44 protein-coding genes and 6 pseudogenes (1 of these 50 running past the window's edge) are annotated in these 57671 nt (G+C 58.6%); 31 read left to right on the top strand and 19 right to left on the bottom strand.

What is annotated here, in order from left to right:
• From ACWGS9_RS23455 to ACWGS9_RS23425, 7 genes and pseudogenes are all read right to left on the bottom strand, one after another.
• A protein-coding gene (locus tag ACWGS9_RS23455; protein WP_454507480.1) for a hypothetical protein crosses the window boundary here: on the bottom strand, positions 1–235 show its 5' portion. 2 nt of this gene lie to the left of the window's left edge; the window shows 235 of its 237 coding nt (coding positions 1–235); its start codon is at positions 233–235; its stop codon straddles the left edge of the window (only 1 of its three bases is visible, at position 1).
• 1011 nt (positions 236–1246) lie between these two features.
• Entirely contained in the window at positions 1247–1477 is a 231-nt protein-coding gene (locus ACWGS9_RS23450; protein WP_454507479.1) for a hypothetical protein, read from the bottom strand.
• A gap of 582 nt (positions 1478–2059) precedes the next feature.
• Positions 2060–2494, bottom strand: coding sequence for a pseudoazurin (locus ACWGS9_RS23445; protein ID WP_454507478.1), 435 nt, complete (start codon positions 2492–2494; stop codon positions 2060–2062).
• Between the two features lie 992 nt (positions 2495–3486).
• On the bottom strand, positions 3487–4569 hold the full coding sequence (locus ACWGS9_RS23440; protein ID WP_454507477.1) for an LLM class flavin-dependent oxidoreductase: 1083 nt from the start codon (positions 4567–4569) through the stop codon (positions 3487–3489).
• 1089 nt (positions 4570–5658) lie between these two features.
• Complete coding sequence (locus ACWGS9_RS23435; RefSeq protein ID WP_454507512.1) at positions 5659–6201, bottom strand: nuclear transport factor 2 family protein; 543 nt, start codon at positions 6199–6201, stop codon at positions 5659–5661.
• Between the two features lie 170 nt (positions 6202–6371).
• Positions 6372–6551 (bottom strand): annotated as a pseudogene (locus ACWGS9_RS23430) (hypothetical protein).
• A 287-nt stretch (positions 6552–6838) separates the two neighbouring features.
• Positions 6839–7570: a nitrogen fixation protein NifQ gene (locus ACWGS9_RS23425; protein WP_454507476.1), complete on the bottom strand. Its 732-nt coding sequence runs from the start codon at positions 7568–7570 to the stop codon at positions 6839–6841.
• A 951-nt stretch (positions 7571–8521) separates the two neighbouring features.
• On the opposite strand from ACWGS9_RS23425, the gene ACWGS9_RS23420 reads away from it, so the two are divergent.
• A complete protein-coding gene (locus tag ACWGS9_RS23420; protein ID WP_454507511.1) occupies positions 8522–9061 on the top strand; it encodes a peroxiredoxin in 540 nt (179 codons plus the stop codon).
• Positions 9058–10482 carry an RNA polymerase factor sigma-54 gene (gene rpoN, locus ACWGS9_RS23415; RefSeq protein ID WP_454507475.1) on the top strand — a complete coding sequence of 475 codons (1425 nt, stop codon included), beginning with the start codon at positions 9058–9060 and terminating at the stop codon, positions 10480–10482. Before ACWGS9_RS23420 ends, rpoN begins: the two co-directional genes overlap by 4 nt.
• Before the next feature lie 192 nt (positions 10483–10674).
• On the opposite strand, the gene ACWGS9_RS23410 is transcribed toward rpoN, so the two are convergent.
• On the bottom strand, positions 10675–12579 hold the full coding sequence (locus ACWGS9_RS23410; protein WP_454507474.1) for an ABC transporter ATP-binding protein: 1905 nt from the start codon (positions 12577–12579) through the stop codon (positions 10675–10677).
• Positions 12579–14312, bottom strand: coding sequence for an ABC transporter ATP-binding protein (locus ACWGS9_RS23405; RefSeq protein WP_454507473.1), 1734 nt, complete (start codon positions 14310–14312; stop codon positions 12579–12581). The genes ACWGS9_RS23410 and ACWGS9_RS23405 overlap by 1 nt, the downstream gene beginning before the upstream one ends.
• 1055 nt (positions 14313–15367) lie before the next feature.
• On the opposite strand from ACWGS9_RS23405, the gene ACWGS9_RS23400 reads away from it, so the two are divergent.
• The 13 genes and pseudogenes from ACWGS9_RS23400 to ACWGS9_RS23340 all read left to right on the top strand — a co-directional run bounded on the left by ACWGS9_RS23400 (position 15368) and on the right by ACWGS9_RS23340 (position 27054).
• On the top strand, positions 15368–15688 hold the full coding sequence (locus ACWGS9_RS23400) for an iron-sulfur cluster assembly accessory protein (RefSeq protein WP_454507472.1): 321 nt from the start codon (positions 15368–15370) through the stop codon (positions 15686–15688).
• 207 nt (positions 15689–15895) lie between these two features.
• Positions 15896–17113 (top strand): cysteine desulfurase NifS, encoded by a 1218-nt coding sequence (gene nifS / locus ACWGS9_RS23395; protein WP_454507471.1) that lies wholly within the window; start codon positions 15896–15898, stop codon positions 17111–17113.
• A 14-nt stretch (positions 17114–17127) separates the two neighbouring features.
• Positions 17128–17511, top strand: coding sequence for a nitrogenase stabilizing/protective protein NifW (gene nifW, locus ACWGS9_RS23390; RefSeq protein WP_454507470.1), 384 nt, complete (start codon positions 17128–17130; stop codon positions 17509–17511).
• 162 nt (positions 17512–17673) lie between these two features.
• Entirely contained in the window at positions 17674–18522 is an 849-nt protein-coding gene (locus ACWGS9_RS23385; protein WP_454507469.1) for an electron transfer flavoprotein subunit beta/FixA family protein, read from the top strand.
• Positions 18523–18538: 16 nt separating this feature from the next.
• Positions 18539–19645: an electron transfer flavoprotein subunit alpha/FixB family protein gene (locus ACWGS9_RS23380; RefSeq protein WP_454507468.1), complete on the top strand. Its 1107-nt coding sequence runs from the start codon at positions 18539–18541 to the stop codon at positions 19643–19645.
• Between the two features lie 11 nt (positions 19646–19656).
• Positions 19657–20964 (top strand): FAD-dependent oxidoreductase, encoded by a 1308-nt coding sequence (locus ACWGS9_RS23375; protein ID WP_454507467.1) that lies wholly within the window; start codon positions 19657–19659, stop codon positions 20962–20964.
• A gap of 11 nt (positions 20965–20975) precedes the next feature.
• Positions 20976–21275, top strand: coding sequence for a ferredoxin family protein (locus ACWGS9_RS23370; RefSeq protein WP_454507466.1), 300 nt, complete (start codon positions 20976–20978; stop codon positions 21273–21275).
• Positions 21276–21897: 622 nt separating this feature from the next.
• The gene (nifA, locus tag ACWGS9_RS23365) at positions 21898–23598 is read left to right on the top strand and encodes a nif-specific transcriptional activator NifA (protein WP_454507465.1); all 1701 of its coding nucleotides are present in this window, start codon (positions 21898–21900) and stop codon (positions 23596–23598) included.
• Between the two features lie 236 nt (positions 23599–23834).
• Positions 23835–25287, top strand: a pseudogene (gene nifB / locus ACWGS9_RS23360) (nitrogenase cofactor biosynthesis protein NifB).
• Between the two features lie 35 nt (positions 25288–25322).
• Positions 25323–25517 (top strand): 4Fe-4S binding protein, encoded by a 195-nt coding sequence (locus ACWGS9_RS23355; protein WP_027155283.1) that lies wholly within the window; start codon positions 25323–25325, stop codon positions 25515–25517.
• A gap of 63 nt (positions 25518–25580) precedes the next feature.
• Positions 25581–25907, top strand: coding sequence for a nitrogen fixation protein NifZ (locus ACWGS9_RS23350; RefSeq protein WP_454507464.1), 327 nt, complete (start codon positions 25581–25583; stop codon positions 25905–25907).
• Positions 25904–26116, top strand: a complete 213-nt coding sequence (gene nifT / locus ACWGS9_RS23345; protein ID WP_454507463.1) for a putative nitrogen fixation protein NifT — start codon at positions 25904–25906, stop codon at positions 26114–26116. The genes ACWGS9_RS23350 and nifT overlap by 4 nt, the downstream gene beginning before the upstream one ends.
• 38 nt (positions 26117–26154) lie before the next feature.
• Positions 26155–27054 carry an SIR2 family NAD-dependent protein deacylase gene (locus ACWGS9_RS23340; protein ID WP_454507462.1) on the top strand — a complete coding sequence of 300 codons (900 nt, stop codon included), beginning with the start codon at positions 26155–26157 and terminating at the stop codon, positions 27052–27054.
• A gap of 320 nt (positions 27055–27374) precedes the next feature.
• Here the strand turns inward: ACWGS9_RS23340 and ACWGS9_RS23335 are convergent, their stop codons facing one another.
• Positions 27375–28307 (bottom strand): LysR family transcriptional regulator, encoded by a 933-nt coding sequence (locus ACWGS9_RS23335; RefSeq protein ID WP_454507461.1) that lies wholly within the window; start codon positions 28305–28307, stop codon positions 27375–27377.
• Between the two features lie 467 nt (positions 28308–28774).
• On the opposite strand from ACWGS9_RS23335, the gene ACWGS9_RS23330 reads away from it, so the two are divergent.
• Positions 28775–29509 (top strand): sulfotransferase, encoded by a 735-nt coding sequence (locus ACWGS9_RS23330; RefSeq protein ID WP_454507460.1) that lies wholly within the window; start codon positions 28775–28777, stop codon positions 29507–29509.
• A 980-nt stretch (positions 29510–30489) separates the two neighbouring features.
• Here the strand turns inward: ACWGS9_RS23330 and ACWGS9_RS23325 are convergent.
• Complete coding sequence (locus ACWGS9_RS23325; protein ID WP_454507459.1) at positions 30490–30924, bottom strand: hypothetical protein; 435 nt, start codon at positions 30922–30924, stop codon at positions 30490–30492.
• A gap of 9 nt (positions 30925–30933) precedes the next feature.
• A pseudogene (locus ACWGS9_RS23320) lies at positions 30934–31913 on the bottom strand (IS1595 family transposase).
• Between the two features lie 112 nt (positions 31914–32025).
• Here ACWGS9_RS23320 and ACWGS9_RS23315 point away from each other — a divergent pair.
• Genes ACWGS9_RS23315 through ACWGS9_RS23305 form a run of 3 tightly spaced genes read left to right on the top strand, consistent with a single transcriptional unit; the run spans position 32026 to position 34024 of the window.
• Complete coding sequence (locus ACWGS9_RS23315) at positions 32026–32262, top strand: DUF6471 domain-containing protein (protein ID WP_454507458.1); 237 nt, start codon at positions 32026–32028, stop codon at positions 32260–32262.
• Positions 32259–33251 (top strand): DNA-methyltransferase, encoded by a 993-nt coding sequence (locus ACWGS9_RS23310; protein ID WP_454507457.1) that lies wholly within the window; start codon positions 32259–32261, stop codon positions 33249–33251. Before ACWGS9_RS23315 ends, ACWGS9_RS23310 begins: the two co-directional genes overlap by 4 nt.
• Positions 33251–34024: a hypothetical protein gene (locus ACWGS9_RS23305; protein ID WP_454507456.1), complete on the top strand. Its 774-nt coding sequence runs from the start codon at positions 33251–33253 to the stop codon at positions 34022–34024. Before ACWGS9_RS23310 ends, ACWGS9_RS23305 begins: the two co-directional genes overlap by 1 nt.
• Before the next feature lie 9 nt (positions 34025–34033).
• Here ACWGS9_RS23305 and ACWGS9_RS23300 read toward each other — a convergent pair whose 3' ends face one another.
• Positions 34034–34258, bottom strand: coding sequence for a hypothetical protein (locus tag ACWGS9_RS23300; RefSeq protein WP_454507455.1), 225 nt, complete (start codon positions 34256–34258; stop codon positions 34034–34036).
• A gap of 927 nt (positions 34259–35185) precedes the next feature.
• Here ACWGS9_RS23300 and ACWGS9_RS23295 point away from each other — a divergent pair.
• From ACWGS9_RS23295 to ACWGS9_RS23240, 12 genes and pseudogenes are all read left to right on the top strand, one after another.
• Positions 35186–35569 (top strand): annotated as a pseudogene (locus ACWGS9_RS23295) (FtsX-like permease family protein); the annotation flags it as partial.
• Positions 35570–36635: 1066 nt separating this feature from the next.
• The gene (locus ACWGS9_RS23290) at positions 36636–37226 is read left to right on the top strand and encodes a NodA family N-acyltransferase (RefSeq protein WP_454507510.1); all 591 of its coding nucleotides are present in this window, start codon (positions 36636–36638) and stop codon (positions 37224–37226) included.
• Complete coding sequence (gene nodB, locus ACWGS9_RS23285; protein WP_454507454.1) at positions 37181–37900, top strand: chitooligosaccharide deacetylase NodB; 720 nt, start codon at positions 37181–37183, stop codon at positions 37898–37900. Before ACWGS9_RS23290 ends, nodB begins: the two co-directional genes overlap by 46 nt.
• Positions 37897–39252: a chitooligosaccharide synthase NodC gene (nodC, locus tag ACWGS9_RS23280; RefSeq protein ID WP_454507453.1), complete on the top strand. Its 1356-nt coding sequence runs from the start codon at positions 37897–37899 to the stop codon at positions 39250–39252. The genes nodB and nodC overlap by 4 nt, the downstream gene beginning before the upstream one ends.
• A 1246-nt stretch (positions 39253–40498) precedes the next feature.
• On the top strand, positions 40499–41413 hold the full coding sequence (nodI, locus tag ACWGS9_RS23275; RefSeq protein WP_454507452.1) for a nodulation factor ABC transporter ATP-binding protein NodI: 915 nt from the start codon (positions 40499–40501) through the stop codon (positions 41411–41413).
• Between the two features lie 2 nt (positions 41414–41415).
• The gene (locus ACWGS9_RS23270; protein ID WP_454507509.1) at positions 41416–42198 is read left to right on the top strand and encodes an ABC transporter permease; all 783 of its coding nucleotides are present in this window, start codon (positions 41416–41418) and stop codon (positions 42196–42198) included.
• A 492-nt stretch (positions 42199–42690) separates the two neighbouring features.
• On the top strand, positions 42691–44100 hold the full coding sequence (locus tag ACWGS9_RS23265; RefSeq protein WP_454507451.1) for a glycerate kinase type-2 family protein: 1410 nt from the start codon (positions 42691–42693) through the stop codon (positions 44098–44100).
• Positions 44101–44102: 2 nt separating this feature from the next.
• On the top strand, positions 44103–45377 hold the full coding sequence (gene eno / locus ACWGS9_RS23260) for a phosphopyruvate hydratase (RefSeq protein ID WP_454507450.1): 1275 nt from the start codon (positions 44103–44105) through the stop codon (positions 45375–45377).
• 62 nt (positions 45378–45439) lie between these two features.
• Positions 45440–46561: a tyramine oxidase subunit B gene (locus tag ACWGS9_RS23255; RefSeq protein ID WP_454507449.1), complete on the top strand. Its 1122-nt coding sequence runs from the start codon at positions 45440–45442 to the stop codon at positions 46559–46561.
• A gap of 228 nt (positions 46562–46789) precedes the next feature.
• Positions 46790–47419: pseudogene (locus tag ACWGS9_RS23250) on the top strand (3-oxoacyl-[acyl-carrier-protein] synthase III C-terminal domain-containing protein); the annotation flags it as partial.
• An 823-nt stretch (positions 47420–48242) separates the two neighbouring features.
• Positions 48243–48980, top strand: coding sequence for an SDR family NAD(P)-dependent oxidoreductase (locus ACWGS9_RS23245; protein WP_454507448.1), 738 nt, complete (start codon positions 48243–48245; stop codon positions 48978–48980).
• A 46-nt stretch (positions 48981–49026) separates the two neighbouring features.
• Positions 49027–49470: pseudogene (locus tag ACWGS9_RS23240) on the top strand (N,N-dimethylformamidase beta subunit family domain-containing protein); the annotation flags it as partial.
• 183 nt (positions 49471–49653) lie between these two features.
• Here the strand turns inward: ACWGS9_RS23240 and ACWGS9_RS23235 are convergent.
• From ACWGS9_RS23235 to ACWGS9_RS23210, 6 genes are all read right to left on the bottom strand, one after another.
• Positions 49654–51861, bottom strand: a complete 2208-nt coding sequence (locus ACWGS9_RS23235; RefSeq protein WP_454507447.1) for a N,N-dimethylformamidase beta subunit family domain-containing protein — start codon at positions 51859–51861, stop codon at positions 49654–49656.
• On the bottom strand, positions 51851–52255 hold the full coding sequence (locus ACWGS9_RS23230; RefSeq protein ID WP_454507446.1) for a hypothetical protein: 405 nt from the start codon (positions 52253–52255) through the stop codon (positions 51851–51853). The genes ACWGS9_RS23235 and ACWGS9_RS23230 overlap by 11 nt, the downstream gene beginning before the upstream one ends.
• A 213-nt stretch (positions 52256–52468) precedes the next feature.
• A complete protein-coding gene (gene dddP, locus ACWGS9_RS23225; RefSeq protein ID WP_454507445.1) occupies positions 52469–53800 on the bottom strand; it encodes a dimethylsulfonioproprionate lyase DddP in 1332 nt (443 codons plus the stop codon).
• A 137-nt stretch (positions 53801–53937) separates the two neighbouring features.
• Positions 53938–54972: a GlxA family transcriptional regulator gene (locus tag ACWGS9_RS23220; protein ID WP_454507444.1), complete on the bottom strand. Its 1035-nt coding sequence runs from the start codon at positions 54970–54972 to the stop codon at positions 53938–53940.
• Between the two features lie 89 nt (positions 54973–55061).
• Positions 55062–55754: a corrinoid protein gene (locus tag ACWGS9_RS23215; protein ID WP_454507443.1), complete on the bottom strand. Its 693-nt coding sequence runs from the start codon at positions 55752–55754 to the stop codon at positions 55062–55064.
• Between the two features lie 151 nt (positions 55755–55905).
• A complete protein-coding gene (locus ACWGS9_RS23210) occupies positions 55906–57444 on the bottom strand; it encodes a trimethylamine methyltransferase family protein (RefSeq protein WP_454507508.1) in 1539 nt (512 codons plus the stop codon).
• Between the last annotated feature and the right edge of the window lie 227 nt (positions 57445–57671).

The following is a 57671-nucleotide window of genomic DNA, read 5'->3' as shown; positions in this document are numbered from 1 at the left end:
AACATCGCTCAAAAAAAGCGAGGATCGGTGCACCCTCTTGCAGGAGGAAGCACTTGAGTACTTCGCCGGCCCAAATATCATCGGTCGCATCGGGGGAGACATCTTGGTGGACGCAGTTTGGTGGCGTGGGTGCAGGAACCGAGTGGTCGTTGATTTCGGACGCAAACGATTTTGCTTTCACGAGCAAACCCAGCAAGCCAATCGCGGTGACAGCGCACAGAAAGGACTTCTTCATTTCTGGCTCCCCGTTGATCAGTTTGGTGACGGCAGATTGTGTCAACGCCACTCCGCAGCTTTGAGCAACGGGTGGCGGGGGACCAATTGGTGAGCAGAGGGACCCGCTGCTGACGGCATTCTGAGGAAGCGGCGGGCCAAGCTGAGCGGAGCAGATGCTCAGTTATGCAGCCGCTCCGCCCATCTCGCCGCAATTGCCAACTTCCGCCTAAATCAGGACGGCCGATGGCAAGGTCTTATTCCGCTGGAGGGAGGGTTAATCCTCCGTCGGATTGAGACAAGGACAAAATACGCCGAGCCCGCGTTCCCCGAACCTTATCCAGCATTCGAAAGGACCAGCTAGGTCCTCCCGTGGTGACGGAAATATTGTTACTGGCCCGGAGACGCCATTGACTTCTGACGCAAACGAATTCGCTGTCACAAACGAACTTAGCAAGCTAATCGCGGTCACAGCGAGCAGAGAGTATTTCTTCATTTCCTTCTCCTTTTCAGTTTTTGATTAACGCCGCCCGACCTGTTTTTAACTTACCGGCGGTAGCCATAGAGCAATAGAGACCGTTGCTGACGACATCCTGACGAAGCGACGACATCGCGCCGAAGATTGAGACTGGTTTGCGATTGCGTTTGATTGGACGCATCGCCTCGGATCGACGTGATGCTGCTGGCTGCGAGAAGCGAGCAAGGGCGGCAACAGGCCGACAAGCTGACCGCAGCCATGCAATGAAGCAGGCCATGGCCAAGATAGTGCACGCCCGTATCCGCCATCACCCGTGACGATCTCGAGCGTGTGCGGTGCCCCTTAAGATCGCCTGTGGCCAGTTGCCATGCAGTCGTCGTGAGGGACCGCCTCTACCAAAGCCGTCAGTGGGCGGCGCGAGAGGCCGGCGTCCGACTTGGCGCTGCCGCCGGCCTCCAGGGCAGGATCATGCGCTGCAACGGCGCTAGCGCAGTCATCGCTTGTTTACGGCGTTACTGGAGACGAGTGGTGCTTCGGGCGCAGACGATTTGGCCTTCAGGCAGAATTCCCGCAAACCCATCGCGGTAGGAACCAGCAGATGAATTCGTAGTCAGGTATTAAATCATCATCATCCTTTGGCTCGGTGGTGGCATTATGACTGGCAACGCTTGCTGCCGCAGCCGTTACCGGATCCGGGTAATTAACTACGGACACAAACGATTTCGCTGCCACATACAAACCCAGCAAGCCAATCGCGGTGACAGCGCACAGAAAGGACTTCTTCATTTCTGGCTCCCCATTGATCAGTTTGGTAACGGCAAATTGTGTCAAAGCCACTCCGCAGCTTTGAGCAACAGGTGGCGGGGAACCAGTTGGTGAGCAGAGGGACCCGCTGCTGACGGCATTCTGAGGAAGCGGCGGGCCAGGCTGAGCGGAGCAGATGCTCAGTTATGCAGCCGCTCCGCCCATCTCGCCGCAATTGCCAACTTCCGCCTAAATTAGGACGGCCGATGGCAAGGTCTTATTCCGCTGGAGGGAGCGTTAATCCTCCGTCGGATTGAGACAAGGACAAAATACGCCGAGCCCGTGTTCCGTGAACCTTATCCAGCATTCGAAAGGACCAGCTAAGTCCTCCCGTGGTGCCGGAAATATTGTCACAGGCCCGGAGACACCATTGACTTCCGACGCAAACGAATTCGCTGTCACAAACGAACTTAGCAAGCTAATCGCGGTCACAGCGAGCAGAGAGTATTTCTTCATTTCCTTCTCCTTTTCAGTTTTTGATTAACGCCGCCCGACCTGTTTTTAAATTACCGGCGGTAGCCATAGAGCAATAGAGACCGTTGCTGACGATTCGCGGCCTCCATATCAGCCAGGGATCCCGGCGCGCGCGAGGATTTCCGCGAAGCGCTTCTTCGCTAGCGGCGGCGCAGCGATGTTGCGAAAGGCGTCGCTCGTCGTGGGTTCGCCCACCTTGACGACCATCACCATGCCCATGCCGTAATGCACGGAGCACTTGATGCCATAGAAGCCGGGCTGGTCGAAGCGTGCCGTAATCTCCTCGTCGATCTTGCCCTTGAACCCCGCATAGCCCTCCGGAACCATGCCTTCGATCGAGGCGGCGTTGTGGCTCTTATTGGCGGCTACGAAGTGGAGTTCGTCCCCCGGTTTGAGCTGGACATAGTCGGGTTCGAAGACCATCGAGCCGTGCTCGCCACGATTGAGCATCTTGATCTCGATCGTTTCCGCACAGGCAGCCGACGACAACAAAAGCGAGAATGCGAGTATGGCGTTTCGGATCATGGATTGGGCTCCGTGTTGGGTGGCCGTGTAATGTCACAGCTGTAAAAGCAAGGGCCATGCCAAAGGCGCAGCAGTCGGTACTTGTTGAATTCCTTCACGCCTCGGTGAGCGGGTAACGTTAGTTTTGTCGAATTCCCTACAAAATGGACGGATCGAATACCTCGGGGGGCAGACGGTCCGTGTGATATCATCTCCATGGCCATTGGTTCGAAATGGCGCCCTCGCCATTCGACGAAAAAGAGCTTTCCAGCCTATGCGCGGCTTCCCGGCCAGGCGGAGCGGAGCAGAAGCGCAGTTATCGCAGCCGCTCCGCCCATCGCGGCGCCACTTCGCCAATTCCTGCTTGGTCAGTATGGCCGACGGCAAGCTCTCTCTTTCCTGTGGAGCGATTGCTAACATCGCTCAAAAAAGCGAGGATCGGTGCACCCCCTTGCAGGAGGAAGCACTGGAGTACCTCGCCGGCCCAAATATCATCGGTCGCATCGGGGGAGACATCTCGGCGGACGCAGTTTGGTGGCGTGGGTGCAGATGCCGAGTGGTCGTTGATTTCGGACGCAAACGATTTCGCTTTCACAAGCAAACCATCCACCTAAAGCAATAGAAGGGCCTGTCTTCAGGTGGTGACCTAACTTCTGTTTTCACGAGCCCTGAGACGTCATTGCCTTCTGATGCAAACGATTTCGCTCTCGGTTCAATTTTGACCAAAACCACCCGACCTGTTTTGACTTACAGGCGGGCAGGATTGACGAGAAAAAAACGACCATTGCTGCCGACATCCTGACGAAGCGACGCCATCACATGTGGCCAAGCGGCGAGCCTCTCGACGACAAAGACTGTCGCCGATTCATGCGTCCAGATGGCCAGGCGCTGGGACCATTTGTCGGTATGCTGTTTGAAAGGGCATCGCCGGACCGAACCGGACCAACCGCTGACACCATCGACAAGCTTCCGGTGACGATCGCCGACGCCGAACAGCGCCCCGCCAATGCAATCTAATTCAATTTAGGCCGTTGCGAACTTGGCACCACGGCATGACCAAGCGACTTGTTGACCGCCGGGATGATTTTGTCTCCCCAGAGATCGATCTGGCGCAGCATCGTCTTATGGTCGAAATCTCCCAATTGGGTCTGAATCGCAATCTGGTCCGGTTTCAGGATGTCTATCTCTTGCAGTAGCCGATCGATGACGCGATTCACGCTGCCGATCGGCAAATTCTGGCGCATCATCTCGAAGGACAGATCCTGCTGCGTTGGTGTTTCTTGCAGCAGGTAGCCGTCCTGGCTCTGCTGGCGGCGCTGATGCAGTGCTTCAGAGAGCCGGCGCTGGAATCGGGCGTTGTCGAGATAGCTGTCGATCTCCGCGGTGTTGTCGCTGGCATAGCAGCAGCGCAGCAGCGATATCTTGGCGTGCGCGCCACTCTTAGCCTCGGAAGCCGCCGCCTTCTCGATGCTTTCGCGCAGCATGCTTATAGTCTCCAAGCCGTTGTGGAATGCGGTGACAAAAAGATTGTGTCCCTCACGATACGCAAGGCCAACGCTGCGCGCGGACCCGGCGGCGATCCAAATCGGCGGGGTCGGCTTTTGAAGCGTGCGTACCGAGATCGCGGTCGGCGGTATCTTCTCAAACTGGCCATTGTGCTCGAAGATCTTCTGGTTGAGGCCCTTGAGCAGAATCCCCAAATATTCAGAAAATACAGCCGGCGCCTCATCGACATCAACGCCAAAACGCTCGAACTCGAACTGCTGATACCCGGAGCCGACGCCAAGCTCGAGGCGGCCGTTGGAAACGACGTCAGCGAAGCCTATCTCCGAGAGCAGGCGCTGTGGCTGATAGAGCGGTAGAACGCAGACGCCAGTGCCGAGCCGAATGGTCTTCGTCACGCCGGCGCAGTGCGCCACCATCATCAAGGGCGACGGAACCAGGCTATAGTTGTTGAAGTGGTGCTCGGCGAACCAGGCGGTGTTGAATTGAGCCTGCTCCGAAATCACCACTTGTTCGATGGAGTTGCGGATCACACTGCTGGACGATTGATGATAGCCGCGTTGAGCGGCCAGGATAAATGTCGCGAATTCCATGGTGGTTCCTTGTTTCGCGCAGATTGGCTGATCGGTGAATGCTGAGATGTGTGTCGACGGCGTAAGCCGCGATGTCGATCCTCTCTTGATGGTGGCTCAGTCCCCACATTGCGGTAATCCGCTTGCGGTTCGGTGATTGCAACCGCGCCCGGAAGAGTTGGAGCTGATGCGGTCATGCCACGTCCTCGGTTGACTCCTGATCGGGTTCGCTGACGAATTCTGCATCGCCGCACGACGCCCAGCCGCCGTCCACTTACAGAACTGAGCCCTTTGACGATGACGGGGAAGGCCAGGAAGACGGCTGCGTCCGCGACTTCCTCCCGCTGTCCCATCCTGCCTATCGGGATGCGCCCGCTAATCGCTTTCGGGTCGATCCTGCCGAGCTTCGTCAACTGAGTGGTGCCAGGCGTGCGAATGCCACGAGTTCCGCCGCCAGGCACCCCGAGTCAGGATTTCCAACCCCGCCTCGGATGCGCCATAGGTATGGCGCGGTGCAAAGGGCAGAAAGGTGTTGATGGATCCGAAATTGAGTATCATGCCGGGCGATCGGTTCACGCGCGCAAGTGAAGCGCCGGTAAGAGTGATATCAAGAACGTGTGCGGTCTGTGCCGGAACTTGTTCGATCCCCGACATGTCGGCGACAGCAGCACTGTTGACGAGGACCTCGAAGCGGCCAATAACCAAGCGGGGTTGACGAGCACATTGATCTGCGCGAACTGTGCTTCGACATCGTACTCGAGGCCGAGATGCGAACCGCCGAGACCGGGCCAGCTCAAGCACCCCCGCTACCCGGAAGGTCCACTGCAACGACGACGTCTCCATCCGCGACAAGGGATTGGCCAGGACAGGGCCGATCCCGGCTGCAGCGCCTGCGTTGATCACGAAGCGTCCTGCCGCTGCTTCATCAGAACTTCTCTGCCACCCGGCCGCGCCAGGCGGCGGAAGGATCCACGTCGAAACAGCAGCACGTCCTAGTGAGGGTCCATTTCCGTCCCAAGTGGGCCAGGTCCCCTTGGTCACCATCATCTCCGCTGCATGCCAGGCGGACAGGCCTTCGCGGGGACAGGGGGTTGGCACATTGCAGCATAGTCATAGTCTTTCGCCTCCGCTGTGCCGCGTGCCTAGTGAATAGACCGGGTCGTGTGGATGCGGTGCTCCGACCGGCTGCCGCGGCCCGAACCGCTGTGGCTCGAAGCCCGTCGGTGGGATCTGCTCCTCCAGCCAATCGTAGACCACCGTCCGTTCGGCAATCCGCCAGGTTCCTTCCCGCTTCTGAAATAGATCGCAATAGCGGCCGTAGAGGAGCTCCTGGCGTATCTCGCCGTCCTTGTCGGGTCCGCGTTGCAGTGCGGTGAAATAGCTCTCCACTGCGGCCTGAGCCGGGCTGATGAAATCGATCAGGATGTTCGTGACTTGATGGATGTAGGACCGTTGGGTCTTGAAGACATCCAGCGCAAAATGGATGAAGCCCTCGGCCGAGCCTGAATAGACACCATGATTGTCACGCGCATCGGGCCAGTACGCGCTGCGCAGTGCCGCCTCGTCGGCGCGGTCTATTCCGCGGCAGTACCGATAAAGGCAGTCGCGGATGGCCTCCCGGTCGAGCAGTTCGATAACTTTTGCATAACCCATCGCTTTGTCCCAAGTTCTGAGATTGGAAGTGGCGTTTTCGCGCATTCAGTTGCGCATCAACGGTTCCTTGTTCGGCGGTAGACCCACTCTCGCTCGGCTGTTGAGCGTCTTGGGGGGAACTGCTCGCTGCGGACAAGCCGCGCGACACTCGACGAAAAGCAGTCACCGTTTCAAGCCGCGGCCGCGCCATCGATTTCCAGCGCACGCTCGGGGCAGGATCGTGCGCCTCGTGCCGCCAGCAGTTGCCCTCCCCCGCCACCACGATGTCACCGGGCAGGACGCGCGTGACCCTGACATTTGGCATCGTGGACCAAGATGCGCGCGGCACCAGCTCCACATTTGTTCCCCAACTCGAACGGCGTTGGTCAGCACCAGTCCAGCATTAGATTTTCGCTCCCAAACACATGACCGATGGGCGCGGCACCTTCCTTGATCCGGAATGCCGGGATGAGCGCCAGCCACTTCTCCAGGCCAATGACAATCTTGGGCCGGGGCAAGATGTGAGCACGGGCGGGACATGATCTCGAACGGATTGCTGGCAACTTGGATTTTGGTCATCTGATGCCTCCTTGCGGTCAGGGCGCTGTCACAACAGACCGCGGAGCGATGCACGTGCCTCCGCAGCAACGCCGCTGGATCAAGCGCTGGCCACCTCGTGCCGCTGACGAAAGCGGCTCAATAGATCGATGTCGTTCCTGATCCGCGCAAGGCAGCTTTCGTCTTCCTCCGAGCCAAAGCAGCTTTCGAAATCACTGCATTGGCGGCAACTGGGCGCGGTACATATTGAAAAACCTTCACCCTCGCAGAGCATGCGGTAAAGATACTTCTTCCATTTCATTTTCTTGGTATTGCCGGCTGCCAGTGTGGGGAAATGCGCAGCCAGCAACCGGCTGAGTTCGGCCCTGTTAAAAAGGCCAAGATCCTGCCAGAGATGGTCATCGCGCATGGCGCGCCGAGCGATGATTTTGGCAAACCGGGCGCTGGCCGGGTCTTCCGGCCGGGCCTGGGCCAGCAGCAGGTCGCGCAGCAGTTGTTCCTCCATCTCCGGCTCGCGGTCGGCCGCCTCTTCCAAGACGAAGGCGCTGATAGGGATATGCGGGAACCGTTCCGTCAGGACATCACGCAGATCGGCACGCGAAAGGCCGGTTGCCTCTGTCGCAGTCGCCTTCCCGCCGCCGATCTCCTCGAGCGCTCTTGAGAGGACACAGGCAAGCACATGTTGGTCGAACCTTACCGCCAGATCAATCGAGGGCCTTGGACCGGTGCCGGGCGACTGTTCGGGTGGAAGCCGATCAGGCCGATAAGGCTTTCGGGCTGGGCGGGTAATGCCCGTTTTCCCGATACTGCCTTCCTCAGACTGCCGTGACATTTTGCTTGCTTCCTAGCCTGGATCGCGATCTCAGCTGCGAATTTGAAAGCCTACCAGCAGTGTCGTGGCTCTCGTGGTGCGGTGATCCAAATGCCGTGCCAACTGCGCCGCCGACTACACAACGAGTAGCATTTCGTGTTGCTATTCAGCGGTTTAGTGGGAGCCGCAGCAAGAACGCGGGCTACACTACTTCTCCCGGCCCGACAAACCCGACAACGTGGGTTGACGTTTCAGCGACCCTCAGGAACGGTAGGCAGGGCTCTCCTCAGCGCCGCGAAATTGGCCCAAAGCCATGCGACCGCTCTTGGCAATGTTCGATGTCCGACACGCGACATCGCAGACTAGAACCGGCCACCTTGTTTAGCAACGATTTCTCCTTTGGCACGATCCATGCGTGGAGATCCGCGAGCGCTCCGCCGACCAAGGAGATGAGCCTTGTTGCAATGGGAATGGCAATGTCGATGCGGCTTCGATGCTGCGCCTTTGGGTATGCCGCTACCGTTGGGGCGCACTTTGCGCGCCAATACCGTTATCGACCGTGAGGCAACAAATTTCCGGCGGACTCAGAGATTGGCGCACGTTTGCGGCCGCACGATAGTTGGCCGCACGATCCATCTCGGGCGTGGCAACCATGCTGGTCGGGAGATCGTTGATTTCGATGGATATTCCTATCTCAGTCGCGACACACATGCGGACGTGATCGCACTGGCACCTTTTGCCCGAGGACAAGCATTTCGTCATCGATATCCTTTTCAGCGGCATGGCCGCAGAAGGCGTGCCAGAGAGCCCACGTCACTCAAATCAATGGCCTCGAATGCCGAAGACCGGAACCGTCACGTTCCCGGCAGACGGCTGGCAGGGGATCGCCTCAATCATACCGGCCAGCGCGCGATATTGCGTCGGCATCACAAAGAAGCACTGCGCCAGTTTTCCTTCGAGAGGAGCGACTTTATGACCGTGAAAAACAAGATCCCATTGGTTACCTTTCGCACGCGTATTCGCGACGACTCTATTGGTGGGCCAAATCCATTCCGTTGGGATGACCGCCCATCCGACGATTATTTCAGAGGCAAGCGCGTCATCCTTTTCTCGCTGCCTGGGGCCTTCACGCCGACTTGCTCGACCTACCAACTGCCGGATTTTGAAGAGCTCTATGATGAGTTCAAGAAAGAAGGAATTGAGGCGATCTACTGCGTCTCCGTCAACGACGCTTACGTTATGAATGCGTGGGGCAAGACCTTGGGGCTGCAGAAGGTCAAGCTCATCCCAGACGGCTCGGGTGAGTTCACGCGCAAGATGGGTATGCTGGTTGCCAAGGACAATGTCGGCTTCGGCATGCGCTCCTGGCGTTACGCCGCCGTGCTCAACGATGGTGTGGTGGAGCAATGGTTTGAGGAGGACGGTTTCTCCGACAACTGCGAGACCGACCCCTATGGCATCTCGTCGCCGCAGAACATTCTTAAAACCCTGAGGGGCGGGCGGCAATCATGAAGCCCTCAGCAAGCCTGCTTCTGAGCCAGAAGCAATCTCTGACACCTCAACTCATTGAGTCGATTCGCTTGCTGCAACTGTCGCATATGGACCTGCGACAATTCGTGGAGCGGGAAGTCGAGAAGAACCCCTTTTTGGAGCTGAGTTCAAACGACAATGAGCCTGGTGGTGATGTCTCGCCGAATCCACAAGAGGATCGGCCCGGCGGCGAACGCGAAAACCAGGTTGATGGGCCTATTAGGGCCGAGCCGTCGGAGCGGCTCAGGCAACAGAAATCAAAGCGCGACACAACCGCTGGCGCGCCTCCGGAAGACCTTACTCCAGAGAAGGTTGGGGCCAATCCTGAAACACTGCACGAACATGTCGCTTGTCAGATCGCCCTCACGGCATTCAACCCACGGGAGCGCGTGATTGCCGGCGCACTTGCCAGTCATCTGGACGACGCCGGCTATCTTCGAGTGGACCTTTTAGAGCTAGCGGAGATTTTTAATGTCCCAGTGGCTGTTGCGGAAACGGTTCTCGCAACCTTGCAGCTTTTTGACCCACCTGGGATATTTGCACGAGACCTCCGCGAGTGCCTTGAAATACAGTTTCGTCAGAAAGACCGGTTCGACCCGGCGATGGCAGCTATGGTGGCCAATCTCGAGTTGGTTGCTGTTCACAACGTGAAGGCATTGAAGCGGTGTTGCGGGGTCGATGATGAGGACTTGCACGACATGTTGCGCGAACTGCGTGCGCTCGATCCCAAGCCTGGTAACCGGTTCCAATCAGGGGGGCCGGAATCCATCGTTCCCGACGTCTGGGTCCTGCCATCGCGCGAAGGGGGATGGAATGTCGAGCTTGATCCGGACACGCTGCCCAAGGTGTTGGTCAACGAAAGCTATTTCGTCGAGGTCTCGCGGCTCATGCAAAATCCAAAGGATCAGGCGTTCCTAAACGAATGCCTGGACAACGCGAATTGGCTCGTCCGCAGCCTCGATCAGCGCGCCAAGACAGTCCTCAAAGTGGCAGCTGAAATCGTCCACCAGCAGGATGCCTTTTTGAGACATGGGGTGGCCCATCTGCGGCCTCTCAATCTCAGAACCGTCGCCGACGCGATCAATATGCATGAGTCGACCGTAAGCCGGGTGACGTCGAACAAATACATGCTTACTTCGCGTGGCGTGTTCGAACTGAAGTATTTTTTCACCGTCGCCATCAGCTCCTCCCAAGGCGGCGACGCCCACTCCGCCGAAGCCGTTCGCCATCAGATCAAGGAGATGATCGACGCAGAGGCTGCCGTACTTTCCGATGAGGACATTGCCATCCGGCTCAGGAAAAACGGCATCGACCTTGCTCGCCGCACTGTCACAAAATATCGTGAAGCAATGAACATCCCTTCCTCCGTGCAACGGCGCCGGAAGAAGGTCGGGTGGCTTTGATGGCGATCAAACCTTCGCTCATCGTTCCACTGACAAAAGCTTCTTGATCCAAATCGATAGTGTTCTTGATCGTGACAGTGTGGCTTTGGCGTTTGCCCGACTCGCGTCGCTCCGTCCCTGGCGCGCGGCACTCGCTCGCCAGGTGCTGAAACCAATTCCTGGCAGTCCCGTGAACAGTTGCCCCGCCGCGGATCAGGTCTGGTGCGCGCCCTGCGCCGTGATATCGAGTTGCTCCTCGGGAAGGTCGTCGAACGAGGCATAATTCAGGTTGTAGAGTTTGAAGTACAATCCGCCCATGGCCATCAGCTGATCGTGGTTACCGGTTTCGATCACTTGTCCGTTCTGCAGCACGACGATGTGGTCGGCACCGCGGATCGTGGCAAGACGGTGGGCAATCACCATGCCAGTGCGACCTTCAAGAAGTTTTGTCAGAGCCTTCTGGATCAGCATCTCCGTGTAGCTATCGATATTGGCGGTGGCCTCGTCGAGGACAAGGATCCTGGCATCAGACACGAGAGCGCGAGCGAAACTGATGAGTTGGCGTTGGCCGAGGGAGAGATTGCCGCCACGCTCGCCCAAAGGGGCGTCGTAGCCGCCGTCCAGGCTCATGATGAAGTCGTGGGCGCCAACGGCCTTGGCGGCTTCGATCGCCTCTTCGCGCGTCGCATCCGTCCTATGGTAGCGGATGTTTTCGAAGACCGTCCCCGTGAAGAGGAACGGCTCCTGGAGGACCATGGCGATCTGCCGGCCGAGCGATTCCTGGGTCAGATCGCGCACATCATGTCCGCCGACCAGCACCTGGCCGCGCTGGACATCGTAGAAGCGGTGAACGAGCGCCATTGTGCTCGATTTGCCCGAGCCGGTTGGGCCAACCAGGGCGACCGTATCGCCGGGATTGACCTTCAAGGAAACATCTTTCAGCACCGGATATTCGGGATCGTAGCCGAAAGTGACATTCCTGAATTCGATCGAACCGTCCATCTGCGGCGAAAGTGCCTTGGCGTCGGGTTTGTCACGAATCTCAATTTCTACGTCGAGCACCTCTGTCAGCCGTTTGCCCGACGCCATTGCGCGTTGCATGATAGAATACTGTAACGTGAGCGAGCGGATTGGGTCAAAGAAGCGCTGGATATAGAACAAGAATGCTATCGTCACGCCCACGTCAATGTGGCCATTCAGGACCTTTGAACCGCCGACGACAATGACGGCCATAGCAAAGCCCGTGAGGCTATCGACAATCGGCACCATGACCTGGGCATATTTGGCAGCACTCAGTTGCATCTTGAGATTAGCGTAGGCTTTGTCGTCATAGAGAAGAAAATTGACCTGCTGGCGATCCATGGATTGGATGGCCCGCACGCCATGAATGGCTTCGGCCAGAGCGCCATTGGCGGCCGAATTGGTTTCATTCGCGGCCATGAAGGCCTTGCGAGCGCTCGGCAGCCAGAAAATGCGGACGATGAAGAGGACTGGCAAGACCGAGAGCGTAAGAAGCGCCAAGGAAAAGTCCAGCCATAACATGGCGCACACGATGCCGAAAAGAAGGGCGATATCGCCCACCGAGACCACAGAGGTTTGGAGGAATTCTTGGATTGCACTGACGTCGCCGTGCAGTCGCGACATCAAACGGCCGACCTCGGTCTTGTCCATAAAGGAAAGCGAAACCTTCTGTAGATGGCCGAACATGGCGCGACGAATATCGAAGAGCACAACCTCGACCATTTTGCCGATCACGCTCTCTTGCGTGTAGCTGGCAGCGTAATTGACCAAAATCGCGAGAAAAAAGGCGCCGGCAGCCGCAAGCAGGTCATTGCGATCGAGGCCTTCGGAGCCCTTCGCGTGCTCAATCGGGTAACGGATGATCAGCGGGATGAGAAGCTGCACGCCGGCGCAGATCAGTACTGCGGCAACCGCGATAACCACCTTGCTGCGGTAAGGCTCGACGAACGTCCAGATCCGTCGGACAACGTTCTTGTCAAAGGCCTGTCCGAACAACTCGTCTTCAATACGGGGCGAGCCGACGACAGCTAGCGGCGGACGCGCATCGTCGTCGCGGAGATCGTTGCGTTCGCTTTCACCTTCGACGATCTGGACCATCAGTTCGCGCCTTCATCAACGCTCAACACGTCATTGCCTGGGCGCGTTTGAAGATTGTGAAGGGCCTTGTAGCGCCCTCGCTTGGCCAAAAGCTCTTCATGAGTGCCACGTTCCACGATCTCGCCATTTTCAACGAAAAGGATTTGATCGGCGTGCATGACTGAACTCAGCCGGTGGGCAATGATGATCGTCACGCGATCTTTGGCGGAGCGCCGCATGGCTGAGCGAATGCGCTGTTCGGTAGCGGCGTCGATCGCCGCGGTCGAGTCGTCAAAAACAATGACCGATGGGCGCAACATCATCGCCCGGGCAATCGCGAGACGCTGGCGTTGGCCGCCCGATAGGGAGACGCCACGTTCGCCAACGACCGACTTGTAGCCTTCGGGTAGGCCGAGGATGAAGTTGTGAAGCTGGGCGGATTCGCTTGCACGCGCGATCCGCGGTTCGTTGGCCCAGGGATCTCCATAAGCGATATTGTTTTCCACAGTTGTGGTGAACAGAAATGCATCTTGCTGCACGACCACGACCGCCCTGCGAAGCGTGGAAAGGGTGACGTTGCGGATGTCTTGCCCATCAAGCGTGATGGTGCCGCCGGTGACGTCGTAGAAGCGTGGGATCAGGTGAGCCATGGTCGACTTGCCCGAACCCGGTGGACCGACGATAGCGATCGTTTCGCCCCTGCGGGCCTGGAAGCTGATATTGCTCAGGATCTGGCGGTTTTCTGCGCCAGGATAAGCGAACGAAACATCGTCAAAACGTACAGTACCTTCGCTGATCTCGAGGGGGCTAGCGTGGGGTGCATCCTTGATGGTGACATCCAAGTCCAGGAACCCAAACAGGCGCGAACCGCAGGTCGAAGCGCGAGCGAAGGCATTGACCATCAACCCGATTTGGCGGACCGGCATCTGCAGGACGGTCATGAATGTCAGGAATGTCGTCAGGTCTCCGACGCTGATCTGACCGGCGATGACCTCTTTGCCGCCAACCCAGAGGACCAGCCCCATGGCAAACAAGAAAGAGAAGGTCATTGCCGAAGTGTTGCGCGCGTGGATTCCAACGCGCTTCTGGGCAAGTGCGAGCGCGCTCTTTGAGGCACGCTCGAACTTCAGCATCTCATAGGCCTGCGCCGCAAAAGCGCGGACAACGCGAATGCCGGAGAGATTTTCCTCCATGACGCGGCTCAGAAGAGAGAGACGGCCTTGCAGTTCGAACCAGGCGACGCGCAGCTTGAGCTGCGTGCGCGATGAGCGCCATCCGACGAACGGAACAAAGCTGAGCGCCAGGACACCGAGCACGACATCTTTGGAGAGCAAAAGGTAGGCGCCAATTCCGATTAGCGTGGCCAGCAGGACGGCCCGGACCAGAGCTGTAGAGAAAAACCAGTACACGCCTTCGAGATCGAGCATGCAGACGGTGATCAGATCGGCTGAATGCTCGTGGTCATGAAAGGAGAAGCTGAGGCGCTGGATCTTCTCGTAGCAGGCGAGCCGCAGCGCATAGGCGACGTGATGCCCGACCGATTCGGCAAAGTAGTTTTGCGCCAAGGTGAAAAGGCCGCGCAGCCCACTGACGGCGAGCAGCAGGAGAGCCGATGTCCAAAGCTGTTGTTCGTTGGCTGCCCGGACCTGGTCAATGGCCCCACCGATCAGTAAAGGAATAAGCAACTGGAGGCTTGCAGCGATGAAAGCCGATCCAATGGCCAAAGTAACCTGCCACGGGTGCCGCAAATTCATGTATGTGATGCGCGCGAGTGTGCTCAGGCCTTGGCCCCGGCCCGCCGCCTCCACATGCGCAAGCGGATTCCTCGCATCGGTTGCGCTGCGATCTGTTTTTCTTAGCCTTGGCGAGCTCGTTGGGCGGTTCACCGGGACAAGCACTTGCTGGAGGACTATTACCCAAGGTTGCCTTTCCATTGTCGCGATGTTCCCGGTCGTTAGATTTTGGCTTGTGAGCAAGCAAACGGAGCTCGGCGTGAAAGACGCCAAGTCCTTCGAGGGATGGTTCTCCGCGACGCACTCCGTGGGATTGCCACCAAGCACATGCGTCGCCGGGCGGGCATGCGCTGGCATCCAAATCGGGCTCGGAGTCGGTCACCTTTTCCAGGGCGAAGACTGACGGGAACAACGCAGGGAGACTGCGGAGCAGCTCGGCACGAAGGCCAGCTGGCTCCGTCGTAGACGCCTCGTCGGCATCGATAAACGTCGAAGCACAGAAGCGGTGGTGTGCCGATGAGTCGGCGACGGGGTCGCCGCCGACGATCAAGATCATTTGTCGAAGATTGACAGTGGCGGCGAACGTGTTTTGGGAGGTGGCCGATATAGCTGCCACGTTGCCCGTTGAATGGCGATCTGAGGCAGACCTGACATGTTGCTGTCCTTCCGTCGTTAGGATGTCGCCGCTGATATGGATGACGGCCACTTTTCTGCCGTCTGGCGACGAGGGAGCTTCAAATGCCGTGCCAATGGCGCCGAAAGCGCTTCAAAGAACAGTTCTGGAAGCTATTCAATGACTTGGAGGAGCCAAGTGAATGCCAGGCCGAACGCCTCCGTGTTGTGGGCTCGACAAAGGCGACAATGGGTTGTTTGTTGCCTAGCATTTCGGGGCGGAAGCGGGGGAAGAGCCCTGCCACGCCATCCACCCGGGCTGCGCGTTGTCCGACGGCCGGCGATTGCCGACATGCGACGTACCGGCCCTAAAAATATCCCGTTGTTAGAAACGAGTTTCTCTTCTGGCACGATACATGCTTCGACCTTGGCGAACGCATCGCGCACTGAGGATAGGGCGTCCCATGATCACACTCACCGAAAATGCTGTCGCCGCGGTAAGGAGCGCGCTTTCCCAAGCTGGCGGACCGGCTGAAGGCTTGCGCATCAAGGTTGAGGGGGGTGGCTGCGCGGGCCTGAAGTATCTCATGGGCCTGGAAAGCGGCGCTCGCGAGGGCGATGCGGTCATCGATGCAGACGGCATCAGGGTGTTCGTGGATGTAAGCTCCCAACCGCATGTCGCCGGTATGACGGTCGATTTCGTCTCGAGCTTCGAATCTTCGGGCTTTGTCTTCGATAATCCGAACGCACGGGAGAAATGCGCTTGTGGGAAGTCCTTTGGCTGATTGCCTGGGTGAAGAAAGACATGAGACCAGGCGGTGCGCAATAGTTCCAATCCGAGGTACGCCGGCGTTCTGGAGATCGCGAATGCCGCCGGGGAGATCGGCATCTGGACGACTGCCAATCCACTTGCCTCACCATCGCATGGGCAGAAACTCGTTGACCGACGGGGCTTGCCCTAGGCGCATTTTCGGTCAGCTAAGGAGAGCGTCATGAGGGCGATCTATCTCGACAACAACGCAACGACACAAGTGGATCCTGAAGTCTTTGAAGCGATGCGGCCACTCTTTATGGATCAGTTTGGCAATCCTTCGTCAAAGCACGGATTTGGCGCTGACGTGGGCGTGGCCGTGAAAAAGGCGCGCCAGCGGGTGCAAGCGCTGATCGGCGCGCAATTCGAGGATGAGATCACCTTCACATCGGGCGGAACCGAAAGCGACAATGCGGCGATCCTTTCGGCGCTGGAGGTGATGCCTCACCGCACGGAGATCGTGACCTCTGCGGTCGAACATCCGGCCGTGCTGACGCTGTGTGCCGATCTTGAGAAGACGCGCGACGTCAAGGTGCACAAGATCCCGGTGGATCGCCATGGCCGGCTCGACGTTTACGCCTACAAGGACGCCCTCACCCCGAACGTGGCAATCGTCTCGATCATGTGGGCAAACCACGAAACCGGCACGATTTTTCCTGCGCCCGCACTTGCCGAGTTGGCCAAGGAAGTGGGTGCCCTTTTCCATACCGACGCCGTGCAGGCGGTCGGTAAGCTTCCGATGGACCTGAAATCGACAGCAATCGACATGCTGTCGCTCTCCGGTCATAAGCTGCACGGCCCCAAAGGGATCGGAGCGCTTTATGTCAAGCGCAGCGTACAGTTCCGTTCGCTGATCAAGGGGGGGCACCAGGAGCGCAACAGGCGCGCCGGCACCGAGAATACGCCTGGCATAGTCGGGCTTGGCAAGGCAGCCGAACTTGCCATGAAATTCATGAATGAGGAGAACAAGCGGATAAAGTCTCTCCGCGACCGCCTCGAGGGCGGACTTCTCCAGCAGATTCCAGACGCTTTCACGACCGGCGATCCGCTGGAGCGGCTCTCCAATACGGCCAACATCGCCTTCGAAAATATCGAGGCCGATGGCCTGCTGCATCTGCTCGATCGCGAAGGGATTGCCTGTTCCTCTGGCTCCGCCTGCACCTGCGGCTCGCTGGAACTCAGCCATGTCCTAAGTGCAATGAACATTGCCGACAGCGTGGCACAAGGGGCAATCCGTTTCTCCCTATCGCGCGACAACAGCGGGAAAGATATCGACCGGGTGCTCGAGGTCGTGCCCGCACTGGTGGCGAAGCTGCGTGACCCTTCGCGAGCTGTAACGGACACGGCGATGGAATATAAAATTTGGAAGCAAAAAGCCCCGATACACCATCATCACTGACCAGGGAGATTGCAATGAGCCACTGTTCAGCCGAAAGGCCAATCATCAACGTCACCGACATTCTCCAGCGGCTGAAATGCTTGTCTGCGGCGGAGGAGTTCTTCATGGTCCTTGGCGTTTCCTATGATCCGAAAGTGCTCAACGTCTCGCGGCTCCACATCATGAAGCGCATGGGCCAATATCTCGCCGAAGAGGATTTTTCCGACCTTACCGACGAGGTGATCGCTGCCCGCGCGCGCGCCACGCTGGAACGCGCCTATGACGACTTCGCCACTTCCTTGCCGCTCAGCCACCGGGTCTTTAAGGTGCTCAAAGACCACGACCCCAATCGTCCCGCCAAGCCGGACCGCGCCTTCGTCCCGTTCGATTCCATTCTGAAGCCGTTCGGAAAGGAGTGAACGCGTCACACGACAATGTCGTGAAGCCGACAAATCCGGCGACGCCTCAGAAGCAAAGGCCGCGTCTCAAAGGAATCGGGCCAATGCTAACGGTTGGCACGAAGGGTGCTTGCAAGCAGATCAAGCGCCAAGCCCGCATCCCGACAGAGCCAGAGAGACCGCATGCATATCGTCGTCTGTATCAAGCAGGTCCCGGACTCCGCGCAGATACGCGTCCACCCGGTGACGAACACGATCATGCGCCAGGGTGTGCCGACCATCATCAACCCATACGATCTGTTCGCCCTTGAAGCAGCCCTGAGACTACGCGACGTCGACGGAGGCGAGGTCACCGTGCTCACCATGGGTCCTCCTATGGCAGAGGACGTGCTGCGCAAGGCGCTCACCTACGGCGCCGACCGCGCGGTGCTCCTGACCGACCGTTTTTTTGCCGGCTCCGACACCCTGGCGACCTCCTTCGCTCTCTCTCAGGCAATCGGCAAGATCGGTGAGGAGTTCGGCCCGCCAGACATCGTCTTCACCGGTAAGCAGACAATCGACGGCGACACCGCGCAGGTCGGGCCTGGCATCGCCAAGCGCCTTAACCTTTTGCAACTCACCTATGTCTCGAAGATTACCTCCCTTGATCTCGTTGCGCGCGAGATCAAGGTCGAGCGCCGCGCGGAAGGCGGCATGCAGATGCTGAAGAGCAAGCTTCCTTGCCTTATTACAGTGCTGGAAGGTATCAACGAAATCCGTCGCGGCTCGCTGCCAGATGCCCTGCGCGCCGCCCGCAGCGAGGTCGTGAAGTGGAGTGCGGCCGACGCTGGCATTGAGGACCTCAGCAAATGCGGCCTTCGCGGATCGCCGACTGTCGTGAAGCGTGTGTTTGCCCCTAACAGCCGGTCGGAAAAGGCGCTGCAAATCGACACCGCAGATAAGGCGCTGCGTGATCTCGCTGACGAGTTGATTGCCGCAATCTTCACCTGCCAGCCAGCGCTGGAACACGAACTGGCCTTCGAGGGTGGCTGAGGCCAAGGAGCTTAGGATGAGCGTGAGCCGAGAAACCCCTCCTGCCGCCGGTGGTCGTGCCGGCATGAAGAAGGATCTGCCCGAGCATTTCAAGGATTATCGCCACGTCTGGGTCTTCATGGAGCTGGAGCGCGGCGAAGTCCATCCGGTCTCTTTCGAACTGCTTGGCGAGGGTCGCAAGCTGGCTGACAAGCTTGGCGTGCAGCTTGCGGGAGTCGTGCTCGGACCGCCTGGAGAGGCCTCTTGGTATGCGGTCGCCGAGGCCTTCGCCTATGGTGCCGATCTTGTCTATATCGTGGAGGCGCCGCTGCTCGCTGAGTATCGCAACGAGCCCTTCACCAAGGCAGTGACCGACCTTGTGAATACATACAAACCCGAGATCCTGCTTCTGGGTGCCACGATGCGTGGCAGGGATCTTGCTGGCTCCGTGGCGACCACCTTGCTGACCGGGCTCACCGCCGACTGCACCCAACTTGACGTGGATCCTGACGGTTCGCTTGCGGCGACCCGTCCGACTTTCGGCGGTTCCTTACTATGCACGATCTATACGCTCAACTGCCGGCCGCAGATGGCAACGGTGCGACCGAGAGTCATGGCTTTGCCGCAGCGTATGGAAAGGCCGGTCGGGCGTGTCGTCCAGGACAAGCTGTCGATGATCGAGGACGAGATCGTCACCAAAGTCCTGGGCTTCCTTCCCGATGCGCAGTCGACGAAGGCAAATCTTGCCTTTGCCGACATCGTGGTTGCGGGAGGCCTTGGCCTTGGCGGGGCGGAGAACCTTCAGGTTGTGACCAAACTCGCGCGGGCGCTTGGCGCCGAATATGGCTGTTCGCGACCGTTGGTCCAGAAGGGCTGGATGCCCGCTGAACGGCAGATCGGCCAGACTGGCAAGACCATACGGCCGAAGCTCTACATCGCTGCCGGAATTTCCGGCGCCATCCAGCACCGGGTTGGCGTTGAAAGCGCCGATCTGATCGTGGCCATCAATATTGACCCCAACGCGCCGATTTTTGATTTCGCCCATATCGGTATCGCCACCGATGCGGTCCGCTTCCTACCGGCGTTGACGGAAGCCTTCACCCGGCGCCTGTCGCCGCACAGTCGCGACAAGCTTGCCTGCTAAGGGAGAGGGTCATGCCCGAGGAAAAGTTCGACGCCATCGTCATAGGGGCCGGCATGGCCGGGAACGCAGCTGCTTTTACGATGGCAAGCTGCGGCCTGAAGGTGTTGCAGTTGGAGCGCGGCGAGTATTCGGGCTCCAAGAATGTCCAGGGCGCCATCATGTATGCCCACATGCTCGAGAAGATCATCCCGGACTTTCGCGATGACGCGCCTCTTGAGCGGCATCTGGTCGAACAGCGCTTCTGGATGATGGACGACACATCCCATGCTGGGATCCACTATCGGTCCGACGACTTCAACGAGGCGAAGCCAAACCGTTACACCATCATCCGGGCCCAGTTCGACAGGTGGTTTTCGCGCAAGGTGCGCGAGGCCGGGGCGACGGTCCTGTGCGAGACGACGGCGACGGAGCTCGAATACGATATCAAGGGCAAGGTCATAGGCGTTCGCACCGACAGGGCCGGCGAAAGGATCTTGGCGGACGTGGTCGTGCTCGCAGAAGGCGTCAACGGACTGCTTGGGACGCGGTCGGGCCTGCGCGAAACGCCGAGGCCAGAAACCGTGGCACTGGCCGTCAAGGAGATTCATTTCCTGCCCGAAGAGGTGATCGAGCAGCGTTTCGGCCTCAAGGGCAATGAAGGCTGCGTGATAGAGGCGGCGGGCACGATCTCCCGTGGGATGACCGGGTTAGCGTTTCTCTACACCAACAAGGAATCGATCTCACTTGGCATCGGATGCCTCGTTTCTGATTTCGCCGCCACGATGGAGAGCCCCTACGCCCTCCTCGAAGGATTCAAGAACCACCCCTCGGTCCGGGCGCTGATAGCGGGCTCTGAGATGAAGGAATACGCAGCCCATCTTATTCCCGAAGGTGGTTATAAGGCAATCCCGCGGCTCTTCGGCGACGGTTGGGTTGCGGTCGGAGATGCAGCGCAATTGAACAACGCGGTTCACCGTGAGGGTTCGAATCTCGCCATGACGTCCGGCCGCATCGCAGGCGAGGCAATCGCTCAGATCAAGAGCCGGAACGTCCCGATGACCAAGCGGAATCTCGGCCTTTACAAGACCATGCTGGACAAGTCGTTTGTCCTTAAAGACTTGCGAAAACATAAGGACATGCCGGCACTGCTGCACACCAACTCGCATAATTTCTTCATGACTTACCCGCAGCTGATTTCTGTGGCCGCACAGAATCTCTTGCGGGTCGATGGCGCTCCGAAAATCGACAAGGAAAAGGCGACCACTGCTGCGTTCATAAGGGCGCGTTCGCGCTGGGGGCTGGTCAGCGACGCATTGCGCCTTACATTTGCCTGGCGTTGAGGGAGAGCAAAATGAGGATCGCAGTGCCGGCCGTACGCGTCGAGGACAAGCTCTATCAGAACCGCTATCTCATCGATGCAGGGCGCCCGCATATCAAGGTGCGACCTCACCAAAGCCCGAGCCCGAACCTGCTCGCGTTGACGCGCATCTGCCCTGCCAAGTGCTATGAGCTGAACGCTACGGGCCAAGTTGAGATCGCAGCCGACGGGTGCTTGGAGTGTGGCACATGCCGAGTGCTGTGCGAGGCCAACGGCGAGATCACGTGGAATTATCCGCGCGGCGGTTTCGGTGTCCTCTTTAAGTTCGGATAGCTGGCGCATTCAGCAGCAGAATGAGCCATTGTACAACTTACAATTGCGGAAACCTTCGCATTCTATTGCGTTGCAGCGCACCTCTCGCATTGTTGAAGTGCATCGGGGTTCCGAATCGGGGAAGTTATTTTGCGAAAGCAGCTTAGCTTTAATCGAGGAGCGCCCGGATGCCGCCACAATGATATCGGATCAGTTCAAGTTTGCACCTGCTGTAAAGCACGCCGTTGCCGGTTTTGACGGTGGAACGAACGTTCGGATGCTGACGCACTTCTGCTGGGTCTGGCGGACCGAGCGACCGGACTGTCTGGTTGCTTCGCCCGATGCTTCGCGGACGTCCACAATGCCGCATTGAGGAGCACGCGGTGAAGATGCTGGTGGGCCAGCGCATCTTCGCCGTCGCCAGGCTATGAAATTTCAGCGACCACGAGGGGTTGCGCCATGATCGGCGGTGCTGGCCGGCAAGCTTCAAGGACTAGATACGCCGCCCCGCCGATTGTTTGCGCCAACCCGCAAGCCCCAAGTCGACCCGACATCTCGTAATGATTGCTCGGGATATCTCTAGAAACTTCAGTTCTAAGGTGTGCTTAGCGAGTGCATCCTAGACAAATTCAGAGGCACTTCCATGGACCACACGCGGCGGGATGAAGTCGATCATGCAGAGCCTGGGGACACCATCGAAAGCGGGCGCGGAGCGTATTTCCCGCTCGAGGGGATCTACGAGATATCGAAGGTCCTGACCGCGCCCGTTAGGCTGGAGACCGCGCTTGCCAACGTCATAACCCTGCTCTCCTCGTTTGTGCAAATGCGTCATGGAGAAATCATTGTCCCCGGGACTGACGGAGAGCCGGGGTTTGTCGTCACTGATGGCAGCGTCTATCTACCTCAATCAGCCACTTGCGGCAGCATCCCGCAGGCCGTATTAGACCAAATCGTCGCGACGGGGACGCCGTTGGTCGTACAGGATATCAGCAAGTCGGAACTATTTCAGGCTGATCCCCAGATGCCCTTGCGCATCGACACTCTGCCGGTGAGCTTTATCGGTGTTCCCCTCAAAGCTCAGGATGAAACCCTTGGAACATTGTGGATCGACCGCGTCGGGGACGGCTCGATCAATTTCCGCAATGACGAGGACGTACGCTTCCTAAGCATGGTCGCCATCCTCGTCGGCCAAATCATATATCTCCATCGCCTCCCGAGCATGGGGGTTCAACGGCTTGTCGAAGACAAACCGGAACCATCGCCCGGCGATGGAAGGACCGATCGTGACCGGCAGCCGCACGTCAATATCGACGGAATCGTGGGGAAGAGTCCCGCGCTCAAACAGGTGCTCGAAATGATCCCGGTCGTGGCAAGCACGAACGCCGCTGTGTTGCTGCGGGGGGAAAGCGGCACCGGCAAGGAAGCCATTGCAAAGGCAATCCATAAATTCTCACCTCGGAAGAACAAGTCCTTCGTCACGGTGAACTGCGCCGCGCTCTCTGAAACCGTCCTGGAATCGGAACTGTTTGGGCACGAAAAGGGCGCCTTCACTGGGGCTATCTCTCAGCGCGCCGGCCGTTTCGAATTGGCGCATGGCGGAACCCTGTTGCTTGATGAAATCGGCGAGATTTCGCCTTCCTTTCAAGCCAAGCTGCTGCGCGTCTTGCAGGAAGGCGAACTGGAGCGGGTCGGCGGCACCAGAACGCTAAAGTTCGATGTCCGGCTTATATGCGCCACCAACAAGGACCTTGAAACGGCTGTGCGGAATGGGGAGTTTAGGGAAGACCTTTATTACCGCATCAATGTGATACCAATTACGTTGCCTCCGCTCCGGGAGCGCGCCGGAGACATTCGACTCCTTGCCGAATTCTTTCTCGATCGGTTTAACAAGGAGAACAATCGCGATCTCACCTTCGCATCCTCGGGGCTTGATGTGATCTCGCAATGCCACTTCCCTGGCAACATCCGAGAGCTGGAAAACTGCGTGCGAAGGACGGCGACACTTGCCCGGTCGAAGACGATAGTTCAGTCGGATTTCGCCTGCAGGAGTGGCCAGTGTCTTTCTTCGCTCATCTGGAAAGGAGCCGGCTGGTCTCAGGGCACAAACGCCGTCGCCGATCCCGCTCGTGGCACGATGAACCGAGGATCGCAGCCGCCGGCCGATCGGAACGATCCCAACTGTCACGCAACGGGCAGCCCGCGCCTGACGGAACGCGAGCGGCTGATCGACGCGATGGAAAAGGCAGGCTCCGTCCAGGCTAAAGCGGCTCGTCTCCTCGGCCTCACCCCGCGGCAAGTCGGCTATGCTCTACGCCGGCACGGTATCGAGGTGAAGAAATTTTAGCCCAGCCTAACGTCTGAACCATGTGGCGTTTCGGAGTCCGGCCTGTGCGGGACCAGAGACCATCGCTCTGGCGAGCCCATACCCTTCTCCAATGTCGGAAGCCCGACAAATCCAGGTCGTAGGCAATTTGACATATCAGACACGAAAAGCCGAGATTTCGGGTGAATGCCCCTTTTGGTGGGCTGGCATAGCTCTTGCGATTGGACGTGTAAGTCAGCCAGGAGCAGAGCCATTCGATGTCGGCACCGAAGATTTCGCTTCAAAGCGAAACCACCGCGAAATCGGCTGGATGCGCGTCTTCAACCTGCGGCTCGTCCGCAAGGCCTAGCGACATGGAGCCGGCCATTTGGGAGAAGGTCAAGGACCACCCGTGCTATTCAGAAGAAGCGCACCATTATTTCGCGCGCATGCATGTTGCGGTGGCCCCGGCCTGCAACATTCAATGCAATTATTGCAATCGCAAGTTTGACTGTGCCAACGAAAGCCGGCCTGGGGTCGCTTCGGAAAAGCTGACCCCAGATCAGGCGGTGCGCAAGGTGATCGCAGTCGCCAATGAAGTGCCGCAGCTTTCCGTGCTGGGCATCGCCGGACCGGGCGACGCCTGCTTCGACTGGAACAAGACAAAGACCACGTTCGAACGCGTCGTCAAGGAAATCCCCGACCTCAAGCTTTGCATCTCGACCAACGGGCTCGCGTTGCCGGACCATGTCGCCGAGCTTTGCGACATGAATGTCGACCACGTAACAATCACCATCAACATGGTCGACCCGGAAGTCGGCGCAAGGATCTATCCTTGGATCTTTTACGAGCACCGGCGCTACACTGGCATCGAAGCCGCCAGGATTCTGCATGAGCGGCAAATGTTGGGCCTGGAGATGCTGACGGAGCGCGGCATCCTTGCCAAGATCAATTCGGTGATGATCCCCGGCGTCAACGACGAGCACCTGATCGAGGTCAATAAATCCGTCAAGGCGCGCGGCGCCTTTTTGCACAACATCATGCCGCTGATTTCGAACCCGAAGTACGGTACCCATTACGGGCTGACCGGGCACCGCGGCCCAAAGGCGATGGAGCTGAAGGCTCTTCAAGATCGTCTGGACGGCGGTGCCAAATTGATGCGCCATTGCAGGCAATGCCGGGCTGATGCGGTTGGCCTGCTCGACGATGATCGTGCCCAGGAGTTCACGCTCGACCAAATCCCCAACGAGGTGACCTACGACGCGAGTAAGCGCGACGCCTATCGCGAGGTGGTCGCGCGAGAGCGCGGCGATCGGGCGGTGGCCAAAAGCGAGGCGACGGAACTTGTCAAGGCAGCGGGATCGGGCAAGTCGCTTCTTGTCGCCGTTGCCAGCAAGGGCGGCGGCCGCGTCAACGTACACTTCGGCCACGCGAGAGAGTTCCAGATCTATGAGGCCTCGCCGGGGGGAATCAGTTTGGTCGGGCATCGGAAGGTCGAGCGCTATTGCCTGGGTGGCTGGGGCGAGGATGCCACCCTAAAGGGCGTCCTCGCGGCACTCGAAGGAATAGAGATCGTCTTGTGCGCCAAGATCGGAGATTGCCCGAAGGCTCAGCTCAGGGGAGCCGGAATCCGGGCAATGGATGACTATGGCTATGAGCATATCGAGACCGCGATCAGCGCGGTTTACGCCGCCGAGTTTTGGGGCCAAACCATTGGCCGCGATGGCCTGAGATCTCTAATCCAACTGACCAGGAGTTGACGAAAAATGGCGTTCAAGATCATCGCATCCCAATGCACTCAATGCGGTGCCTGCGAGTTCGAATGTCCTTCCGGTGCGATCAAATTCAAAGGCGAAGCCTACGTCATCGACGCGGAAAAATGCACTGAATGCAAGGATACCTTCGATGCACAGCAATGTGCCTCCGTCTGTCCGGTCGAGATGACCTGCGTTCCCGCCTGAGGTCCGATCGGCTGACGGCGCTCTTTGAATTTCTAAACCCCCACCGAGAAAGGAAGAACAGCCATGACCCTGTGGCGCGAACAGGAGGTCGAAATCCATAAGCCTCCACGGTTTATGCCGGGCGAACGGGTCCGCGCCATACGCCACATCAGGAATGACGGCACCTATCCCGGTGGGGAGGTAGGGGAAAATCTCGTGTTGAGGGGTGACGAAGGATACGTGCGCGACATCGGCACCTTTCTCCAGCAATTCTACATTTATGCGGTCGAATGGATCGGTCGTGGCACAGTAGTGGGCATGCGGGCGCGTGAAATGGTGAGCCTTGACAATGCCGGAGCTTCTCGTAGCGCCGAAACTACCCCTCCTCCTGGCAAGGGAGCAGCCCGGTGAAGGTGATGATCCGCAGGACCGGCGCCGGCCTGTCGGCCTACGTTCCCAAGAAGGATCTCGAAGAGCCGATCATCGAGGTTGAGAATGAAGGCCTGTGGGGCGGGGCGGTAGTGCTCAGAAACGGCTGGCGTTTCGTCCTGCCCGACCTTCCGCGAGATACGCGCCTGCCAATCACCGTTGAGGCCAGGAAAATATCCGACGGGGATTAGGACTGCGGGTTGACAGCGTGAAGGCAGGAGAAATGAGCATGAACCCCATCCCGCGCCATCTTTTAATCACTCGGGATAGCCATGCGGAAGCGCGGCTTGACCTGATCAAGGGAGCGCTCACCGCCGACGTGATCGTTCCTTATCTAGGCCCCGGTCTCCTCCGGCTCGGCTGCCCGACACCGGCTGTACCGGATACTCCGGAAGCTGTCGCCGCGGCCCTTAACGAGCGCGCCTCGGCTCCATCCAAGATCCGCACCAATATGTGGTCAGTCGCACAGTTTATCGAACAGCGCCGCCATCGCCGGACGCTCCAGGGTTGGATGGCCGAGATCTTCGCCGTGCCAGCACCGCCGACGATCCTCCATGCCTGGCTCGCCACGCTGCCGCTCTCGCTCATTGTCGACAGCTGGTATGATGGCGCCATGCGCGCGGCCCTGGTCGCGACCGGCCGAACGGATGTCGTTGAGATACAAGGGGTGCCGCGGGCGAACGAAATCAGGGACATTTGGACCAAAGCCTACGATTTGTCCGGAATTGAAATCGATCCGGTACCCCCGGTGGAAACGGTACTCTATGTGCCTCATGGTAGTATCAGGCCAGCGGCAAACTTCCTGGTCTCAGATTCCGACTATGTGGAAGTGCTAACGGATATCGACATTCAGACGCCGATTCCTGAGCAGGTGAAACAGCGGCGCAACAACCGGGGCTTTTTCTTCGTCGGCTGCCGCTTCGACGATCAGATGCTGCGCACCTACGCCCGACAGATCATGAAGCGGTCCGACGGGCCGCATTTCGCGCTAATCGACGGGACGGAAATGACCAAAAACGAACGGCGTTTCCTTACAGAATGCGCCGTCACAGTCATTGACATGCCGATTCGCGAAGCTGCGGCTCGGCTTGCCGGCTCGATCCTGTCACCAGGTGGCCAGCATGATTGAGACGGAGCCGATTTTGGATCAGTGACCACAGCATAGCTGGTCTCCTGCAATTTGCGGCGCTTTTGCGCCTTGGCGACGACGTGGTCCGCAAACCCAGATATCGCCCAAGCGCGGTCGGACAAAACTTGGCGAAAGCGAGCGTACATTGCCTGCGAGAATGGTCGTGGGGTGACGATACCAGTCGAATCGGGCCGCCGCAGGCTAGAAAGTCTGGCAATCCCCACGCCCTTCTGACAGGCCGCTTCAGGGCAGGTAGATTCGGCGCAGAGGCGCTCGTGGGCTCCTGACAACTCCCGCAAAACACGGATCCAGGAAAACGTTTAGACCTTGGCGATCCTGTGCGGCGGAGCCATGCGGGACGCCTCCTGGAGTAATATCTCCCGCATCCAGATGCTCGCCGAATCGCTGTTGTGAATGGCAGGCCATTGCACGGTCTCGGTGAGTGGGGGAAGGGGCAGTGGAAGGTCAACGATCTTCAGCGGTATCAGTCGTGCGAAATATTCGACCAGCCGTAAGGGTATGGTCGCTATCCGCTCCGTGCCTGATAGCATAGGGGGAACCATGCTAAAGTTCTGCACCACCACCTCGATACGCCTCTTGCGGCCGTGCTCGAGCAAAAACCATTCTTCGATGGAGGGCTGCCGCGTACGCCCGAATTTGATCGTAACGTGCCCCATGGACATGTACCGCTCAAACGTAAGCGGGCGTGATAAATGTTTGTTCGTGGCGCAGCCGACGCACACCAGCGTGTCTTCAAACAGTACTGCTCTGGGATGCTCGCTCGACATGAACACGTCGGGAAGGATTAGAAAATCGATCTCACCGCGGCGGAGAAACTCTTCAGGGTGATCGGTGAGGGGTAGGAACTCGAAGCTGACGGAGGGAGCTTCCCGCGCGACACGCTCTACGACCTTTTGAAAATATATAAGGGTCATGAAATCGGAAAGGCTGATTTTGAACCGGCGCTCCGACTGAACTGGGTTGAACCTGTCGCAGGAAATTATCGAGAGCTGGATGTGAAGCAGTGCCTCGCGGACCGCGGGGGCGAGATCTTCCGCGCGCGGAGTGGGGACAAGTTCGCGCCCCCTCATCGTAAATAACTCATCGCGGAAAAAGTCGCGCAGCCGGGCGACGGCCGCACTCATGGCGGGCTGGCTGAGATTGATGCTGCGTGCGGCAGCGGTGAGGTTGCGCTCGTTCATCAAAGCGTCAAGCGCAACAAGGAGGTTTAGATCAAGGCCCTTGAAGCGCACGTGTCAGTTATCCATAGCGCGGATGGGATCCATCAAAACAATCGATTTTACGCGTGTATGAGGACCTGCATAGAAAAATGTCAAATCACGAAAGGTCCCACTTGTAACATGCCTGTTCACTGGCCCTGGTCCCCGAGGCGTCCGAGCTCAACCGATGCGCATGGCGTGCCCACAACAAAAGCGCCCCGTGAGCGGTTTGGGGCAGCGGCAAAGCTGCCCATGCATTCCAACCTTTTCTAGTTGGATCGCGTGATACGTGCCTCGGGAAGCAGCAGGGGAAGTGTTTCGATGTGCGACCACGTCGAACGCGCCACTTTTCTTTCGGAGCCCTGCGGACTCTCGACGCAAAGTCACCGAAGGTGTGACGGCTTACACTGGCCTGCAGCACCGTTTCATCGAGACTGGGTGCTGTCTATACACTAGGTCCAGGCGACTACCGTCAGCAATATTGATCGGAGACACATGCAATGACACATCCCGTGCCGTCACCTGGCCCATTTGTGATCCTTGCGATGCCGAGGACGGGCACGCACTATCTGGAAGAATTGCTGAACGAGCATCCGAACGTACTGAGCAATGGTGAGTTGCTCAACACCTACGATACGAATTGGTCCGATAAGGATCGCTTGGTAGGCAGCGATCGGGAGCTGCTTGAGCTGGCCTACGTGCGCTTCCCAAACGAATCCGACAAGAAGGTTACGCGCGTTGGTTGCAAGATCAACGAACCTCAGTTCCATGAGCGTCCGGGTTTTTTTGCTGAGCTTGTCCGTTGGCCAGGGCTCAAGGTCATTCTCCTGGTCCGCAAAAACACCTTGGAATCGCTGCGATCGCTGACACAGGCAAGGCAAACCCGCCAGTGGCTGAAGTTCAGTTCGGACAACGACGCGGCTCCGCCCGTCAAACTGGCAATCCCCTGCTGCGAGGCATATTTCAAGACCGCCGACGAATTCCACGATCGCGTCGCGTGCTCCTTCGCGTCCACCGACTTGCATGTGGTCGAGTACGAGAGCCTTCTTGACGAACCCTCGGCGTGCTTGGCAACGATTTGGGATTTCCTTCGGGTTCCAGCGGTTCGGCTCTCTGGTACCGGCATCCTTAAGCGCCAGGAAGCGCGCGCCCTGGACCAAACGATAGAGAACTTCAAAGAGTTGCGGCGCCACTTCGCTGGCGGACCTTACGCTAGATTCTTTGAGGGCCGCTGATTGCTCGTTGCAGAGGCAAGCCACGACCTACCCTTCCTCTAAGGCTCCGGGATACCGCCGGAGGCGAACTCGCACACCCTTGTGACAGTGTCGCAGCGGCGAGACTGAATCCGCCGCCTTTGAGCACGCCTTCAGGTGACTGCGGCCATTGGTGTCCGACTGCCGAAGGGTTTTCTGAGCAGGCTTTATAGACGCCCAACCCCTCGCTCACCCATGCAGCTCTGCGAAATTAGCTGAATTATGTAGCAGTCTCACCTGTTTAACGCTCTGAGATTTGGCTAGTCGCGCTCGCTTGAATCAGCGATGATCCGGGCTGCGTGATTCGAAGCCGATTCTCGCACCGCCTTTCTGTTGAAGCCCTTTACGCCGGGGGCAACGGCTGACCAGAAAGGAAGGTGAGTGAAAGATGCTTATCCGGATCGCGTGGGACGAAGCGAAAACCGTATTCGTGCAGGAATACCTTCGGTTCCGATTCGGTAGGTGGGAAACTGTCGTGTCCCACTTTCGGAGGCCGCCGAGCTCGTAACAAGGCGAACCTCCAGTAAAGCGTAAATCGAGTACCTAAAGCAAGCCTCTGGCGGCTTCCAAGTATCGGGGCCGACAGTTCAGTTTCGATCTTGCACGTCGCGCCCTTGAGAGTCACGTACGAATCGTTGTCACAGTGGGATTCTAACGTCGGGGGACTCGCCAGCGCAATAATAAAAGGGAATAATAAATTGATTTTTAAATCGCGAAAAATGTTCGGCGTATGGCGATTCAGGGGGAAGACAAGAAACGGTCGAGGGCAGACCCCGAGGCAAAACCGACGCGGAAATCATCACCTTTAAACTACCGCCTGACCACTTCGCCTATCTGACGCACCTGGTCGCCGTGAAAAAGCGGCTTGGTAATTCCGCAAACGACGCGGCGCGCCACATCCTCATTCGAGAGCTGGATGCGATGCTAAAGGACGACTACCACAAGCGCGGATTTCACGAAGACTAGCGCGCGACTTCCCAAACAATATGCTGCCCCAAGCCCTCCGTTGACCGGAGCAATCCCTTGTTGCGGTGATGCCGCAGGCACGCGCCGACACGCTTGCAAATGGTCTTCACAAGGCGCTTGTCGGCCGTGTTCATGCCGCGCTCTGCCATGACGTGCATCGTCAATTCTTGCGTGCTGCATGGCCTGCCGGCCTGCCGTAGCGTCGAAAGCACGATCCTGGCTACTTCGCCCTTATAGGCGGCGTGGCGCGGCGGCAGCGGCTTGGGCTTGATCTCTGACAGTTCGATACCCGGATCAAAGAGCCGAAGCGTCTGGTCGAGCGCGTCCAATTCCATGAGAAGTTGCCGGACCATCGCTTGATGATGCTCCAGCGTGCCGGCCAGTTCGGCGCGCTTGGCGATAAGGCCGCTCATGACGTGGGTCTCTGCCATCCATTCCTCCTACTCGGCTGCCGCGCGCGGCAAGTGCCGCTGCCAATAGCCGGCCCATTCACGGCTGATCGGGTGCTGGATCGTAAGGCCGATCAATTCGTCAAACTGGTTTCCATTGCTGGTTCGCCGGCGGTCCTCTCGCCATGCCATTTCGGAGGCGTAGCGGTTCAAGAGGTGCGCGCCGATCCGGTGATGAACGCCGATTTCAGCGCGGCGTAGCCGGGAGAAATACGATTCTGCCCGATTGGTGCAGGCACCGTCGGCGGCCTTGTACTCGACCGAATGGTTGACGCGGCGCATCTCGAAATGGGCATAGAGATTGTCCCACCCGGACGCTTCATCGGCGTGAATGGTGCTGCCGAGGGCAACGCGCTGGCGGATCAGCGGCACGCCTTCGCTTTCCTTCCGGGTGACGAAAGGAAGCGTGCGGCCGCCACGCTCACGCATGACAACCACGACGCGACGCTTGCCGGTCTGTTCTTCGGCAAGGCGGCGATCAACGCGCTCTGCGGCTTTGTTCTTCGGCTTCACGTGGCCTGCAAAATAGGACCATCCACCTCGACCGTCCCTGACAGCGCTATGTCACCTTGCTCTGCCGCAATTGCCTCGCGAAGCTTGTGCACAAGAACGAAAGCCGTCTTGTATTGGCAGTCCAGATCGCGGGAGAGTTGGAGGGCGCTGTGACCCTTGGCGCCGTTCACAAAGATCGCGATGGCGAGGAGGTAATCGCGGACGGGGCGCTTGCGGTTATCGAAGATCGTGCCGGCGGTGACGCTGAATTGGTATTTGCACGCTGTGCATTTCCAGACAGGGCGCGTTGCCAAGGCGGTGACGGTCACACAGCCACAGCGCGGACAATAGGGCTCGCCATTGTTGTCCGCCCAACGAATGCGACGGAAGGTGTCTCGGGCCTCTTCGTCGGACATGCGGGCAACGGCGCTCAAAGAGAGCGTCCTTGCTGCTGCCGAGAGGAGGAAATGTTGGGCCACGAAAAACACCGAATATGATGCCGATGACATCAAATATGGTGCTGCTTTCGTTGCTTGTCAATGCAAAAAACATCGTTTACGGTGACTCTGACATCGAATCAGGTGACTCTAGGTGGCGCGTACCAATCAAGATTGGCAATCAGAGGTTAAGGGCATCCTGAAAGCCGAGCTAAAGCGGAAGAACCTTAGCTACGCCGATTTAGCCGACAAACTCAGCGCTCTTGGCATCGAAGAAGACCGGCGCAACATCTCGAACAAGATTGCGCGCGGGAGCTTCACCGCCGTGTTTTTCATCCAATGCATGTACGCCATTGGCGTCCGCAGTATCCAGTTAGGGGACGGCCAATGAGTCTCGCTTTCGACGTCAATGACATCGATTCCCCGGTAGCGAAGCCGCGCCGCGCGCCTCGCCTTCCACAGTCGGACAACACCTCTGAAGCCCTTGCGGCGCTCCAGACCGCAAACCGGTTTTATCGAAAGGTTGCGTGGCCGGCCCCGTTCGATACGACCACACACAGCTTGCGTGTCGGCGATGCGCGCGACCTGTCTTGGATTCCCGACAACTCCGTTCATCTGGTCGTGACGTCCCCGCCATACTGGACGCTGAAGAAGTATCGCGACGGCGACGGGCAGCTTGGAGACATCGCCGACTATGAGGCTTTCCTAGACGAGCTCGACAAGGTTTGGGAGCAATGTGAGCGTGTCTTGGTCGAGGGTGGCCGGGTGTGCTGTGTCGTGGGCGATGTCTGCATTCCGCGCAAATTTGGCCGGCATCGCGTCATGCCGCTGCACGCAGATATTCAGGTGAGCGCCAGAACGGTGGGCCTTGACTGCTTGACGCCGATCCTGTGGCACAAGATCGCCAACGGCGTGACAGAGGCACAGGGTAACGGAGCCGGCTTCTATGGGAAGCCCTATCAGCCCGGCGCGATCATCAAGAACGATATCGAGTACATCCTGTTCATGCGCAAGCCGGGGGAATATCGCAAAACCAGCACCATTCAAAAGGCCCTGTCGATGCTCTCGAAAGAGGAAATGCAAGGCTGGTGCCGGTCCTTCTGGAGCGACATAAGAGGGGCCTCGACACGCGACGGGCATCCAGCGCCCTATCCGGCCGAATTGGCAGAGCGGCTAATCAAGATGTTCTCTTTTGCCGGGGATGTCGTCTTAGACCCCTTCATTGGCACAGGATCAACAGGGGTTGCCGCGCTCCGGACCGGGCGAAATTCTATCGGTGTTGATATCGATCCCCATTATTTGGAAATCGCTCGTAAACGCTTGCAAGCGGAGGTAGAAAAGCCGCGCTCGATTGGAGCGGTCAACGCGGTTGTGAAGTAATGCCAATTGAAAACGAGATCGTCACGCAACTTGCGGCAGGCGGTTACCATCCTCGATCATCCAAACCAAGTGACCATCAATCAGCCGTCATCATCCGCGATCTAGTCGCCCAATGTCCGCTTATTGGGCAGCGAGCGCGGAATGGCGAACTGGTCGCAAAGCTTCGCCATCATCAACAGGTCGGACATGCTGATTGGGTGATCGATATCGCGATTGGCACGCCGGCCGGCAGACCTTCAACTTTTGAACTGGACTTGGGCCTTCCAATCATCATGGCCCCGCCAGTTATCATCCAAATCGCTATCGAGCTGAAATCGATCTACACAGAGCACGGCAAGGCTCGGAAGAACCGCCTACGCGACTTCAATTCGTTTCATGGCTACGCTCATCAATACGATCCAAGGACGGTCGCTGCTGCCTTTCTGGTCGTGAACGCAGCGGACCGTTTCTACTCGCCGCTTCGAGACGATACCGACATCACAACCCACAGCAATTCAAAGGCGACATCTCGGCAGATAGCCGCCAATGCTGTGAACATCTTCCGCAGCATCCACCTTCGAACGTCCGCCAATGATGTGCCAGGTATGGAGGCAGTCGGCGTCGCCGTCATCGAACATGACAACTTGGCGTTCCATCCCGACCCAGCCTATCAAGCGCAAAGCAGGGCGACCAGCGTCGCGCCCACGCCGCCAAATCCGCCGGTCGGCGACCCTCTCCACTATGAATCGATGATCCAGCGGATTTGTAACGCCTACACCACGCGCTTCCCGTAGGTGAGACTGCTACATAATTCCGAAATTGGCCCAATCGACCGCGGTCCAGGAAGTGTTGGTCCATTTCCAGCCTTTGCTCAGTTCCGCATTCTGCTTCCGCAGACGTTTTGCCACCAGGTGTTTGAGACGCTTGTTTTCTTTTTCAAGCAGGTTCCTTTCAGACTGGCCGCCGGCCGCTTCCTCGCTGCGATCACGAACACAGACTGGGCGAATGGACACCGCATCGAGCGGCATCTCGCGGAAGGCGCGCCTGTCGCCGGGAGGGACCCTCGACACGTTCGAGGTCGAGGCAGTGCCGACGATCTGCAGGGAGCAGGTTATGGCGATCCGCCAACAACAGCCGGGCTAGAGAAGGTCACCAACCTGCCTTGTTTGGGCCGCCGGCGAAAGAAAGAGCCATCTCGCAATCGCAGGGCTTGCCCCTCGAGCACGCATGGCGGGTCATATTCGCCGCACCAGCGACCTCGTCAGAAGCTGCAGGTCGCATGCCGCGAACTCGGCCTTGAAGCCGGCATCGAACGGCTCGACCCCTTTGCCCCTTGATCCTTGACGACCTCACCGACGTTGCCAAGGATCGGCCAGCGCATTGTTCGAGCTCATCAGCGCCCGCTACGTGCGATGCTCCGTGCTCATCAACGTCAACAGCCCGAATGGGGGCGCGCTCAGGCTCGGCACCGAAAAGGCTCCGGGGGGGTCGACTTGGTCCCAATCACTGTCCGGATGCTTAGCCTTGTGCCCGCCTGGCGGCAAGGACCACCACCCCTGCGGGTATCCCGAGCGTGAGGCGGACGCTGAGGCGTTCGAGCCGATCGGATGTGGGCAATTGAAAGTCGGAAAACCAATCAATCTTTGACGGAGATGGCGGCTTCGTCAGGATGTCGTCAGCAATGGTCCTCATTTTTGACAATTCGATTCACCGCATCCGCGAACCAAAGCCGGTAGGACGGCTCCTTGATACAGGTAACCCCTTCCAAACTGATTATCGGAGACAGTCCTCTCTGCTGGCTCCGATCGCGATTGGCTAGCTGGGTCTATTCGGAACAGCGAAATCATTCGCGCCCGACGTCTACGAGCACTCGGCTCCGGTACCCACGGCACCAAACGACGACTGCCAAGATGCCGTCCCCCGATGCGACCGATGGTCTGGGGGCGGACGATTGCTCCCTGCTTATTGGCTGCATCGCCGGTATATCCCTGTTCGTCGGCGGCATGGGAGTGATGAATATTATGCTCGTCGCCGTCTCGGAGAGAATCAACGAGATCGGCGTGCGTATAACCATTGGCGCACGTCATAGCGACATCCTGCAACGATTCATCATAGAACCTGTGCTGGCCTGCCTCATCGGTGGCTTGCTGGGCGTTTTGGTGGCCGCTGGATTCGGCATGCTGTTTGGTCAATTCAGCACCAAGTTTCAGCTTATCTACTCGCAAGCTTCCATTGTCGCGGCACTGGTGTGTTCGAGCGTGATTGGCATAGGCTTCGGCTTCATCCCCGCCCGCAATGCATCAAAGCTCGATCCTGTCGTGGCGCTGGCACGCGACTAAACCGCCCGCCTTTCTCCAAGAGCAGACTTGAAAGGAAATGCCAAAATTTACTGAACTCAGCAAAGAGCATGCAAACGGTGAATATTCGAAGCAGCGTCCACCCACCTGTCACGGCTGATCGACAAAGCCGCCAAAGGAAAGCCGTTTATTGCCCCCAGCCCTATGTCATGACCCCGGACGTTGGCGCCATCTTGGGGGGTATGCTCTAGGTGATTACGACGGTCGCCAGGTTTCGCCCAAAACTGCAGGGCCTATGCGGCGGCGCTGACATTCCTGTTCAAACTAGCCACGTTCCTTTTCGTGACCGTGATCCTCAAGAGCCACGACAGGGGCGATACTGGCGCTCGGCCTCATCCTGGTTGCGATCCATCTTTCTGCCTCAGGGTTTCAGGTCTGTCCGTGAACCCTGTCGCCTCGGTCGGCCAGACGGTCTCCGTGGGGCTCCTTGCCCCCTCCCGGCTAATGGCTCCGTTATACCTTGCCCCCATCTCGCCGTGGCTAGGGCGGGCGTCTTGCAGTTGGGTCGGCGGGGCCCTCCCCTGACCTCACTGGCATTGCAACCTTTGCAATTAGCGAATCCCGTTTCGCTGCCCTTCGCCCGAGCCACTCGAGTTTACATCCTCCAGCGGCGCGGTGCGCCTTGCCAACGGTTTGGCTCGGCCATGATCGCCATCGCCAATCCTTCGAACAGATGCGTCTGTTGGGATGGCGAGGGGCGTTTGATGCTGCTTAGCGACGCGGACGGCACTCTTTATCCACGCCATGGATGACTTCCATCGAAACAAATGATTTTACGCAATTTAGCAAATGCTGCATTAGAAGTCGAAAGGATGGAATTCAAACCTAGGGCGGTTGACAGGATCAAGACAAAGATTTTCGGGTGTACGCCAAGCATAAATCGAGCGTATCTCCGATACGATCATGTTGGCGAGATAGATCGCGCCATCTGATCTGGCACAAATCCCCAAAAGCAGCGCATATGCTTATCGTAATGCTTTAGAGTTGTGTTTAATAGGATCGCTACATGCGTGCCTCAACAAAACAGCTAAAAAGAATAAGTTGTTCTATACGCTCTAAGCTGCGTTGGAGGCTACGCTGGGAAAATGAGCTTGAACTCAACGACCACGTAGAACTTGCCGATTTCTTTCGCAAGACCTATGGCCCGACCGGAGTATTCAACGCAAAACCATTCGAAGGCAGTCAAAGTTGGGCCGGCGCGAGGCCTGAGCTCCGTGCGATCGGCTATGACGCGAATGGGGTAGCCGCTCACATTGGCCTGCTACGCCGCTTTATCAGGATTGGCGGTGTCGACCAACTGGTGGCAGAACTTGGCCTATATGGGGTACGTCCGGACCTTGAGGGGCTCTGGATCGCCCATTCAGTCCGGGTCATGTATCCGGTACTGCAGGAGCTCGACGTCCCATTCGCCTTCGGAGCGGTTCGGCCCGCGCTGCGGCACCATATTGAAAGGTTCAGCCGAAACGGTCTGGCGACGATCATGCCCGGGATCCGCGTGCGATCCACCCTTCCACGTGCGCTTCTCGACAAACCGCCCACCCGCACGGAGGACGTAGTCCTCATTGTTCTCCCGATTGCACAGCCGATTTCCGAGTGGCCGATCGGCACGATAATCGATCGGAACGGGCCAGAGCTGTGAGATCCCTCCGCTGCATATCCGAAGTCCGCGGTGAATGGGCTGACGACCGCAGCCATAGCCCAATTTATTTAACGTTTGACGACGGTCCCAATCCTGATTGCACACCGGATATCCTCGATCTGCTGGCGGAAAACCAGGCGTGGGCGACCTTCTTCGTCATCGGGGCGCATGCGGCAGACCAGCCTAAACTCATCCGACGCATGATTGCAGCAGGCCACCGGGTCGGCAATCACACAATGACGCACCCGGAGCTGTCCGACTGCCGACATGGCCAGATTCAGTATGAGATACTTGAAACAGATAGGACCCTTCGGGCGGCCTGTCCCGACGTCGTGGTGGCACATATGCGCGCTCCGTTTGGCAGTTGGACAGAACAAGTCCTTACGACCTGTGCGCGCGCTGGTCTGACGCCGGTCCACTGGTCGATAGACCCTCAAGACTGGTCTCGTCCCGGCGTCGAGGCGATCGTCGAAAGAGTAATGGCCTCTGTCCGGCCGGGCGCAATCGTGCTCTTGCACGACGGTTGTCCTCCAAACGAGTTCAGATCGGGCGCTCAGGCCGGTCTGCGGGACCAGACCCTCATGGCTCTGTCTCGTCTGATTCCAAAGTTGCACGAGCGGGGATTTCAAATCCGCTCCCTCCCCCAACCTGCTGAACAAAGCGACATCCTATGATCCTGCTCGACGAAATCAGCACTGGCGCTGTCTTGATCTATGCGCTGCTATCGACTGCCCATAAAGGCATGCAGACGATTTATGCTTGCCCGGCGGACCTTTCCACGATCTCAGATGGCCCGTTCGGCTCCCAGTTTCTGCCGAGCGTGGATGTCATCATCCCCTGCTACAATGAGGACCCGGACACGCTCTCGGCCTGCCTAGCCTCTATTGTGGACCAAAACTACCTGGGAGAACTACGGGTCTACGTTGTTGATGACGGGTCCGCAAATCGGGTGGCTGTGGGACGTGTCCACGACCTCTACGCGCATGACCCGAGGTTCAACTTCATTCTGCTTCCGCACAATGTTGGAAAGCGCAAGGCGCAGATCGCCGCGATACGCCGCTCATCGGGAGAGTTGGTGCTCAACGTCGACTCCGACACGATGCTGGCTTGCGATGTGGTGACGAAGCTCGCGCTGAAGATGCGAGACCCACGGATCGGCGCGGTTATGGGTCAGTTGACAGCTAGCAACAGGAACGAGAATTGGCTGACCCGGTTGATCGACATGGAGTACTGGCTTGCTTGCAACGAGGAGCGCGCGGCCCAGGCTCGTTTCGGTGCGGTTATGTGCTGCTGTGGCCCATGTGCCATGTACCGCAGATCTGCGCTGCTTATGGTTCTTGATCAGTACGAAACGCAGCTGTTTCGTGGGAAACTAAGCGACTTCGGCGAGGACCGCCATCTCACGATCCTCATGCTGAAAGCAGGCCTTCGAACCGAGTACGTTTCGGACGCGATCGCGGCAACAGTCGTGCCGGATCGGCTGCGGCCATACCTGCGCCAACAACTACGGTGGGCGCGAAGCACCTTCAGAGACACGTTGCTTTCGCTGCGCCTCCTGACGGCCCTCGACCGCTATCTCACATTGGATGTGGTCGGACAAAATGTCGGCCCGCTGCTCCTTGCCGTCTCGGTCTCAACGGGGATCGTGCACCTCGCGCTGGCGGACACACTGCCTTGGTGGACAGGCGTCATGATTGCGGCCATGACCATGATCCGCTGCAGCGTGGCGGCGTTTCGTGCTCGCGAACTGCGATTTCTGGGGTTTTGTCTACACACGCCGATCAATCTCTTTCTTCTGCTCCCCTTGAAGGCGTACGCGCTGTGCACCTTGAGCAACAGCGATTGGTTGTCGCGCGGCTCTGCTGCCAGGGTTTCAAGCGGCGCTGGCAAACACGTCCTGGTCGGAGATCCCGGTGTTGATTCAGGAACTCCAGGCGGGTCGGACGATGTGGCGCCATCGTGCTTGCTCACTCTCTTGAGTGATTTTTCGGCGGTGACTTCATGTGGCATTGGCGCCCATGAGTGATTGCGTATCGGATCTGGGAGACAAGTTGTGACAGAGCATGATAGTCGCCACCGGTCGCATTTGGAATTGGCCAGGGAGGATTCCTGGCGGCTCGACTACAATCCGCTCGGGCGGGAGCATCACGAGCAAGCGCACGAGCCGTCGCTTTCCCTCACGAACGCACTCCAAATCGGATGCGCGGCCGGGGCACTCGACAAAACTTTCGCGCAACCACCACAAGCTCCCGGGCATCACCGTCGCGGCGCGGGCACAAGCTCGAAGGCGCGAACGGATGAACGAGCCGCAAGACGTCTGCTTGAGTGCCGCTGACGTGGAACAGTTCTCGAGCCAGGAGCCGCTCGGTCTGATCGTCATGGCCGGAGTGTACGGCCTCCTCGGTCATGGCCATATGCCCGCGGCTTTCGAAAGATAGTGCGCGTGCTTGCGTCGGGCGGACATCTGTTTTCGGATCAGCGGGCGATGGCGGTTGTCGGTGCTGCAAGGCGCCGAGGCAGAACGCCAGTCGCAAGACAAGGTCGATCGCCAGGCGGGGAGATGAACCATGAACAGACTGCTTGCTCGCTCGCTTTCGACGTCCCACTCGGCTTCGGGTGCACCGAATTGCGGCAGACGGAAGCGGGAGACTAGGAAAGCCGAATGGACGCATCGCGTTTCTTGATACACCTGATCGGCGCCTCGGTGGCTTTCGCCGCGGCGACCTATTGCTTGACCGGTTCGTTTGTTCAGACGGTTCTCTGCGCCGTGTTCACTCAGTTCGGGTACTTCTTGGTGATGCTTTGTCTCATGTGGAGGACGGAGCAGAGTTCCGTACCCTGTCCAGACCAAACACACAGGAAGCCGAGCGCCATCTGATCGCAAGCAGTGACGACCTCTCTGCGAAGGCTGAATAGCCTGCCCGCGTCAATCGGAGGCACTATGCGCAGTTATAGCATCAAGCTGACGCTCGACGAGGCGACTGTCGATGTCGAGGACGGATGCCTCTTCTGTCATTTTGAACTGGAGAAGCAACGCCTGGCTCTGTCCCATAGATCGCCGGGTATGTTGACGCGAATGACACCGCCGTCGAGGTGCACGGTCTGGACGCGTGGGATGGAGATAATCGCGTGACCGACTGCTGGGACGATGCGGCCAATTCGCCAATCCTGGTCATTAGCGGGGTGCCTCCCCGCTATCCCCTCAAGTCTTCGCGGTATCTTGCAACTGGGCTAGCGCTCGTCGCCGGCGTTCAGCAGCAGGAGGCCTGCGCATGACCAGGCTGGCCATCAACCTAGACGGCGTGAGTAAATCATACGGCAATAAGTTGGTTGTGGACGGGTTGTCGTTCACTGTGGCGGCGGGAGAATGCTTCGGCCTGCTGGGCCCGAACGGCGCGGGCAAAAGCACGATCACGCGTATGCTTCTGGGCATGACACCGCCTGACGCCGGTAAGATCACGGTGCTGGGCATGCCAGTGCCAGCACGCGCTCGCCTGGCACGCGGCCGCATCGGGGTGGTCCCGCAGTTCGATAACCTTGACCTCGATTTCACTGTACGCGAGAACCTGTTGGTGTTCGGGCGCTACTTCGGCATGAGCACGCGCGCGGTCAAAGCGGTCATACCGTCGCTGCTTGAGTTCGCCCGCCTCGAGAGCAAAGCCAATGCACGCGTCGGCGCACTGTCCGGTGGCATGAAGCGGCGCCTGACGCTCGCGCGAGCGCTGATCAATGACCCGCTGCTACTTGTGATGGACGAGCCGACCACGGGCCTCGATCCGCACGCGCGCCACCTGATCTGGGAGCGGCTGCGCAAGCTCTTGGCGCAGGGCAAGACGATCATTTTGACCACGCACTTCATGGAAGAGGCCGAGCGGCTGTGCAACCGACTGTGCGTTCTTGAGGGAGGGCGCATTATTGCCCAGGGGCGCCCACACGCGCTGATCGAAGAGCAGATCGGCTGCCAGGTACTGGAGATATACGGCGGCAATCCGCATGAGCTGAGTGAAATGATCAAGCCGCACGTACAGCGCAGCGAGGTAAGCGGCGAGACGCTCTTTTGCTATGCGCCCGATCCGGAGCAGGTGCGTGTGCAGCTGAACGGGCGCGCGGGTCTGCGTCTCTTGCAGCGTCCACCGAATCTGGAGGACGTGTTTTTGCGGCTGACCGGGCGCGAGATGGAGAAATGATGATGGGTGACCGTTATGCGACGGCTCTGCCAGCCAATGCGTGGAATTGGATCGCTGTATGGCGCCGCAACTACCTGGCGTGGAAAAAAGTGGCACTTGCCTCGCTTATCGGCAACCTGGCCGACCCTATGATTACTCTGTTCGGGCTCGGCTTTGGCCTCGGAATAATGGTGGGGCCCATTGAGGGCACGTCCTACATAGCGTTTTTAACAGCAGGCATGGTCGCCGCCAGCGCGATGACCTCCTCCACTTTCGAAACGATCTATGCAACTTTCGGTCGCATGCAGCGGACCTGGGAAGGGATCCTGTACACACAGCTCACGCTCGGCGACATCGTGCTGGGTGAATTAGCGTGGGCAGCCACGAAGGCCTTTCTGGCCGGCACCGGAATCATGATTGTCGCCACTGCGCTCGGCTATGTGGCATGGCCATCCGCTGTCCATGCGTTGCCTGTCGTTGCTCTTACCGGCCTTGCTTTCGCGAGCTTGGCGATGGTCGTAACGGCGCTTGCGCCCAGTTACGACTACGTCGTTTTTTACCAGACGCTGGTCATCACACCCATGCTTTTCCTATCCGGGGCTGTCTTCCCGGTGAGCCGAATGCCTGGGGTTTTTCAGCAGGTGGGCGGCTTCTTGCCGCTTGCACATTCGATCGAGCTCATCCGTCCAGCGATGCTTGGCCGCCCGGCCACCAGCGTCGGCCTGCATATCGGTGCCCTGTGCATTTACACGGTGTTGCCGTTCTTCCTCTCGGCGATACTGTTGCGTCGACGCCTCATGCCTTGATGCCTTTTGCGGCCAACACGCAGTATCGTGAACTTGGGTTGAGCGACCTGTAGGTTAGCGCTCTCGGCGTGTGCACTTTGAGCAGAGGAGAGCAGAACAGGAAGCCGAGGCGCACACGCGATTGGAGGCGGCTTGGAGGCTGGCATAACCTGGTCGATGCCGCCGGGGTGTACCCTGTGCCACCCGCGCGGCGCTCATCAGAGCCCCGACCGCAGCCAACGAAAGCAGATACTTTCTCAAATTAACGCTCTCCGCCTGTCCGTGACACATTGCTGATGGTCCGCCGCAGTGACGCCCCTTGGTAATCCGGTCGCCTGACACATCAACGCCGACAAAATGGCGCTCTGATAAATTGGCTTTATAGCTGACAGGATTCTATCGGCGTACCGGGCGCAGCCTGAAAGTGGTACCTGATGGCCTTCCAGTCCGCGACGGGATTTGCGCCCCCACGCGGGGATCGCCGCCGTCCCTAAAGCCGTCCCGAGTCATTACATGAAGAAAATAAGAAACTCCGAGCAAATCGTTGCACTGGGTGACGTCGCTTCGAGGAAGCTAGTGCTCGAGATCGCTGACCGAACGCTCGACAAACTGGACAGCTACAGGCGGATCCGCAGCATCATGAGTATGGAGGGCGACGTGCTGCGCATCGGCGTCCGATCCTGGGACCTTTCGAAAAAACGCAATGTCTATCTGTTTGGGGCCGGCAAGGCTTGCAACCACATGGCGATGGCGGTGGATCACGTGCTCGGCGAGCGCCTGACGCGCGGCATCGCAATCGTTAAAATTCATGAAGAGACGGACCACTTCAGCAAGACGGAAGTCTACATCGGCGGGCACCCGCTGCCGAACGAGGAAGGGTTCCGCGCCTCGAAGCAGATCATCGAGGTGGTCGACCAGGCTGGCCCCGAGGATCTCTTCATCGTTGTGATCAGCGGTGGTAGCTCGGCCCTCATGTCGTGCCCGATCGACGGCATTTCACTTCAAGATGAGATCGAGACGACCGACGTGCTCCTGAAATCAGGTGCGGGCATCTACGAAATCAACGCCGTGCGCCGCCATATTTCATCGTTGAACGGGGGGATGCTCGCCAAGCGTATTCAGGACGTCGGGGCCGAACTGATCGGCTTCTCCATATCTGATGCCGTTGGCTCGCCCGCCACCGGTGACATTACTGTTCCCTATGCCGCGTACAAGAGCACGCCCATCGGTCCGGATGCAACGACACTGGATGACGCGCGCGGCACGATCGTCAACTTCGACGTGGCCGACCGCCTGCCGAAGAGCGTTGTGCGCTACCTGATGAGCGCCGGTCCCGACAAGGAAACGCCGAAAGCTTTCCCCGACAACACCTATTTCCTGCTCAACACGCTGCCGGACTCCTGCATCTACGCGAAGCAAGCTTGCGAGGAGATAGGCATTCCCGCCATCATCGTCACCTCGTTCCTGGAAGGCGAAAGTCGCGACGCCGGCACCTTCTTCGCGTCGATGGCGCGGGAAATCCAGACCTACGGCAATCCGGTTAAGCCTCCTTGCGTGCTGCTCAGTTCGGGCGAGGTCACCACGCAGATCCTCGACAACAGTTCCATCAAGGGACATGGCGGCCCCGGCCAGGAAATGACCGTGAGCTTTGCCATCACCGCCGCCAAGGCGAAGGGCGCGTGTCTGCTGTCGATCGACAGCGAGGGCACGGACGGGACGGCGAAGGTCGCAGGCGGCATCACAGATTCCAGTAGCCTGAAGGCGGCCGCCGCCAAGGGGATCAGCCTCTATCAGGCGCTACGCGAACACAGCTGCTTCGAGGCGCTATCGGCCATCGACTCCACGGTGTTCACCGGCAATACCGGCACCAACCTCTGTGACCTCAACATCCTCTACGTCCCGGCGATCGAGGAGGGTTTATAGGCATGGAAGACAGGATCACATCCATCCGGGCTCAACAGATCATCGACTGCAAATGCCGACCTGCCGTGGAGGTCGAGATCCGCACCGAAAGCGGTGCAGTCGGCCGGGGCGCAGCCCCCACCGGAACCTCCGTCGGCATGCACGAGGCCGTCGTCCTGCGCGACGGAAACCCGGCGAGCTACAAGGGCCTCGGCGTCCAAAGGGCCGTCGACAACGCAGTGAATGTCATTGGGCCGGCGTTGATCGGCATGAACGTGTTCGACCAGCGCGCAATCGACGCGAAGATGATTGAGCTCGACGGTACGCCGGATAAGCGCAGACTTGGTGGCAACACGATTTATTCAGCCTCGATAGCGGCTTTCCGTGCTGCGGCCGATGCGCGCCGGATCCCGCTTTACAAGTACATCGCGGGCGGGGACATCAGCACCGTACCAGTGCCCTGTTTCAACGTCATCAATGGCGGCCGCTACGAGACGTTGACCCAGGCCTTCAACGAATTCTTGATCGTGCCCTATGGCACCGACAGCATAGACGTGGCCGTCGAGATGGCGGTCGCGGTGTTCCAGCAGCTTGCCGACGTCCTGACGAAACATCTCGGTCACAAACCGCAAGTCGCAAGCTCCTACGGCTACGCGGCCCCTTCGGACGACCCGGAGGTAATCCTCTCGCTGATGCAAGAAGCGATTGACGCCTGCGACTATACCGGCCGCATCGCCTTTGCACTCGATTGCGCCTCCAGCGAAATGTACGACCGCGATACGGGCACCTATCTTCTGAAAGGCAAGCGTGTCTCAGCCGACGAACTGATCACATACGCCAAACGGCTCACCGAAAAGTTCGATTTCGTCTTCATCGAGGACCTGCTCGATGAGAACGATTGGGACGGCTACAGCAAGGCGGCCAGGGAACTCACCCGCACGATTGTTCTCGGCGACGATCTCATCGTGACCAACGCCGCCTTGCTTAAACGCGCCTACGAAACCCGTGCCGTTGACGGCTTCATCCTGAAGCCCAACCAGGTCGGCACGATCTCTGAGGCGATGGATGCCCATCGCTTTGCCAGCGAACACAGCATGATCTCGGTCCCCTCAGGTCGTTCCGGCGGCGTCCTCGACGACGTCGTGATGGATTTTTCCGTCGGTCTCCAAGTGCCCTTCCAGAAGAATGGCGCGCCGCGTTCTGGAGAGCGAATCGAAAAACTGAATTTCCTGATGCGTGCCAACGCGGCAAGCCCCGGCTGCCGTCTCTACGACATCAAGCCCCTTCTCCGCTTCTGACGCGGCCCAGCCGCGGAAGGCAGGAATACGAACATCAATCAACCATAGAAAAGGTTGCCTCCATGTATCCCAGGATCGATTTTCTCTACCTTTCCGAACCCAACATGATTGCTGCCGGCGTTCTGGACGCGAAGCGCTGCGTTGATGTGTGCGAGGAAACCTTCAGCCTCCTCGGCAAGGGTGACTATTTGATGGGCGGCGCCAACCACAACAATCATGGCTTGAACATAGTTTTTCCGAAGGAAACGAAGTTTCCAAACATGCCGGTGGCCGGACCGGACCGTCGTTTCGCGGCCATGCCTGGCTATTTGGGTGGACGTTTCGACGTCTGCGGCAACAAATGGTACGGATCGAACCATGCCAATGCCGAAAAGGGCCTGCCACGTTCGATCCTGACCATGATGCTCAACGACAAGGACACCGGCGCGCCGTTGGCGCTGATGTCGGCAAACCTTTTGAGCGCAGCCCGCACGGGCGGCGTGCCAGCCGTCGCGGCCAAGCACCTCGCCAACAAGGATGCAAAGGTTGTTTCGGTCGTCGGCTGTGGTCCGATCAACAAGGCGTGTTTTACGGCGATCATGACCCAGTTGGGAGCCGTTCAAAAGGTCGTCTGCTTCGACCTCTTTCCCGAGAAGGCCAACGAATTCGCGAACTGGGTACACAAGGAATATGGCTGCGAAGGCATCGGCGTAGATGAGACCGAGGCCGGATTCCGCGATGCGGACGTAATCACCATCGCCGCTTCACGTCTCAAGCCGCTTCACTTCAAGGACGAGTGGATCAAATCCGGCGCGACCATCCTGGTGTCCGGCCCATTCAACACAGACGAGTCGTTCCTGACTGGTGCGAGGATCGTCTATGATCACACAGCCTTGCAGGAGGCCTATGTCGAGGATGCGGTGGCCTCCGGAAACAGGGAAACTTACTATAGCAGCGTTATCGGTGGCCCGTTCTTTCGTCTCATCGATGCCGGCAAGCTGCCAGCCCTCAAGGATTCAACGGGCCTCGGCGACGTCGTCAACGGCAAGAAGCCCGGCCGAGAGAGTGACGAGGAGCGCGTGATCTTCATCGCCTGTGGCATGCCCGTGTTCGATATCAGCTGGGGTTTCGAAGTTCTTCAGAACGCTAAGCGCGAAGGAATCGGCCAACCCCTAAACCTCTGGGAACGGCCAAGACAGGCTTAGGCAAAGAGACTGCACCCGCTGAAATGACGCTGCAAAAACGGGAGGCGGATCCGCCCACGCCCGAGTTCGGGTGGCGTGAAGGGCGCGCGGCTCGGACCATGGCAAAAAAGCAGCGTGGTCCCGTTCCCCGCACCTGACTTGGCGAATTTCCCACAAGGATTGTGTGCTCGGCGCGGGAGTTCCACGATTCATTGGAGAGCCAATCACAGTCGCGACACTACGATCCGCTATGCCATGACCTTCGCCGACGGCTTCGTGCGCCTGCACAACAAACCGGCCATTGTCATCGCCGCCAACATATTGAGCCGTCGGATCAATCCGGCCGAGCGGGCGAGCGCGGTGCTGTTTGCCGACGCCGCTGGCGCCGTGGTGCTGGCCCCCTCAAACGATCCCAGTCACGGCATCCTCGGCTCTTCCTTTGCCTCGGACGGTTCCGCTTATGGTCTGATCCACATCCCGGCAGGCGGCAGCAACCGTCCGTTCGCGGAAGAAATCGACATCGCCGAAACCCGCATGACCATCACGAACGGCCGCGATGTCTTCGCCAAGGCGGTAAAGATGATGAGCCGCTGTTCCGTAGAGGCGCTTGCAGCGGTCGGCCTTTCGGCGCCCGACGTCGCCCGCTTCGTGCCGCACCAGGCAAATGCCCGCATCTTCAACGCAGTCGGCAAGTCGCTCGGCATCGACGATGAGCGCATCGTCAAGACCATCGCCGACTACGGAAACTCGTCAGCCGCATCGTTCCCCCTGTCGCTGTCGGTCGCGCTCAGCGCGAATCCACTTCGACCGGGCGCGAAACTGCTGCTGGCTGCGGCGGGTGCCGGCTTGACTGGCGGCGCGCTGGTGGTTGGTGTCTGATGGCTCGAGCCTGCAATCGAAACGGATCTGTCAGGATCGCCTCGTCTCTAGCTGCTCGCCGAACTTTCCGGCGTAACATCGCGGCGGCGTTCTCCACCCGGGACAACCGCGGTAGAGGAGGTGACCGAAGCAGGAGGCAGCTTAAACGACGAGCTGCGCATCACTGATTTGAACCACACGCTATTACTGTCGCCTCGCTGTTTTGCCCGGCCGTGCCAGGTATAAAATGGGTTTAGCGCTAGCTAAAACTTTTACGTATTTTCCTGGCGACGGTTGGTGCCTATCATAGATTTTATGGTGAGCAAGACCGCCCTATCAGGCGGCACATTCGGTCGCGCCGCGGGGAGCGGAAAGGGCTGCGCGGTTCCAGCATAATGTACAGCTCTGGGGCGGACTCCCTGGCCATTCTGCACGGTGTAAGTGTTCAGGAAGAACCATCAGGTGGTCGAAAGCGGCTGGCGCCGAGGCGAGCATTGCGGGGGTCTGGAAGGTGGATCTCATGGAGCCCTCTCCAAGCTGCCCTCCCCACTTCGAATCGTTCGACCCGTCACGGTGCTTCGGGTATCGCCTTCCCTATGACCTGCGGCGCATAAACGCGCATAGAACAATCGCCTTCTCTAATGCGGTCCGACGGGGGACGACTGTCGAGCATCCGACACGCCGATCCTTTGCGTCGGTGAACGAGATTTATTCCCCATACGGCCGTGTGGCAGATTTGGGAACACAGCCCCGCTCGGCGGTTTTTCCGAGCCAACTGAGTTCGTCGGTTTTCGCCGCACATTGCGGGTCGCTCATCTAAGTTAACGGTGGAAAAGGAGCCGGGATGAAGAGGTTTGAAGGAAAGGTCGCCCTCGTGACGGGCGGGCGTAGCGGAATTGGTCAAGCAACCGCGCGACGTCTTCGGGATGAGGGTGCACGCGTCTTCACTGCGCAGCGGGGCGAGGATCGGGAGTTCGAAGCGATCTCGATCGACTTGTCGGCGCCTGCTGAGGCGGGTCATGCTGTCGAGGCTGTGGTGGAGCAAGCTGGGCGACTTGACGTCCTGGTGAACAACGCGGGAATGATGGAGGAAGCACGGATCGAGGATATGACCCTGGTGGATTGGGAACGCACGATGGCCGTCAATCTGACGGCGCCGTTCATGCTGATCAAAGCCGCCCTGCCCCACCTGCGGTCAGTGGGTGGTTCGATCGTGAATGTCGGCTCAATCGAGGGCCTGGGCTCCAATCCGAAGCATGCAGCCTATGGCACATCCAAAGCGGGTATCCATGCCCTCACCAGGGCAGTGGCGATCGACCACAGCGGCGAAGGAGTCCGTTGCAACGCGGTGGCACCGGGATGGATCGATACGGACATAAATGTGGAATTCATCCAGAAGCTGCCCGATCCAAAGGGATTTCGCCAAAAGGTCGGGAAGATCCATATGGTCGGCCGCACCGGGAAGCCGGAGGAGGTCGCAAGCCTGATTGCCTGGCTGGCCTCGCCCGAATCTTCTTTTGTCACCGGACAGGTGTGGACGATCGATGGCGGCCGGATGGCAATGCTGAGCCTGCCGCAGTAGCGGCAGAATTGCGCTTTCGAAGTAACGCACTGTCCTCGATCCCCGCGTCGATTTTGTTTTCAAGGGTATCACCAAAGGTTCGAAGTTCGGGGACTATGGCCTGGCTGGCAATGGCGCTGCAGGACAGGAACTGGATCGTTACGATCCGGCCCTCGGCTCACCAAGACATGCTGTCGTTATAGCCACTTCCATCGATCATACCGACAACATGATGTTGACTAAGGAAGAGTTCGGCGCAATGCATTGGATGATTGGTGGGAGTGAGAACAAAAACGTCCGGTCAGACATTGTCTTTTTCGAAACCACAGGCGGTGGAGCGGTTTTCTCCGTCGGGTCAATTTCCTGGTGCATGAGCCAGCCCGTCGACGACTACGAAAACGATGTCTCCCGAGTCACGCGGAACGTTCTTGAGCGCTTCCGTGATCCCAAACCGTTTCCGTTACCGGGTTCGCAGTTGTGGGCCGCCTCTACGGATGCCGCCATCACCTGAGTAGCCCCGTTATCAAAGAGGGACTCCAAAAGCGCGGGACCAGCAGCGAGAAAGTCAGACGGCGTTGGTTCTCTGACATGCACCTACGCGCGACACTACCCTGTAATGCAGCGGCAAACGCGCTGTGCCCTCGGGCGTTCTCATGGTCCTTGAATGGCCCGCTATTAACTTCGCGACAGCACGTCAGTCCGGCATTTGGAACGGGCTCGGATCACGGAAGCGGCGTAGCACGTTATCGGAAATGCGGGCGACATTGTTGGCGTAGCCAGCGGACGGCAGGCAGCTGCCCCACGCTATCGAGCCGACAGAAAAGACCGCACCGCCCGCAGGTGTCTCGAAGAACGTCATATCGGCACGGATAGGCTCTCTCGGGGCATCGTTCCAGAGAGTGGTGAAGAAATCGGTTCCACTCATCCCCCGCATATACGAACTGCTATGGTTTTCTGAAGCGGCAACCACGAGGGCGTGCCGCGGGGTTCCAAGTCCTTGGTCCATCACGTCAACCTCAAGACCGGCTGCGCCGCTCAAAATACCGAAATCGCCAATGATGCTTTCGGTGATCCCTTCGAAAATGAAGTGCGCCCGCGGATCGTCAGCTGCCGGCAGGCGACGATAATAACTGCAGCGGTCAAAAGCCTCTGTTCGATATCCAACGCCAACGAGTGACTGCTCAGGTCTGCCCAAATCCCTCCATGCGCCACAGAGCCGGCCCGTAAAGCTGCTGTAGGCGTCGCCCGCGTCGACACGGCCCATCTTTGAATTACGGCGCCGGAGCTCGACCAAGCCATGTCTCTGAGGATGGAAATCGATGGTATGGTAAAACCCATTGCCGCCGAGATACATGAGCCGCCCACCTTTGGCGAGGAAGCCATCGAGGGCCTGCAACATCGGTTGAGACCAATATTCCGGATGGCTGCCAGTCACCAGCACGCGGCACCCCTCCAAGGCGGCAAGCCCCTCGCGATCGAGCTCCTCGTCGGTCAACACGTTGTGATCGGGAGCTGCCCGGGCCAGCCAGCCGAGAAGGCAAAGATCGATCTGAAAATTCCAGATCCAACCTCCAGGCTGCCGGTTCAGCACCGGCCGACGGAGCGATCCGATCCAGCGTCCGCTGCCATCGTCGTGAGGATCATAGAGTGACTTGCCGGGACCCGGGAGGTCAACAGCCAAAAGATCTAGTGGAGTGAAGGTAACGCCAAGACAGCCGAGGCCATACTCTATTCTCTGATGTTGGGATAGCATATTAACGTAGGCCGCATAGGTCGCCGTGGGCGCCAGGAAGGCAACATCGCTTGAAGCGTTTGCTGGCTGCCGGACGTAGAAAGGTACATAGAATTCAGCATCGTCGCCTTTCAGGCGGGCGGCATAGCAACCGCTGGGCCACTCGAGCGGCACCGTGAGCCGCAGGTCCTCTTGCCAGCCGGGACTCTCGAGATCGTCGTGGTGGAAATGAATGGCGCCATATTGTTCGGGGGCGCGGCGCCAATCCAAGGTCGAGCTATCCCAGTTCGAGCCCTGGACAGCACGGGCGGGCTGATTGACGCATAGGCCGTCGTGACCGAAGCCGGAGAGGTCCCGGACCACGTCTGAAGCAGGTTCGTTCACCAGGGCCCAATCGGCCAAGCAGGGCCAATTGACCGGTTCGTTCGGCTTGCGTGCGGCGAAATCCTTGATTTGATCGAGAGACAGCGCGGCAGCCAAGATGCGGGGACGTTCTATTTTGCCGTTGAAGTGGTGGCAAGGAAAGCCGTCTCCACCCAGCTCGGCTGCCATTAGAAGGTGACCGTCACCGCCTGCTGGCGGCTTCACATCATCCACGGCCAGCCAACTCGCGCCGTCGTGGTCGTGCGTTCCGGAAGCCAGGCGATGCACCGCAACGAGCAAATGACGGCGTTCGGAATCATAGCTTAGCGCAACAAAGCTCCAGCGACGCAGAGACAACGGCCGATCGAGGCGATAGAGCCGCGCTCCATCGGCGTCCGCAAGGATTGCGGTCAGGCAGCCCTCGGCATCCAGCCGCAAGGCCACTCCCCCTCTCCCGTCCGCGGTCAGCGTACTCAACAGACAGCGAGGTTGGCCGTTGACAAGGGTCGGAAAAATGTTGCCGCAAACTGTTATCGGCCCAAGATCCGCCAGACGCTGCGAGCCCTCGACCTCAATGTAGGAACCAGCCCGAATGGGTTGGTCGCGACCAGGATAACGCTTGGCCTCCGTCATCGCGGATGGCTCAAAGGGCGGCATTTCCGGGCCGGCATCGCAGCCTAGCAGGCGGACGAAATCGCACTGGAAACTATCGAGTTTGATGCAGCTCACAGCAAAGCCGATGGTTTCTCCCGGCTTGACGCTGTCGCAATCTGCATAGGCGAGAATCACTGGGCGATCAGTCTTCATCGTCACTTTCCTGCAGTGGCAGCGCACCGATCAGATCTCGCCAGCGCTGCTTGAAAACCCAGCGCTCAACATCCTCACGCGTTTGAAAACAGGCTGGCGCCATTTCGGCAATGTCCAAGCCGTCGGGCGACCAGCGCGCTGCGCGCCACTCGCTATAGGGCTTGGTCATTATCGTGAACCACTTGCCTGCCGTCGGTTGGGAACGCATGACGTCGAGCATAAAGCGCAGATCGGCACTGTGGCGGCCGAATGGGGCGTCCAGGAATTCGCGAACCAAGTCGAGGCGATCAGCAAAAGCCGCCAATGCCGCCCGGGCCGCAGCCGTGCCGGCATTTTCAGCGCTGCGCCCTATCTGAGATCCTTTGAACTCAGCGCTCGGACCGTCGATCGTCATAGCTAACCTCCAGGCGTAGAGCATTGATCCTCGGCTCCAGCGACCGGGCGCTCCGAATTCACTGTTCGTATAAGTGCCCTCGACGGCTAAAGCGGGAGCGTGGGAGGCTCGGCAGTCTTGCTGACCCTCCCCGAACGCTTTGAGCAGACGTGATGCATCACATCTGCTCAAGTCCGGCCGATGTTCCTGGTCGGCTGCGGCCGATGTCGAAATCTAGGCCATCAAAGCGGCGTCGAAGGGACATTTGGTGAGATTTTCGAAGCCGTTCGCAGTTATCAAGACCTGCTCCTCCAATTTCACCCCTTCGCGGCCGCCAATGGCTCCGATGTAAGCTTCGACGCAAAGCGTCATGCCAGGCTCTAACTTGTAGTCGAACGCTCCCGGGATGAAATCTTCAGGATACATAATCGCAGGATACTCATCGCATAGGCCAATGCCATGCATCATGCAGCCGTAGCGCTGGTGGACGAATTCCTTCGGCAGCTTGTGGCCGCGCTCCGTAAGCTCCGTGAACGACACGCCGGGCTTTAGCAGGGCCATGTTGGCCTGCACATGCTCATATGCGAGGGCATGCAATCGACGCTGCTCGTCGGTGGGCCTTCCGTCGCCGCAGTACCAGGTTCGCGAAAAATCGGCGCACATGCCGTAAGGACCCACCATATCGGTATCGAACGCGACCAAATCGCCCGATTCAACCCGGCGCGGCCCCGCCTCTGCCAACCACGGATTGGTGCGTGGGCCTGAAGTGAGGATGCGGGTTTCAATCCACTCACCGCCCCGGGCGATGTTTTCGGCATGAAGCACCGACCACAGTTCCGTTTCGGCTATACCCGGCTGCAAGCGCTCGCGCATCTTGGCGACGGCAATCTCGCAAGTTGCGATTGAGCAGCGCATGGCGTTGATCTCGTCGATCCCCTTGATGGCCCTTGCATGCTCCATGAGTTGCATGCCGTTGCAGACTTCGACCCCGATTTCATCCAAAGCACGAAGGCCAGGGATCTCGATCTTGTCGACGGCCAGACGGCGGTTCTTGCCGCCGCTTCGGCGCAGAAGCTCGTCGACCTGCCCGGCAAATTGCTTTGCGATCACCTCTTCCGCGTCACCAGCGGCGAAATAGTAGAAGGCCGCGCCCCCGTCCCGGACTTCGTTAACAAGCGGGAGGTGCGCCGAGAGGTGCTCGCAATTGTGCAAGTCCCAAATGACGACATATCCGTCCGCAGATATGAATGCGGCCCGGTTCGCATTGTGCGTAATCCAGAGTTGCATGTTCGAGGAATCGGTTGCGTATCTGATGTTCAGCGGATCGAAGCATAGCACGCCCGCGTAGTCGCGCTGACGAAGCTGCTGAACGATGCGGGCAAGCCGCGTCTCACGCATTCTCACCAAATTCGGCGGGGTCAAACCCAGAGCCGACCACTCGGCAAAGGCGACATCGGTCGGCCCGATTTCCACCCGATCATTATCATCGATGCTGCCGTCAGGCTTCAGTCCGGTTGGACGCCGGCTTGGATCAATTTTGTGCGTCGTAACCGAAAAAGATGACATGGATCTAGCGTTCCCTAGGTTGGTGTTTGGACAATTAAGGCGGAGATTCGCAGACTTTCATATGGGGAAAAAATACCGCACGATATAGAATGGATTCATCTCGCTCGGTGTCTTCTCGCCCCCCGGCGCACCAGTAGTTATGCTCGATACGCGTTTGGATTGGCGCCGAAGGCGAGGCGGAAGCACTTGGAAAAATGCGAGGCCGATGCGAACCCGCAGGCTACCGCGACCTCAACGATCGGCAACTCGGTCTGCTCGACAAGACGCTTAGCTCGGGAAAGTCTCACATGGAGGTAATAGCGCATTGGGGAGATAGACAATGCGCGTGCGAAGAGCCTTTCGATCTGACGCTGCGAGCGACCGACGCACCTGGCAATATCACGCAAGGGTATTGGGTCTTCGACATGTTCTTCCATGATACAAATGATTTGCGCGATCGGCTTACTGATGCCAATTTCGTTAGAGTTGATGGACGACTGTCTTTCCGAGGTGGAACGCCAATGCCCCGCTGTGGTGTGCCGACAGACGGCCAGTGCGACGTCCTTGCCGAGATGTTCGCTGATCAACTCCATAACTAAGTCGAACGACGCAAACTCTCCTGCACAGGTGACGAGCTGGCTATCCCGAACGAAGAGTCGGTCAGTGACTTGGACACGTCCGAATGTTTCAGAAAGCGCGGGACGCTTGTCCCAGTGAATTGTACACGGGACACCGTCAAGCATTCCAATCTCGGCGAGCAGCCACGTTGCTGTACCCAGAGCCGTGATCGGAATGCCGTGCCGCCTGTAAAGGCGAAGAACATTGATAAGAGAAGCCGAAACCTGCTTTTCCACCATTTCGCCAGCCAAGAGGACGACCATGGTTGGCCGATTGCCCGACTGCATCGCTTGGCTGGCGCATTTGAAGTCACCGTCCACCGACAGCCCAAAGCCGCTGGCGCATCTTACCGGCAGTCCGTCTTTGCTCAACAGAGACCATTCAAAAAATGGCCGTCCCAAGATCGAATTGGCAAGGCGAAGCGGGTCCACGAATGATGAGAGACTGAGTAGGGAGAAACCGGGAAGCGCCAAGATCATGAGGCGGCACTCTTCGGATTGTGCATCCACCAGATTCCTGGCGGTGTCCCAAAGCACTGAGCCTGAACCGCTAGGGGCTGCAAACGGCGCATTCATGGTGTCTTATCCCTCCTTCGAGGTGCCAAAAATCGCGTCGGTCGACGCGGGGTTTAATCCTGCCGTCGCGAGATCGAAGCTCTCAGAGGTCAAGCGCGAACGTTGTGCTTGCGCTTCATGAAGTCCTTGGCGGTCTCGACCGCCACGGCCGCGTCGCGGCAATAGGCGTCGGCGCCGACGGCCTTGCCGAATTCCTCGTTGAGCGGAGCGCCGCCGACCAGCACGACGTAGTCGTCGCGGATGCCCTTTTCCTTCATCGTGTCGATGACGACCTTCATATAGGGCATGGTGGTGGTGAGCAGCGCCGACATGCCGATGATGTCGGGTTGATGCTCCTCCAAGGCCGCCATGTACTTTTCGACCGGGTTGTTGATGCCGAGGTCGATGACGTCGAAACCAGCGCCTTCCATCATCATGCCGACGAGGTTCTTGCCGATGTCGTGGATATCGCCCTTGACGGTGCCGATCACCATCTTGCCCTGCTTCGGCGCGCCGGTGGCGGCGAGCAGCGGACGCAGGATGAACATTCCGGCCTTCATGGCGTTGGCCGAAAGCAGCACTTCTGGCACGAACAGGATGCCGTCGCGAAAATCCTCGCCGACGATGCGCATGCCTTCGACCAGCGCTTCTGTCAGCACCGTATAGGGAACCCAGCCGCGCTCGAGGAGAATATGCGTTCCCTGCTCGATTTCTTCCTTCAGCCCATCATAAAGGTCATCGTGCATTTGCTGCACGAGTTCCTCATCGGAAAGCTCGGAAAGAGTGATCTCTTCATCAGCCATTTTGGGTCTCAATGCTTGAATTCAAGGAGGTTGGCGCCCCATCCTCGATGGGGCGCCAACCAGGCTTCCGGTTGAAGCCTTGGGAGTTGATTGGGCTACCAGCCAGATCGTCTGCAAAGCACCTGGAGGCCAGCTTGACCGGCATCGCAGCCTAGGCAATGCTTGGCGAGATTTCCTCCTGGCGCTTGGCGACGAATGCGTCGAGTTCTTCTCGCAACGCCAAATCCAAGGACGGCTGCTCGTAACTGTCGATGATCGATTTGGCCTTCTCGCGGCAGCGTTGCGCCATATCTTTCGATCCTTTGACTTTCCACTGCTCGTAGCTGAGGTAGTCCAGGATCTCCGGCGCGATGAAAGCGTCTTTAAACCGCTTGAGCGTGAAGGAGTCGCCGAGATAGTGCCCGCCGGGGCCAATCCGACGGACCGCCTCTAAAGCATCCTCGAAATGCTCAAAGGATATTCCCTTCGCATATTTCTCGATGAGCAGGTTCTGCTCCGCGTCAGCAACGAACTTGGCCATGCAGCAAACGAGGCCGGCCTCATCCCAGCCGCCTGCATGCATCATCAGATTCGCGCAGGCGCTAGCGCCCGACATGTAAGCGATTGCCGACTCATACCCGGACTGGGCATCGAAGGTCTTCGCCGACGACTGGGACGCAGTGGTTCTCCACGGTACACCATATCGCCTCGCCAGCTGGCCGATAATGGCGTTGAGCAAAGTGACCTCAGGCATGCCGGACATCGGCGCGCCACTGCGCATCGACACCGAGACCGAGTATTGGCCGTAAATCATTTTCGCGCCTGGTCTGACGAGTTGGGTATACGCGAGAGCGGCAAGCGCCTCTGCGTTCAACTGCGCGATGGTGGCCGGAATGTCAGCCGGAGTGTTGGCGGCCCCCAAGACGAACGGGGAGAGCAGGACGACCTGATTCGCCTCGACGAAAGCTCGAAGCCCCTCGATCATCGTTGAGTCCCAGACCAACGGCGAATTTCCCGACACGTGTCCCATCATCACCGCGCTCTGATCCATGAACGCTTTGCCGTGTACAATCTGCCCCATTGCGATCGAGTCGTCTGCCCGCTGCTTTCCGGTCGTCAGACCGAAGAATGGCATATTGGTCTCCACCAAGCTCGAATGGTTGATGTGCAGGTGACGCCATGGAACAGCGATGTCGGTTGGTTCGCAGGTAAACCCTCCGGCGATATGGAAGCCCGGCAGCATCTGCGTGAGCCGGTTCATATCGCGCAGATCCGCGATCGTCGATGCGCGCCGGACGCCCTCCAAGTCGCGAACATTTGGCGCGCCCTGCATGGCTCCGAATGTCATCGTGTCAAGCGCGATCTCGAAGCGCTGCGACGGGTCACGCGATGTCATCTCGAAGCTGGAAGGCGCCTTAGCGAGTAGGTTCATGACCATCTCGCCTTCGAGACGGACGCGATGCTCCTTCACATCGGCGCCAGCCTCCTTCCACTGCCTGATCGCCGTCTCATCCCTGAATTCGATGCCGATCTCGCGCAGAATTGCTAGCGACGCCTGGTGAATGCGCTCCAACTGCTCCGGAGAGACGACCTCCACGGGTCGAATACCGTATTTTATGGTGGAAACGCGCGGCCTTTTCTCGGCTTCGCGCGCTGCTACCACAGAGGATCGGCCTCCACGGCGTCGGATTGTGGGAGTGTCAGCGTCCATCATAGCCTCACCTGCGGTCCCACAGTAATCAGCGGTCCGCTATGCGAAATCGAAAAATGCCGCCTGAAATCGGACGGCTTTGCTCACCGTGAAATTGATGGTAGGGGGCAACGGGCGCCATGAGAATACCTAAAAGTTTGCTCTGGCACTAAACCCAGTTTATATCTAGCCGACCAAAGGCAGGGCAAGGCGTGACTCGCCGGCATCGGCCGGCTCAAAAATCACAG

The sequence above is a fragment of the Mesorhizobium sp. Arg314 genome (genome assembly GCF_053714275.1).
Note: the sequence above shows the minus strand (reverse complement) of the source record. Positions and strands in the feature narration are given on the sequence as shown.

Excerpts from the sequence above, each read along its gene's own strand:
- ACWGS9_RS23450 (WP_454507479.1), bottom strand. The coding sequence starts at position 1,477 with ATGAAGAAGTCCTTTCTGTGCGCTGTCACCGCGATTGGCTTGCTGGGT.
- ACWGS9_RS23445 (WP_454507478.1), bottom strand. The coding sequence starts at position 2,494 with ATGATCCGAAACGCCATACTCGCATTCTCGCTTTTGTTGTCGTCGGCT.
- ACWGS9_RS23440 (WP_454507477.1), bottom strand. The coding sequence starts at position 4,569 with ATGGAATTCGCGACATTTATCCTGGCCGCTCAACGCGGCTATCATCAA.
- ACWGS9_RS23435 (WP_454507512.1), bottom strand. The coding sequence starts at position 6,201 with ATGGGTTATGCAAAAGTTATCGAACTGCTCGACCGGGAGGCCATCCGC.
- ACWGS9_RS23425 (WP_454507476.1), bottom strand. The coding sequence starts at position 7,570 with ATGTCACGGCAGTCTGAGGAAGGCAGTATCGGGAAAACGGGCATTACC.
- ACWGS9_RS23420 (WP_454507511.1), top strand. The coding sequence starts at position 8,522 with ATGACCGTGAAAAACAAGATCCCATTGGTTACCTTTCGCACGCGTATT.
- rpoN (WP_454507475.1), top strand. The coding sequence starts at position 9,058 with ATGAAGCCCTCAGCAAGCCTGCTTCTGAGCCAGAAGCAATCTCTGACA.
- ACWGS9_RS23410 (WP_454507474.1), bottom strand. The coding sequence starts at position 12,579 with ATGGTCCAGATCGTCGAAGGTGAAAGCGAACGCAACGATCTCCGCGAC.
- ACWGS9_RS23405 (WP_454507473.1), bottom strand. The coding sequence starts at position 14,312 with ATGAATTTGCGGCACCCGTGGCAGGTTACTTTGGCCATTGGATCGGCT.
- ACWGS9_RS23400 (WP_454507472.1), top strand. The coding sequence starts at position 15,368 with ATGATCACACTCACCGAAAATGCTGTCGCCGCGGTAAGGAGCGCGCTT.
- nifS (WP_454507471.1), top strand. The coding sequence starts at position 15,896 with ATGAGGGCGATCTATCTCGACAACAACGCAACGACACAAGTGGATCCT.
- nifW (WP_454507470.1), top strand. The coding sequence starts at position 17,128 with ATGAGCCACTGTTCAGCCGAAAGGCCAATCATCAACGTCACCGACATT.
- ACWGS9_RS23385 (WP_454507469.1), top strand. The coding sequence starts at position 17,674 with ATGCATATCGTCGTCTGTATCAAGCAGGTCCCGGACTCCGCGCAGATA.
- ACWGS9_RS23380 (WP_454507468.1), top strand. The coding sequence starts at position 18,539 with ATGAGCGTGAGCCGAGAAACCCCTCCTGCCGCCGGTGGTCGTGCCGGC.
- ACWGS9_RS23375 (WP_454507467.1), top strand. The coding sequence starts at position 19,657 with ATGCCCGAGGAAAAGTTCGACGCCATCGTCATAGGGGCCGGCATGGCC.
- ACWGS9_RS23370 (WP_454507466.1), top strand. The coding sequence starts at position 20,976 with ATGAGGATCGCAGTGCCGGCCGTACGCGTCGAGGACAAGCTCTATCAG.
- nifA (WP_454507465.1), top strand. The coding sequence starts at position 21,898 with ATGGACCACACGCGGCGGGATGAAGTCGATCATGCAGAGCCTGGGGAC.
- ACWGS9_RS23355 (WP_027155283.1), top strand. The coding sequence starts at position 25,323 with ATGGCGTTCAAGATCATCGCATCCCAATGCACTCAATGCGGTGCCTGC.
- ACWGS9_RS23350 (WP_454507464.1), top strand. The coding sequence starts at position 25,581 with ATGACCCTGTGGCGCGAACAGGAGGTCGAAATCCATAAGCCTCCACGG.
- ACWGS9_RS23340 (WP_454507462.1), top strand. The coding sequence starts at position 26,155 with ATGAACCCCATCCCGCGCCATCTTTTAATCACTCGGGATAGCCATGCG.
- ACWGS9_RS23330 (WP_454507460.1), top strand. The coding sequence starts at position 28,775 with ATGACACATCCCGTGCCGTCACCTGGCCCATTTGTGATCCTTGCGATG.
- ACWGS9_RS23325 (WP_454507459.1), bottom strand. The coding sequence starts at position 30,924 with ATGGCAGAGACCCACGTCATGAGCGGCCTTATCGCCAAGCGCGCCGAA.
- ACWGS9_RS23310 (WP_454507457.1), top strand. The coding sequence starts at position 32,259 with ATGAGTCTCGCTTTCGACGTCAATGACATCGATTCCCCGGTAGCGAAG.
- ACWGS9_RS23305 (WP_454507456.1), top strand. The coding sequence starts at position 33,251 with ATGCCAATTGAAAACGAGATCGTCACGCAACTTGCGGCAGGCGGTTAC.
- ACWGS9_RS23300 (WP_454507455.1), bottom strand. The coding sequence starts at position 34,258 with ATGCCGCTCGATGCGGTGTCCATTCGCCCAGTCTGTGTTCGTGATCGC.
- nodC (WP_454507453.1), top strand. The coding sequence starts at position 37,897 with ATGATCCTGCTCGACGAAATCAGCACTGGCGCTGTCTTGATCTATGCG.
- nodI (WP_454507452.1), top strand. The coding sequence starts at position 40,499 with ATGACCAGGCTGGCCATCAACCTAGACGGCGTGAGTAAATCATACGGC.
- ACWGS9_RS23270 (WP_454507509.1), top strand. The coding sequence starts at position 41,416 with ATGGGTGACCGTTATGCGACGGCTCTGCCAGCCAATGCGTGGAATTGG.
- ACWGS9_RS23265 (WP_454507451.1), top strand. The coding sequence starts at position 42,691 with ATGAAGAAAATAAGAAACTCCGAGCAAATCGTTGCACTGGGTGACGTC.
- eno (WP_454507450.1), top strand. The coding sequence starts at position 44,103 with ATGGAAGACAGGATCACATCCATCCGGGCTCAACAGATCATCGACTGC.
- ACWGS9_RS23255 (WP_454507449.1), top strand. The coding sequence starts at position 45,440 with ATGTATCCCAGGATCGATTTTCTCTACCTTTCCGAACCCAACATGATT.
- ACWGS9_RS23245 (WP_454507448.1), top strand. The coding sequence starts at position 48,243 with ATGAAGAGGTTTGAAGGAAAGGTCGCCCTCGTGACGGGCGGGCGTAGC.
- ACWGS9_RS23235 (WP_454507447.1), bottom strand. The coding sequence starts at position 51,861 with ATGAAGACTGATCGCCCAGTGATTCTCGCCTATGCAGATTGCGACAGC.
- ACWGS9_RS23230 (WP_454507446.1), bottom strand. The coding sequence starts at position 52,255 with ATGACGATCGACGGTCCGAGCGCTGAGTTCAAAGGATCTCAGATAGGG.
- dddP (WP_454507445.1), bottom strand. The coding sequence starts at position 53,800 with ATGTCATCTTTTTCGGTTACGACGCACAAAATTGATCCAAGCCGGCGT.
- ACWGS9_RS23220 (WP_454507444.1), bottom strand. The coding sequence starts at position 54,972 with ATGAATGCGCCGTTTGCAGCCCCTAGCGGTTCAGGCTCAGTGCTTTGG.
- ACWGS9_RS23215 (WP_454507443.1), bottom strand. The coding sequence starts at position 55,754 with ATGGCTGATGAAGAGATCACTCTTTCCGAGCTTTCCGATGAGGAACTC.
- ACWGS9_RS23210 (WP_454507508.1), bottom strand. The coding sequence starts at position 57,444 with ATGGACGCTGACACTCCCACAATCCGACGCCGTGGAGGCCGATCCTCT.